This window comes from Butyrivibrio sp. AE3004 (genome assembly GCF_000703165.1).
Lineage (GTDB): Bacteria > Bacillota > Clostridia > Lachnospirales > Lachnospiraceae > Butyrivibrio.
Genome location: NZ_JNLQ01000002.1, coordinates 678176 through 735846, shown reverse-complemented (window position 1 = coordinate 735846; position 57671 = coordinate 678176). Strand labels below are relative to the sequence as shown.

The 57671-nt window shown below is 41.0% G+C and carries 44 protein-coding genes and 3 riboswitches (2 of these 47 running past the window's edge); of the genes, 8 read left to right on the top strand and 36 right to left on the bottom strand.

Translation table 11 applies throughout. The features are described from left to right. From BV60_RS0106370 to BV60_RS0106355, 4 genes are all read right to left on the bottom strand, one after another. A protein-coding gene (locus tag BV60_RS0106370; RefSeq protein WP_051656551.1) for a bifunctional folylpolyglutamate synthase/dihydrofolate synthase crosses the window boundary here: on the bottom strand, positions 1-285 show its beginning. It extends 1116 nt beyond the left edge of the window; only the first 285 of its 1401 coding nucleotides appear in the window; the start codon lies at positions 283-285; its stop codon lies beyond the left edge, outside the window. Positions 286-295: 10 nt separating this feature from the next. After that, on the bottom strand, positions 296-2968 hold the full coding sequence (locus BV60_RS0106365) for a valine--tRNA ligase (RefSeq protein ID WP_029320326.1): 2673 nt from the start codon (positions 2966-2968) through the stop codon (positions 296-298). A 500-nt stretch (positions 2969-3468) separates the two neighbouring features. Next, positions 3469-5880: an ATP-dependent DNA helicase gene (locus BV60_RS0106360; protein WP_035777106.1), complete on the bottom strand. Its 2412-nt coding sequence runs from the start codon at positions 5878-5880 to the stop codon at positions 3469-3471. A 179-nt stretch (positions 5881-6059) separates the two neighbouring features. Further along, positions 6060-6290: an HPr family phosphocarrier protein gene (locus BV60_RS0106355; protein ID WP_029320323.1), complete on the bottom strand. Its 231-nt coding sequence runs from the start codon at positions 6288-6290 to the stop codon at positions 6060-6062. A 270-nt stretch (positions 6291-6560) separates the two neighbouring features. On the opposite strand from BV60_RS0106355, the gene asnA reads away from it, so the two are divergent. Together asnA and BV60_RS0106345 are read left to right on the top strand one after the other, a co-directional pair. Then, positions 6561-7571 (top strand): aspartate--ammonia ligase, encoded by a 1011-nt coding sequence (gene asnA, locus BV60_RS0106350; RefSeq protein WP_029320321.1) that lies wholly within the window; start codon positions 6561-6563, stop codon positions 7569-7571. Positions 7572-7646: 75 nt separating this feature from the next. After that, positions 7647-7745: riboswitch (TPP riboswitch) on the top strand. Between the two features lie 155 nt (positions 7746-7900). Beyond that, positions 7901-8596: an energy-coupled thiamine transporter ThiT gene (locus tag BV60_RS0106345; protein ID WP_029320318.1), complete on the top strand. Its 696-nt coding sequence runs from the start codon at positions 7901-7903 to the stop codon at positions 8594-8596. A 10-nt stretch (positions 8597-8606) separates the two neighbouring features. Here the strand turns inward: BV60_RS0106345 and addA are convergent, their stop codons facing one another. The 6 genes from addA to BV60_RS21745 all read right to left on the bottom strand — a co-directional run bounded on the left by addA (position 8607) and on the right by BV60_RS21745 (position 22775). Then, on the bottom strand, positions 8607-12377 hold the full coding sequence (gene addA, locus BV60_RS0106340; RefSeq protein WP_029320317.1) for a helicase-exonuclease AddAB subunit AddA: 3771 nt from the start codon (positions 12375-12377) through the stop codon (positions 8607-8609). An 8-nt stretch (positions 12378-12385) separates the two neighbouring features. Continuing rightward, positions 12386-16012, bottom strand: coding sequence for a PD-(D/E)XK nuclease family protein (locus tag BV60_RS0106335; protein WP_029320315.1), 3627 nt, complete (start codon positions 16010-16012; stop codon positions 12386-12388). Positions 16013-16134: 122 nt separating this feature from the next. Beyond that, positions 16135-17313, bottom strand: a complete 1179-nt coding sequence (locus BV60_RS0106330) for a phosphoribosylaminoimidazolecarboxamide formyltransferase (protein ID WP_029320314.1) — start codon at positions 17311-17313, stop codon at positions 16135-16137. A 27-nt stretch (positions 17314-17340) separates the two neighbouring features. Next, positions 17341-18051 carry an IMP cyclohydrolase gene (locus BV60_RS0106325; protein ID WP_029320313.1) on the bottom strand — a complete coding sequence of 237 codons (711 nt, stop codon included), beginning with the start codon at positions 18049-18051 and terminating at the stop codon, positions 17341-17343. A 128-nt stretch (positions 18052-18179) separates the two neighbouring features. Then, a riboswitch (ZMP/ZTP riboswitch) is annotated at positions 18180-18301 on the bottom strand. A gap of 92 nt (positions 18302-18393) precedes the next feature. After that, positions 18394-19764, bottom strand: coding sequence for a sodium-dependent transporter (locus BV60_RS0106320; protein ID WP_029320311.1), 1371 nt, complete (start codon positions 19762-19764; stop codon positions 18394-18396). A 107-nt stretch (positions 19765-19871) separates the two neighbouring features. Then, positions 19872-22775 (bottom strand): hybrid sensor histidine kinase/response regulator, encoded by a 2904-nt coding sequence (locus BV60_RS21745; protein WP_051656550.1) that lies wholly within the window; start codon positions 22773-22775, stop codon positions 19872-19874. Positions 22776-23045: 270 nt separating this feature from the next. Between BV60_RS21745 and BV60_RS0106305 the strand changes: the two genes are divergently transcribed. Next, positions 23046-23273, top strand: a complete 228-nt coding sequence (locus BV60_RS0106305) for a hypothetical protein (protein WP_029320309.1) — start codon at positions 23046-23048, stop codon at positions 23271-23273. Between the two features lie 83 nt (positions 23274-23356). Here the strand turns inward: BV60_RS0106305 and BV60_RS0106300 are convergent, their stop codons facing one another. Then, complete coding sequence (locus BV60_RS0106300) at positions 23357-24919, bottom strand: alpha-amylase family glycosyl hydrolase (RefSeq protein ID WP_029320308.1); 1563 nt, start codon at positions 24917-24919, stop codon at positions 23357-23359. 224 nt (positions 24920-25143) lie between these two features. Between BV60_RS0106300 and BV60_RS0106295 the strand changes: the two genes are divergently transcribed. Further along, positions 25144-26016 (top strand): TraX family protein, encoded by an 873-nt coding sequence (locus BV60_RS0106295; RefSeq protein WP_197029532.1) that lies wholly within the window; start codon positions 25144-25146, stop codon positions 26014-26016. A gap of 109 nt (positions 26017-26125) precedes the next feature. Here the strand turns inward: BV60_RS0106295 and BV60_RS0106290 are convergent, their stop codons facing one another. The 3 genes from BV60_RS0106290 to BV60_RS0106280 form a co-directional block, all read right to left on the bottom strand. Beyond that, positions 26126-26689 (bottom strand): hypothetical protein, encoded by a 564-nt coding sequence (locus BV60_RS0106290; RefSeq protein ID WP_029320305.1) that lies wholly within the window; start codon positions 26687-26689, stop codon positions 26126-26128. Between the two features lie 200 nt (positions 26690-26889). After that, positions 26890-27441: a flavodoxin family protein gene (locus BV60_RS0106285; RefSeq protein WP_051656549.1), complete on the bottom strand. Its 552-nt coding sequence runs from the start codon at positions 27439-27441 to the stop codon at positions 26890-26892. A 24-nt stretch (positions 27442-27465) separates the two neighbouring features. Then, positions 27466-27915, bottom strand: coding sequence for a hypothetical protein (locus BV60_RS0106280; protein WP_330376208.1), 450 nt, complete (start codon positions 27913-27915; stop codon positions 27466-27468). Positions 27916-28128: 213 nt separating this feature from the next. On the opposite strand from BV60_RS0106280, the gene trkA reads away from it, so the two are divergent. Continuing rightward, positions 28129-29490 carry a Trk system potassium transporter TrkA gene (gene trkA / locus BV60_RS0106275; protein ID WP_029320300.1) on the top strand — a complete coding sequence of 454 codons (1362 nt, stop codon included), beginning with the start codon at positions 28129-28131 and terminating at the stop codon, positions 29488-29490. Positions 29491-29514: 24 nt separating this feature from the next. Then, positions 29515-30960 (top strand): TrkH family potassium uptake protein, encoded by a 1446-nt coding sequence (locus BV60_RS0106270; protein WP_029320299.1) that lies wholly within the window; start codon positions 29515-29517, stop codon positions 30958-30960. A gap of 189 nt (positions 30961-31149) precedes the next feature. On the opposite strand, the gene BV60_RS0106265 is transcribed toward BV60_RS0106270, so the two are convergent. From BV60_RS0106265 to BV60_RS0106170, 20 genes are all read right to left on the bottom strand, one after another. Next, complete coding sequence (locus BV60_RS0106265; protein ID WP_029320298.1) at positions 31150-31389, bottom strand: cysteine-rich small domain-containing protein; 240 nt, start codon at positions 31387-31389, stop codon at positions 31150-31152. Positions 31390-31403: 14 nt separating this feature from the next. Next, the gene (locus BV60_RS0106260) at positions 31404-32855 is read right to left on the bottom strand and encodes a cobyrinate a,c-diamide synthase (protein WP_029320297.1); all 1452 of its coding nucleotides are present in this window, start codon (positions 32853-32855) and stop codon (positions 31404-31406) included. A 15-nt stretch (positions 32856-32870) separates the two neighbouring features. Further along, positions 32871-34913: a bifunctional cobalt-precorrin-7 (C(5))-methyltransferase/cobalt-precorrin-6B (C(15))-methyltransferase gene (locus tag BV60_RS0106255; RefSeq protein WP_029320296.1), complete on the bottom strand. Its 2043-nt coding sequence runs from the start codon at positions 34911-34913 to the stop codon at positions 32871-32873. Beyond that, positions 34910-35638, bottom strand: a complete 729-nt coding sequence (gene cobJ, locus BV60_RS0106250; protein WP_029320295.1) for a precorrin-3B C(17)-methyltransferase — start codon at positions 35636-35638, stop codon at positions 34910-34912. The genes BV60_RS0106255 and cobJ overlap by 4 nt, the downstream gene beginning before the upstream one ends. Continuing rightward, entirely contained in the window at positions 35620-36627 is a 1008-nt protein-coding gene (locus BV60_RS0106245) for a cobalt-precorrin 5A hydrolase (protein ID WP_029320294.1), read from the bottom strand. Before BV60_RS0106245 ends, cobJ begins: the two co-directional genes overlap by 19 nt. Positions 36628-37207: 580 nt before the next feature. Continuing rightward, a complete protein-coding gene (gene cobM / locus BV60_RS0106240) occupies positions 37208-37966 on the bottom strand; it encodes a precorrin-4 C(11)-methyltransferase (protein WP_029320293.1) in 759 nt (252 codons plus the stop codon). Between the two features lie 78 nt (positions 37967-38044). Then, positions 38045-39142, bottom strand: a complete 1098-nt coding sequence (gene cbiD / locus BV60_RS0106235) for a cobalt-precorrin-5B (C(1))-methyltransferase CbiD (RefSeq protein WP_029320292.1) — start codon at positions 39140-39142, stop codon at positions 38045-38047. A 32-nt stretch (positions 39143-39174) separates the two neighbouring features. Then, positions 39175-39804, bottom strand: coding sequence for a precorrin-8X methylmutase (locus tag BV60_RS0106230; protein ID WP_029320291.1), 630 nt, complete (start codon positions 39802-39804; stop codon positions 39175-39177). Beyond that, a complete protein-coding gene (locus BV60_RS0106225; protein ID WP_051656548.1) occupies positions 39801-40865 on the bottom strand; it encodes a pyridoxal phosphate-dependent aminotransferase in 1065 nt (354 codons plus the stop codon). The genes BV60_RS0106230 and BV60_RS0106225 overlap by 4 nt, the downstream gene beginning before the upstream one ends. A gap of 51 nt (positions 40866-40916) precedes the next feature. Continuing rightward, positions 40917-41921: an adenosylcobinamide-phosphate synthase CbiB gene (gene cbiB / locus BV60_RS0106220; protein WP_029320289.1), complete on the bottom strand. Its 1005-nt coding sequence runs from the start codon at positions 41919-41921 to the stop codon at positions 40917-40919. Positions 41922-41981: 60 nt separating this feature from the next. Next, positions 41982-42758, bottom strand: coding sequence for an adenosylcobinamide-GDP ribazoletransferase (locus BV60_RS0106215; RefSeq protein WP_029320288.1), 777 nt, complete (start codon positions 42756-42758; stop codon positions 41982-41984). Then, on the bottom strand, positions 42755-43351 hold the full coding sequence (locus BV60_RS21740; RefSeq protein WP_051656547.1) for a bifunctional adenosylcobinamide kinase/adenosylcobinamide-phosphate guanylyltransferase: 597 nt from the start codon (positions 43349-43351) through the stop codon (positions 42755-42757). The genes BV60_RS0106215 and BV60_RS21740 overlap by 4 nt, the downstream gene beginning before the upstream one ends. After that, positions 43348-44436, bottom strand: a complete 1089-nt coding sequence (locus BV60_RS0106205) for a nicotinate-nucleotide--dimethylbenzimidazole phosphoribosyltransferase (protein WP_029320286.1) — start codon at positions 44434-44436, stop codon at positions 43348-43350. Before BV60_RS0106205 ends, BV60_RS21740 begins: the two co-directional genes overlap by 4 nt. Further along, complete coding sequence (locus BV60_RS0106200) at positions 44436-45911, bottom strand: cobyric acid synthase (RefSeq protein ID WP_029320285.1); 1476 nt, start codon at positions 45909-45911, stop codon at positions 44436-44438. Before BV60_RS0106200 ends, BV60_RS0106205 begins: the two co-directional genes overlap by 1 nt. After that, positions 45899-46669 carry an ABC transporter ATP-binding protein gene (locus tag BV60_RS0106195; protein ID WP_051656546.1) on the bottom strand — a complete coding sequence of 257 codons (771 nt, stop codon included), beginning with the start codon at positions 46667-46669 and terminating at the stop codon, positions 45899-45901. Before BV60_RS0106195 ends, BV60_RS0106200 begins: the two co-directional genes overlap by 13 nt. A 31-nt stretch (positions 46670-46700) precedes the next feature. Then, positions 46701-47708 carry a FecCD family ABC transporter permease gene (locus BV60_RS0106190; RefSeq protein ID WP_029320283.1) on the bottom strand — a complete coding sequence of 336 codons (1008 nt, stop codon included), beginning with the start codon at positions 47706-47708 and terminating at the stop codon, positions 46701-46703. A 5-nt stretch (positions 47709-47713) separates the two neighbouring features. Continuing rightward, complete coding sequence (locus BV60_RS0106185; RefSeq protein WP_029320281.1) at positions 47714-49228, bottom strand: ABC transporter substrate-binding protein; 1515 nt, start codon at positions 49226-49228, stop codon at positions 47714-47716. A gap of 76 nt (positions 49229-49304) precedes the next feature. After that, positions 49305-51035 carry a sirohydrochlorin cobaltochelatase gene (locus BV60_RS0106180; protein ID WP_051656545.1) on the bottom strand — a complete coding sequence of 577 codons (1731 nt, stop codon included), beginning with the start codon at positions 51033-51035 and terminating at the stop codon, positions 49305-49307. A 197-nt stretch (positions 51036-51232) separates the two neighbouring features. After that, positions 51233-51447, bottom strand: a riboswitch (cobalamin riboswitch). Between the two features lie 121 nt (positions 51448-51568). Then, complete coding sequence (gene pgmB / locus BV60_RS0106175) at positions 51569-52198, bottom strand: beta-phosphoglucomutase (RefSeq protein WP_029320277.1); 630 nt, start codon at positions 52196-52198, stop codon at positions 51569-51571. An 89-nt stretch (positions 52199-52287) separates the two neighbouring features. Continuing rightward, the gene (locus BV60_RS0106170) at positions 52288-53976 is read right to left on the bottom strand and encodes a glycoside hydrolase family 3 protein (RefSeq protein ID WP_029320276.1); all 1689 of its coding nucleotides are present in this window, start codon (positions 53974-53976) and stop codon (positions 52288-52290) included. A gap of 185 nt (positions 53977-54161) precedes the next feature. On the opposite strand from BV60_RS0106170, the gene BV60_RS0106165 reads away from it, so the two are divergent. After that, on the top strand, positions 54162-55304 hold the full coding sequence (locus BV60_RS0106165) for an AraC family transcriptional regulator (RefSeq protein WP_242840953.1): 1143 nt from the start codon (positions 54162-54164) through the stop codon (positions 55302-55304). Between the two features lie 18 nt (positions 55305-55322). Here BV60_RS0106165 and BV60_RS0106160 read toward each other — a convergent pair whose 3' ends face one another. Together BV60_RS0106160 and BV60_RS0106155 are read right to left on the bottom strand one after the other, a co-directional pair. Further along, on the bottom strand, positions 55323-56720 hold the full coding sequence (locus BV60_RS0106160) for an MFS transporter (protein ID WP_029320273.1): 1398 nt from the start codon (positions 56718-56720) through the stop codon (positions 55323-55325). Next, the gene (locus tag BV60_RS0106155) at positions 56707-57039 is read right to left on the bottom strand and encodes a hypothetical protein (protein WP_156035995.1); all 333 of its coding nucleotides are present in this window, start codon (positions 57037-57039) and stop codon (positions 56707-56709) included. The genes BV60_RS0106160 and BV60_RS0106155 overlap by 14 nt, the downstream gene beginning before the upstream one ends. Between BV60_RS0106155 and BV60_RS0106150 the strand changes: the two genes are divergently transcribed. After that, positions 56951-57671: the 5' portion of an Ig-like domain-containing protein gene (locus tag BV60_RS0106150; RefSeq protein WP_029320271.1), read on the top strand. The gene runs 299 nt beyond the window's last position; 721 of the gene's 1020 nt are visible here — the first part of the coding sequence; the start codon lies at positions 56951-56953; its stop codon lies beyond the right edge, outside the window. The genes BV60_RS0106155 and BV60_RS0106150 overlap by 89 nt on opposite strands.

The following is a 57671-nucleotide window of genomic DNA, read 5'->3' as shown; positions in this document are numbered from 1 at the left end:
CGGTGATGTGAACATTCCGACTGTAAAGCCGGCCTGTCTCAATATCTCTGAAAGATAATTACAAACTGACCCCTTACCGTTTGTACCTGCGACATGAATTATCTTCATTCCAATATCGGGGTTGCCAAGATACTCAAGGAACTTCTTTGTTTCCTCCACTGAGTGTTTCTCGGTAAATGCAGGTATCTGGTCTACGAATCTGTCACATTCGTAGAACCCCAGTCTCTCACCTGCATCAAGGCGACCGATCATATCGCCAATACTTTTAGTCATATCTTCATTCATAACCCATTTATCACTTTTTCAGCTGCGCAAGTCTTTCCTCAACCTGTGCAAATGTCTGCTCATATTTCTTCTGCTTTTCTTTTTCTTCCTCAATCTTTTCAGCCGGAGCCTTTGAAAGGAATTTCTCGTTAGTGAGCATGTTCTTTGATCTCTTAAGCTCGCCTTCAAGACGCTTCTTTTCCTTTTCAAGGCGCTCTATCTCAGCCGCAATATCAACAAGATCTGAGAAAGGCATGTAAATTGTTGCCTCAGCAAGCACTACTGATACTGCATCCTCCGGGATACCTGCCTTGTCATTCTGACATACAGATTCGGAAGCTCCGCCAAGTGTCTCAAAGAAAAGCTTACCGGTACGGAAAATATCAAGTACCTCTTCCTTCTCTGAAACAACATAAACCAATGCTTTGCGGGAAGGTGCAACATTCATCTGTGTTCTGATATTACGGATGCCTCTTACAGCTTCCTTTATTGTCTCAATTGCTTTCTCATCTGCGGCATAGTTCCATTCAGCCTTATATTCAGGCCATGATGAGATCATTATAGACTCCTCTTCATCCTGAATTGTGCAGAAGATTTCCTCAGTGATGTAAGGCATATAAGGATGAAGAAGTTTTAATCCATTAATAAGTACTGTCTGGAGTGTCCAGATTGCTGCTTCATGGGATTTCTTATCATCTGAATTGTACAGACGAGGCTTAACCATCTCAATGTACCAGTCACAGAATTCTTCCCAAATAAAGTCATAAACCTTCTGAACCGCAATACCAAGCTCAAACTTATCCATGTTCTCAGTGACTTCACGGATTGTATTGTTGAGTTTTGAAAGGATCCAGTGATCAACAGGTTCAAGCCCTTCAGGTGCAGGCTGATGGATTGCACTCTTTTCATCCTCACCCATATTCATCATGATGAAACGTGAAGCGTTCCATACCTTATTTGCAAAGTTGCGGCTGTTCTCAACACGCTCATAGTAAAATCTCATATCATTTCCGGGTGCATTACCTGTAACGATAGTGAGACGAAGAGCGTCAGCACCGTACTTATCGATAACTTCGAGCGGGTCAATACCGTTACCCAATGACTTACTCATCTTACGCCCCTGGGAATCCCTGATAAGTCCGTGGAAAAGCACGGTCTTGAAAGGATATGTACCCATCTGCTCATAGCTGGAGAATATCATTCTGATAACCCAGAAGAAAATGATATCATAGCCGGTTACAAGCACATCTGTAGGGAAGAAATACTTAAGCTCAGGTGTCTGCTCCGGCCATCCAAGTGTCTCGAAAGGCCATAAAGCAGATGAAAACCATGTATCAAGAGTATCTGTTTCCTGCTTAAAGTGTGTGCATCCGCACTTAGGACATACTGAAGGTTCTTCCTTGGCAACAACTGTCTCTCCGCATTCCTCACAGTAATAAGCGGGGATTCTGTGCCCCCACCACAGCTGTCTGGAAATACACCAGTCTCTGATGTTATCTGTCCAGTTAAAGTAAGTCTTCTCCATACGCTGGGGAATAAGTTTGATCTCACCCTCTTTGACAGCTTTAACAGCAGGCTTTATAAGATCATCCATCTTAACAAACCACTGCTTTTTGATCATAGGCTCAACTGTTGTACCGCATCTGTCATGTGTGCCAACGTTATGTGTATAGTCTTCAATCTTAACAAGAAGTCCACGCTCTTCCAGTTCCTTAACTATGGCGTCACGGCACTCATAACGATCCATACCCTCAAACTTGCCACCGTTTTTATTTATGGTCGCATCGTCGTTGAGAATATTGATTTCTTCAAGATTATGGCGCTTACCAACCTCAAAATCGTTAGGGTCATGCGCAGGTGTAATCTTAACCACACCTGTACCGAATTCCATATCTACATAGCTATCCTCTACTATAGGAAGCTCTCTGTTAACTATAGGAAGAAGAACCTTCTTACCCTTAAAGCTCTTATATCTGTCATCATCGGGATTTACCGCAACTGCTGTATCTCCCAGCATTGTCTCGGGACGTGTTGTAGCAAACTCAATAAAATCAGTCTTGCTTACTGTTCCGTCCTCATCAATTACAGGATATTTAATATGCCATAAATGTCCTGCCTGTTCCTCATACTCAACTTCGGCATCCGAAATAGATGTATTACATACCGGACACCAGTTGACAATTCTATTTCCTTTATATATATAGCCTTTTTCATGCATCTTCACAAAAACTTCTGTAACTGCCTTGTTGCAGCCCTCATCCATTGTGAAGCGTTCACGATCCCAATCGCATGAGCTTCCGAGCTTCTTAAGCTGTGATACGATTGTTCCGCCGTATTCCTTTTTCCACTCCCATGCCTTTTCAAGGAATTTCTCTCTTCCGAGATCATGCTTATCAATTCCCTGCTTCTTAAGTTCATCTGTTATACGAACCTCAGTAGCAATACTGGCATGGTCAGTTCCGGGCTGCCAGAGTGCATTATATCCCTGCATTCTCTTCCATCTGATAAGAATATCCTGAAGAGTCTGGTCAAAAGCATGTCCCATGTGCAGCTTACCTGTGATATTCGGCGGAGGGATTACAATTGTGAATGGTTTTTTAGTCTCATCCACCTCAGCATGAAAATACTTATTGTCTTCCCATTTCTTATAAAGTCGGTCCTCGATTCCTTTTGGATCATAAGTTTTTGCCAATTCTTTTCTCATTATTAATGTCCTCTTACCATAGAATTACATATACCGTACTATGATATTTCAATTCCGGTATTTTTGTCAATCCAGTGCTGCTGTAATCAAATACATCGACTTTTTTCGCCGGCAATAAAGAGGTCTTAAACCGTCTCATGACACAGATGTCATTATTATTTTCTGGTTTACATAGTATTATTGACTATATTAGTATCATGTTGGAATTTCGATTATGATGTGGCTAATATCGTAAACCATCAGTAAATGCTATTTTATGCACCTTTCGGAATAGGCGTTTCCAAACTATCCCCAATTTCCACAGAGTTATCCACATGTACACGCGTGTCATTTTTTAGTGTTATCCACCTCAAATTGTATAGATATCATTACTATTTTTCAAACAATTCAAACTATTAGCAACATTTAATGGTTGACATAATATTATCAATTCTAATCATTATGTTAACCATAACTCATTTTTATCTGAAAATACCCCGTATACTTATGATAGTTTCCAATCATCTACCTTCGTCAATCCGCTTCCAGAGTGCGTTTACGTCATTTTTGACTCTATCGGTCGATGTTTTTATGATCCCCTTCCATTCCCTTGGAAACAGTTCAAAATATGATCGTTGCAAAAAACGCTCATCCAAAAGTGCCACTATCCCAAAATCCTCTTCAGTCCTTATAACTCTTCCAGCAGCCTGAAGAACTTTGTTCATTCCCGGATATCTGTAGGCAAAATCAAAGCCATCCTCGCCATCAAATTCAAAATAATCTTTTATGATTTCCCTTTCATTACAAACAAGAGGAATGCCTGTACCAATAATTATTACGCCAATAAGGCTATCCTTTTTTAAGTCAATTCCCTCGCTGAATATTCCACCCATCATGCAAAACCCCAAAATACTCTTTGACGGTTCAACTTCTATTTCCATATTTATCACACTGCCAAGGTCAATATCATTCCCGGGTGTGAATCTACCTAGAAATTCATCTCTTTCCTCTTCACTCATTGACTCACTCTGAACCAGGATTTCCTGATTGTCTTCATCATAGAATTCCTGTTCAAAAATGAATCCAACCTCATCCATAAATTGCCTTGATGGAAAAAAGATCAGATAATTTCCGTTTCTAGCCTTAACAATAGCATCTATGTAAGCAGCAATTTTTCTGTATTCATCCTCACCTCGTCTTGCATATCTGCTTGTAACATCACAGGCAACAAGTCTTCCGCATCTTGAACTGTCAAAAACAGAATGCGCATATATTTCATAATCTTCTTTTTTCCCACCAAGCAGTTTTTTGTAATACTGTATAGGAAGCATTGTCGCGGAAAATAATATCGTTGACTTTGCACGTTCCATGCAATTAAACAAATTATCGGATGGGTCCACGCAAAGCAGTTTTATTCGAAAGCTCCCTTCTTCACAGTTCTCGGAGTATATAACATATTTATCGTTAATTAGTTCGTAAATATTTGCAAATCTGGATATTTCAAAATAAAAATCAAGAATATCATCACGGAAAAGTCCTTCCGAATGCTCCTCAAGATAATTTGAAATAACAGAAATAAGCAGATTAATTCTCTGCATTATAGGTGATATATCCTCTAAAATCTCGGCAGAATCATCTTCTTCCATAAGATTCTCCATTTCAGAAGACAATGCTCTTACAATTCCCGCAATTCTCGGATGAGCATCCGATATCAGCGCTTCAAAAGACAAAAGCATATCAAGAACTAACTCGGCACTGTACATATCCCTGCCTCTGTCCAGTAAATTATGTGCTTCATCTATCAAAAATATATTATTTCCACCGGGTCCGGCTGCAAAAAACCGTTTCAGATATATAAACGGATCAAAAACATAGTTATAGTCGCATATTACCGCATCCGCAAAAAGACTCATATCAAGAGAAAGCTCAAAGGGACACACATTGTATTTCATGGCATACTTAATGATCGTTTCCCTGTCGAAGCTGTCAGCATTTGTAAGAAGCTCATATATACAGTCGTTTATCCTGTCAAAATGCCCCTCCGCATAAGGACAGGCAACCGGATTACAATCACATTTATCCAGGAAGCATATTTTTTCTTTTGCTGTGAGCGTTACGGTTTTGAATTTCAGTCCCTGTTTCTGTCTTAAGAGTTCAAATGCTTCCTCTGCAACAGTTCTTGTTATTGTTTTTGCGGTCAGATAAAAAATCCTCTCTGCCTTATCTTCACCGATAGCCTTTACAGCAGGAAAGACTGTAGTAATGGTTTTACCTGTTCCGGTAGGCGCCTCGAGAAAAAGCTTCCTTCCGTGATAAATAGTCCTGTAAACACCAGCAGCAAGCTCTTTTTGCCCCTCTCTGTATGGAAAGGGGAACGCCATGCCATGTATGGAATCTTTTCTTTTATAGTCCCATGTGGCTATATATTCCGCCCATCGGTGATACGATAAAATAAGCTTATCAAACCATCCTATAATGCCTTCAGCAGTATATTCTTCCTCAAAAAGCTTCGTTTCCTCTGTATCGATATTGCAATATGTAATTCTTACACAAATATCCGAAAGCTCTCTTTGTTTCGTCAAAATGGCAGCATAGCATTTTGCCTGAGCAAGATGGACCTCATCGGGTTCTTTTATATTCTTGAGTTCCCTGTAAGTGCCCTTTATTTCATCCACAAGTAACGGCTTATCTTTTCTTTCCATAACGCCGTCTGCTCTGCCATCAATAGTCAATATGTAATTTTCACTTGAATAGGAAAAACTAAGCGATACTTCGGCCTGATACTCAGGTCCCATGCTTTTTTGGATCTTGCGATGAATTCTGCCACCTTCCTGCATGGCAGTATCCGGTGCATGATGAATTCGATTGTCAATATTTCCCGACCTTAAAAGGAACTCGACAAGGCTCCTGACTGAAATCTTTATTTCTTTCATTATGAATCCTTCTGATAATTATAATGAAGTATTTTCACATAATAAAACATACGAAAAACTCCCCATGACAGTATATCATGGGGAGCTCATTTATCAGATAATTATTTATAACGCTTCGCACTAAGTGCATTATTTACTACTACTTGTTGTAAATCAGTTACTATTATCCAGTTGCTTAATTAGCAAGCAACAGCATGCTCGCTAAGATATGATTCGAAATCCTGGTTGTATCCGCTATATCTAACTGTAAGTGGACGATCGAAGTTGAGTCCAAAGACACCAAGAATGGACTTAGCATCTACTGTAAAACGATTGTAGGATACATCTACATCGAAATCGCACTTTGTTGCAGCGTTAACAAAATCCTTTACCTGATACGGTGTTAATTTGATTATCTTCTTCATTTCCATATTCTTAAATCTCCTTACTCGAATGATTATATCTCATAAAACTGAAAAAATATTGTAGGTTTTCTTATGTTTTTCTTAAGATTTTCTTAAAACGATTAAGTTGATATGTTTTCTATCTATATTCGCATTATTAAATCATGATTACTGAGTATTTAATTAATAATTTTTTTATAGACAAATGTAATTATTTATAGATTATTCAATTTTTTTCTTGCGCTATGAAATAAAAAGCGTTTTAATCTTTATTATAGTTTAGAGAGGAGCATGGTTATGGAAAATCTAATAATTCCCAAAGATTACACTTCAGCACTAAATCTCCACGACACACAGGTAGGCATAAAAACAGTTAAGGACTTCTTTCAGAATACTCTTTCAGAGAATCTGAACCTTCTTCGTGTTACCGCACCTTTATTTGTGGCACCGGAATCAGGTTTGAATGATAACCTTAATGGCGTTGAACGCCCTGTTGCTTTTGATATTCGTGAAGAAAATGAACGCCAGGCTGAAATTGTACATTCACTGGCAAAATGGAAACGTTTTGCGCTTAAAAAATATGGTTTCAAGGTCGGCGAAGGTCTGTATACCGATATGAACGCAATCCGCAGGGATGAGATTCCCGATAATATCCATTCCGTGTTTGTTGATCAGTGGGACTGGGAAAAAGCTATTAATAAAGAAGACAGAAATTTCGATTTCCTGAAAGATACAGTTCGCACTATATATAAGGTACTCCGTAAAACAGAGAAGTACATGTCAATTCAGTATGATTATATTGAAGAAATACTTCCTCACGATATATTCTTCATTACTTCTCAGGAGCTTGAAGATATGTATCCCGGCAAAGATGCCAAGGAACGTGAATATCTTATTACAAAGGAGAAGGGTGCTGTTTTCATCATGCAGATAGGTGATCTTCTTGCATCAGGTGAGAAGCATGACGGCAGAGCACCGGACTATGATGACTGGGCTTTAAACGGTGACATCCTGGTTTATTATCCTGTACTTGATATTGCACTTGAGCTTTCATCAATGGGTATCCGTGTTGATGAGAATTCTCTTAAGACCCAGCTTGAAAAAGCAGGTTGTACCGAAAGGGCAGAGCTTCCTTTCCAGAAAGCTATCCTCAACAAGGAGCTTCCTTACACAATCGGTGGTGGTATAGGACAGTCAAGACTTTGTCTTTTCTTCCTCAGAAAAGCACATATCGGAGAAGTACAGTGCTCTCTCTGGGATGAGGAATATACAGAATTTGCCAGAAATAATGGTATTCCGCTTCTTTAAATTCAAAAAATAATGTTGACATTACCAACAAAATAGCTTTTAATTAAATCGATTTAAGAACTGAATACTACAAAATTTTTTTGCTAGGGGAGCTTTGCTGAGATGATGTTTTTCCATCGACCCTCATTACTTGAACCGGATAATACCGGCGTAAGGAAGCATTTATCTGATAATTAGTATCTATTTATTTTGATAAAGAGAACCTCCCTATAGCAAAATCAGGGAGGTTTTTTATTGTAATGCGTATTTTACATAGCATTACAAAAACAGACCTCCGTTAACATTTCGTCGGATATATGCATAAATTTATACCAGGAGGTTATTATATTATGTCATTATTTTTACAACAGGTAGAAGATACCTACGAAATCACAGTTGAAGGCTATGGCTTACTTGTAGTCTTACTTATAGCAGCGCTGATCGCAGCATGCTTTTTCACGGGAAGAGACAACAAAAACCACTTTTCCTCCAAACAACTTGTTTTCGCTGCAATGTGCGTTACACTTGCAATGATAACAAATATGATCAAGATATTTGATATGCCAATGGGTGGTTCAATAACTCTCTTTTCCATGTTCTTTATAACATTTGTAGGATACCTTTACGGACTGAGAGCAGGACTTACCTCCGCTCTGGCCTATGGTCTTCTTCAACTCATAACCGACCCGTACATAATCAGTATCCCGCAGCTTATCTGCGACTATATACTTGCTTTTGGTGCGCTTGGTCTTTCAGGATTATTCTCAAATAAAAAGCATGGTATGGTTTTAGGATATCTTACAGGAATCACAGGACGTCTTTTCTTCTCTGTTCTTTCAGGCGTGATATTCTTTGGTCAGTACGCAGCAGATTACGGAATGCATCCCTTTACCTATTCACTCGCGTACAACAGTCTGTATATAGGCGCAGAAGGAATACTCACAATGATTCTCATAAGTATTCCTTCCGTAAAAAGTGCCTTTAACAGGATTAAATATCTCGCTAATGAAGATGATGTAAGAGAAAAATTCTCCCATGCATCATAACGACAATATTTTACAGTAATATAGTTTCACCAAGGGTGAAGGAGTAGATAACTCTCTCCTTCACCTTTTTTTGTACAATTCTTTCAAGTGCCTGTTGATAGTAATCAAGCTGAACCTTGTACTTTTCAACAAGCTCCTCTGCTCTTCTGACTTTATCGGTTTTATAGTCAAGAAGTACTATTCCATCATCCTCTTCAAACCAGACATCGATTATTCCCTGAATAAGGACCTGTTCGGATTCCGGGAATTTGGGATTCACCAGATTTGCACTGATTCCCATCATAAACGGAGATTCCCTGAACAGCTTTCCTTTAAGCATTGCCTGCTTCATTCTGCCGCCAATCTCACTCTTATAGAATTTTAGGAAATCCTCCGTCTTAACGCTCTCAAATGCACCGGCCGGAACCTTTCCCTTTTCCTCCATGTGTTTGATCCATCCGGAAAGATCTGCTGTTATATCATCGATAGAGTCATCTCCCGTTCCGTATAAAAGCTCCATAATTCTGTGATAAATAGTACCTCTTGCGGCACCTACTGCCTTTTTCTCTTTATCCGATATAAATTCCGGTACGATCTCTTCTTCCGGTATAAGCTGATATGCGGGTTCGTTCTCACTTTCAAGCTGTGCTTTTTTCAGTTCCGTGACTGTTGTTTTAACATAGAGGTCCTCATAATTTGAAAAAGCATAACTATGGCTGAATCTATCCTCAAAAAGCTGCACATACTGCTGTTCTTCGGGAGAAATATCAAGAGTCAGCTTTTGAAGCCTTACCTTTGCAGATACCTCCTCCGTAATTTCCTTTGCAGTAAGCTCATCCGCCGACATCAGCCTGAAGGCAAAAGGAGGCTCATTGCCTGTTTCTTTATCGGTTGCCTTAACAGGCTCGCAATCTATGCCTGCTCCCTTGCAGATAGCCTCAAATTCAGAGTGCCTCGCAAGCGCCATTAATACCAAATCCTGATAGGAACCTGCAGAATTTCTAAGATAATAAGGCAGAAGGTATGGCTGCTCAGTATCTTCCGGCTGTCTGTTCCTAAAGCTCATATACTTTTGAAGCTGCCCGCCCAGTTCACTGTCAGCTATTTTCTCGCCGTCTCCAATCTTGGTCTGCCCTGTCATAATAAGCTTATCCTTAGCTCTGGTCATAGCAACGTAAAGAATTCGCATTTCTTCGCCCAATATATCAGACTTCATAACATCGCTCATAACACTCTTTCTAAGTGTCCTGTATTTTATGCGATGCTCAAGATCCAGCGCATTTGCGCCCATTCCCATATCCATATCAAGAACAACAGACTGCATGGTATCCCTGTAGTTAAATGACTTGGACATGCCGGATAAAAACACTATAGGGAATTCAAGTCCCTTACTCTTATGAATACTCATAATACGCACAACATCGGCGTTTTCATCAAGTATATTCGCTTCACCGTAATCCACTTCATATTTTTCAAGCTGTTCAATATATCTTACAAAGTGGAACACACCGCTAAAGCTCGTTCTTTCGTAGTCAGATGCCTTCTCGCAAAGCATATTAAGGTTAGCAAGACGCTTGGCTCCTCCGGGAAGCGCTGCGCAATATTCTCCGTAATGCGTATCATTCAGGATATGACGAATAAGCTCATTTACAGGTAAGTACTCGGCCTTTTTCCTGTATTCATGAATAAATGCCAGAAAATCACTTATTTTCTTTGCCAGTTTTTCACTAAGTATGTCTGCTTCAGCTGATGTATCTTCCGCCTTCTCGCTATCCCCATTCCTGTTATCCCAATCACCGGTGTACTTTAACAAAATGTCATAGAAGCTGTCATCATCAAACAGATTTTTTTCCGCGTCCTTCTCTCTCATTCTGTCAAAGGATTTTATAAGTGCCAGTTCCTCATCCGAAAATCCGCCTATAGCAGAATGCATCACACTGACCAAAGGCACATCCTGTCTGGGATTATTCAGGATTCTTAAAAAATTCAATACCGTAACCACCTCTGTAGCTGAAAAATACCCTGTTCTCGATTCCACATAGGCAGGTATTCCCTTACTTTCAAGTACCTTTCTGAAAACATCATCCCATCCCTTGGTAGTTCTTAGAAGAATAACTATATCCCCGTACCTTACGGGTCGCAGCTCCTTATCTTCACCTGTGACAATACCGGTCTTCATCAATTCCGCAATTCTTGAGGCTATCATCCCCGCCTCTGTTTCCTTCGCTTCCTCGGATGAAGAATCTTTAATATCAGCAAGCATCAGCTCCGTAGTAAAGGCATCTTTTTGCGCCTCCTCCGGCTTGGGGAATTCACCGCCGGTAACAAGTCTTGCATCTTCGTTATAACTGACCCCGCCAAGGTCATCACCCATTATCTGCTCAAAGACATAATTTACTCCGTCAAGGACTTCTCCTCTGCTTCGGAAGTTATTGTGCAGAGATATCTTTCTCTTGTCAGCGCCCTCTTCCCACGAGTAGGTTTTCATTTTACCCATGAAGATTTCAGGTCTTGCAAGTCTGAACTTGTAAATACTCTGCTTAACATCGCCAACCATAAACCTGTTGTAGATGCCTTCATCTTCTCCCGAAATAGCAGAAAGGAGGAGCTCTTGTACTTTATTTGAGTCCTGATACTCATCTATCATTACTTCTTCATAATAGTCTCTGTACTGCTTTGCTCCGCCGTTTAAAATAATATCAAGGGCGAGATGCTCCATATCGCCAAAGTCAATGATACCCTTATCACGCTTTTTCTCATCAAACTTTTCCTTAAAGCTTATTGCAAGCTCCGCAAGAGTCTTTACCGGCTTTGCAGCATACTCCATATGCTTACATATTGTCTTTTTATCCTCAGCAAAATATTTATCGACAATTGCTTTTAATTGGTTTTTTCCCTTTTCCCGGTAATTCTTTGCAGCCTCACGCTTATCCGCATTTATTGACTCATCCTTCTTACGTGATAAGGTTCCAAAGCTCATATTAAGAACCTCAGCCCTTATCTCATCAAAGCTTTTGCCCGCTGCATTTCTGATACTGATTAATTTATCATGCTCCTCTTCGAGCATATCCGCATAAACATAAGGGCCATCCGGCTCATTAGACAATGCCAGAGCTTTGGAAAAATACTGGATGCATTCATCAATTGCAGCTGCAATCTGTTTTTTACTAAGCTTAACAAATTCCGCCTCTTCAAAAGAGGCCTCATTAAGGAAATAATCATTCGCCCTTTCGGAGAGCCATTCTTCGGGAAAGGGCATACTCATGGCATAATTGTAGAGCTTTAAAATATAATCCTCCACATCCCTATCACTGTTACCTGTAGCAAAATACTCCATACAATTAAGGAACTCAGGATCTCCCTCTTCATATTTGTTTTCAAGAAGTTCCTCAAGCACATCCGCTTTAAGAAGCCTCATCTCACCTTCATCCCCTACTCTGTAGGAAGGATCAAGATCTATATCATTAAAGTTGTTCTTTATCACATATTGGCAGAATGAATCTATTGTTGTTATCTGGGCGCCGTGAACAAGCGTCTCCTGCCTTTGGAGATGCGAATTTGTCGGGTCCTCTGAGAGCTTTTTCTGTATGGCTGCAAGGATTTTCTCCTTCATCTGAGCCGCAGCTGCCTTGGTAAAGGTCACCACCAAAAGCTTATCAATATCTATAGGGTCATCACCCGTAATTCGCTGTATTATGCGCTCAACAAGCACTGTAGTTTTTCCGGAACCCGCTGCTGCCGACACCAGAACATTAGAATTCCTGGCATCAATAACTGATTGTTGTTCGGTTGTAAATCCCATGTTTCACCTCATCTGTTGCTGTCCCTTATCAGATCCAGTATCTCCTCATCCTTCTTTGCGGGAAGGTCCCTTGTACAATAACCGGGAACAGACTCATCAAAGCCGCATATAGACCTGAACCTGCAGTATCCGCAGGCATTTTTAGTCTTCAATACATAAGGATTGACTTCAATATCACCCTTCATTATTTTTCTGCCGCTTTCCTTTATAAGATTCGTAACATACCCGGATACTTCTTCAAAGTCATCCGCCGTCATTACATTGGAGCCTAACTTCGCAAAATCGCCGTCCTTTTTGAACTTAACGGGAATTACATCAGATATCTCCCCTGCCTCTCTGTCAAGCAGCTTCACAACTTCTCTGCTCTTTTGAACAAGACCTTTCATGCGCAGCTGTTTACGGACTTTCGCATTAATATCATCACTCGTACTATCCTGTGAAATGTCATCTCCCTCAAGAACCGGGTCACTTAAGTGATAGTATAAAATCGCGGCGGGAACAATCTCTTTTCCTCTGTTCTTTGCCTCAGCCATGCCTCTCGCCACATTCATATACATAACAAGCTGAAGTTGTAATCCGTAGTATAATGCGCAAAGATCAAATTCCTTTTTACCTGATTTAAAATCTATCACCTTAATATATACATGATCCGCATCCTCAAAGGTATCAATCCTGTCAATGCGTCCCGTAAGCCTCATTCTTTGAAGGATTCTTCCTCTCTCATCCTCTGTCAGATTGATGTTTATGGCATCGATCTCACCTGCTTCGTCAAAGGACGTTTCCATACTTTTTGGCACAAAAGATCCTTTCTTTAGCTGATACTGTAAGGTATCGATACTTCTGAGCAGTATCCTCCTGATCCTCTGCATCAGGTATTCATTGCGCTTACTGCTCTCTAGAATATTACCGTTATAATCGGCTGTATATTCCTTTAATGCTTTATCAAGTAATCTCTCACCCTGTTCTTTATCAAAATCATTCCAGGTGAGGTTCTCTTCTTCCAGTTTTCTTGAAAATGTCTCAAGGGCGCCATGAAAAACAGTACCAAGATCCGATGTATCAAAGGAAAACTCTTCTCTCTCATCAAGCCCTAGTCCGTGTTGCAAAAAATGCGCATAAGAGCACTCAGCAAACTTCTCCAGTCTGGAAACGGAATTCCTCAGATAATTGCTGTAGAGAAGTGCTGCTATACTCTCGGACAGAGCCTTGTGCTCATATCCAAAGCCTGCTGCATCTATCATCGCAGTCAGTCTGTCCCTGTCATCATCAGACCCGCACCTGCTAAGTGAATGATACAGCGCAAGAAACGCATCCTCCTTGCTGCCTGTCATATAGCCTCTCGAATAATCCTGAATATGAGATGCAACATAGTCTATTCCGTTATTCTTAGTCTGGATTATGTTACTGCAGGTACTTCTGTCAAACCTCTCTGTATGTGCATTCGGGAACAATGATTTCACTTTTCCTATCAGATATGCCGGGCGTATGCTCTTACCATCATTATCAATATGAGAATACGACAGATAAAGTCTGTCTGAGGGCTTCGTCAGATTCATGTAGAGATATAATCTCTGTATATACATCTGCTCTCTGGGGGTAGGCGCAAGTTCTATATCAATCTGAGAATCTGAGAGAAACTGCCTCTCTATATCTGAAATGATGCCACCCGTACCTGCTGATTTAGGAATAAGATCATCGTTTACTCCAAGGAAGAAAAGAACCTTAACTTCCTTAAGTCTTGTTCTCTCAATATCGCCGACAACTATCCTGTCAACACTCTGCGGTATGGTTCCTATCTCGATATCTCCAAAGCCCACGTCAAGGATATCAGCATATTCCTTAAAGGTTAGCTTCTCATCGCCCATGAGTGCGGTCACCTGTTCCAGAAGTGCCATAACCCTGCGATAAATCACATCATATTCCTTTGACCTGATCGCATCCTTCTCATTTACGAAGAGAGTCTCGTACTCACTTACCTTCTCTGCAGCGTTAATCCCTATAAGGAAGTCGTAAAGAGCCTTTGAATAGTCAAGAACGGTTCCGCCCTCCGCATTAAACAGAGGTGTAAGAGAATCTACTGTCCTTTGTCTTAATTCATTTATCTCATCGAGGTACTGTTTTTTCAGCTCCTCAAATATATCATTTTCGCTGTCCTTTAAATCGGACACTTTGGGTTTCCTCAGGATTTTTGCGGGAATCTTTGTAAAACCGTTCTCCCACCCCTTCTTGCCTCGAATGCCAAGAGCTCGTACATAATTCTCCAGTTTGTCGGTTTCCTCTGCAGAAAGCGGAGAAAGTCCACTTCTCAAATAATGAAAAACAGATTCATAGCTGTAACGTGATGAAACCGTTAATAATGCGCTTCTTATGGCCTCAATCAGAGGATTCAGTTTAATATTTCCGGTCTGATCAATATAAACGGGAATATCGTATTTTAATGCCTCAGAAGCCACCGTCACCTCATATCTTTCAAGACTTCCGCATACAATTGCAAAATCCCTGTAATGCATGCCTTCACAGCTGCGTATGATGCTTTTTATTTTGGAAAATGCAAGCTGCACTTCCTCCCCCACAGTATCAGCCTCAAGAATTCGAATACACTCTCCGGGCACACCCTTTTCCACAGAATAACCATCCTCTTTATTATCCTCATCAACCTTTTTGGACAATTCATACTTTTCATTCCCATATCTGAAAAGATGCTGTTCCAAAAAAGCCAGTTCGGGATTTAATGCATGTCTTGTATATTCTCCGTTTTTAAGAAAAATCGCATTCTTTGTACTATAGTAATCTGCCCATCTGTCAAAATCGGGAACAGCAGCGGGATCTTCATATTTCTCATTCTCATATTCAAGGCGCAATAAATCATGTACCGTCTTTTTAGTAAGTAAAAACAGATCCTGCTCTGCGTTTTTATCATAAATAAATGGATTGTCTTCCTGCCCTATGGTACAGGAAAAGATGACTTCCGATGAATACTGCAAAAGTTTGGCTATAACCTTGTACTGTACCGGAGTAAACCCGGTAAATCCGTCAAAAGCTATAACACTGTCGGAAATCAGTTTTGACAAAGGAATAGCTCTGCACAGAACGTCCAACAGTTCCTCCTGTGCAATGTAGTTTCCTTTAATATATTTTTTAAATTCAGAATAAAGAAGCTGCAGGTCAAGGAGCTTTGCCTTAAGAGCCCCCTTGTTTTCGCAGGCACTTATTATTTCATCAAGCATCTCCGGTTCAATGCTGTACTGCATAAATTCGGAAATAGTGGACTTAACCTCATCTATATAGCCCATTTTATGCATACTGCCGCCTATAACCGGAAGCTTATCCTTTAGCCCCTCCGCTACATGGCGAAGAACAAGGCTTTTTCCCATATCATCCAGGACTTTATCATGCTCTGTTCCAACCTCTTCGAAAATTCGATGAGAAAGTCTTGAAAAACTGATAACATCAATATTCATGATGCCATGTCTCGGATGCTGTTTTACTATATCCAGCTGCGTCTGCATCGTAAACTGATCCGGTACAACTATAAGAAAATTCCTCTCCGGCTCTCTGATACTTCTCTCAATTATCTCCTGCCTGATATGAAAACTTTTGCCCGATCCCGATGCACCAAATATAAAACGCAGCATAACACACTCCTTTAAAAAAGTTTGCCACGCTGCGTAACCGTTCACGATTCCTTATGAAAATATAGCAAACGCGGCTGATTATCCAGCAATAATCAGCCGCATAATAACCCTTTTACAGCCAATTAATGATGGAAAAATCTCATGCCCGTAAATGCCATAACCATGTTGTGATCATTAGCTGCCTGTATTACGTTGTCGTCTCTTACAGAACCACCGGGCTGTGCTACATATTTTACACCACTCTTGGCAGCTCTTTCAATGTTATCTCCGAAGGGGAAGAACGCATCAGAACCAAGCGCAACATCTGTGTTCTTATCAAGCCACGCTCTCTTATCTGCTTCGGTGAACACTTCAGGCTTTACCTTAAACAGGTTCTGCCACTTGCCATCCGCAAGGACATCCATGTAATCAACACCGATGTACAGATCGATAGCATTATCTCTGTCTGCACGACGAATATTTTCAAGAAAAGGAAGCTCCAATACCTGAGGTGACTGTCTGAGGAACCAGTTATCAGCCTTTGATCCGGCAAGTCTTGTGCAGTGGATTCTTGACTGCTGGCCTGCACCGATACCGATAGCCTGTCCGCCCTTAACATAGCATACAGAATTTGACTGTGTATATTTTAAAGTAATAAGTGAAATAAGAAGGTCCTTCTTTGCAGCATCGGGAAGATCCTTGTTATCTGTAACAATGTTTTCAAGCATCTTGTCATCAATAACAATATCATTGTGACCCTGTTCAAAGGTAATGCCGAATACCTGCTTTTTCTCAAGCGCTGCAGGCTTATAGGAAGGATCAATCTTGATAACAGCATAGTTGCCGTTTTTCTTTGCTTTAAGGATCTCAAGAGCCTCATCAGTATAACCCGGAGCAATGATACCGTCTGAAACCTCTCTCTTAATAAGACGTGCGGTATCCTCATCACAGGTGTCTGAAAGTGAGATAAAATCTCCAAATGATGACATTCTGTCAGCACCTCTTGCACGTGCATAAGCACTTGCCATAGGTGAAAGATCACCAAGATCCTCAACCCAGTAAATCTTCTTCTCAATATCTGTAAGCGGAAGACCTATTGCTGCACCTGCGGGTGAAACATGCTTAAATGATGTTGCTGCCGGCATACCTGTTGCTGCTTTAAGCTCCGATACAAGCTGCCAGCCATTAAATGCATCAAGAAGATTGATGTATCCGGGCTTTCCGTTAAGTACTTCGATAGGAAGATCAGAGCCATCCTCCATGAAAACTCTTGAAGGCTTCTGATTAGGGTTACATCCGTATTTAAGTGCTAATTCTTTCATTTTTCTCTCCTTATGATCATATCTGATTTATTTCACATTCTTGTTTACGATACGTGTCTCGTATTTTCCTGTCTCGATATCGATGAAACGTGTGAAAAGGGATACCTTATTGTCTGCATTTAAGTTTTCCCAGATCATGTTTGTGAAAGTGTCGATATCACCGGAAATCTCAACCTCTGTAGGTTCGCCTTCGTAGCTCGGAAGCGGGTTGCCGTCACCCATATATGTGTGGATGAAATAACCTTTGCCTGCCTTGGGCTTTTCATATGTATATGTAAAACGCAGACATGTTGAAGGATCATTGTGATCGCTCTTAAGAATAGACATGGAAATGTCATATTTTCCGTCATCAATATTCATAAGTCCTGAAATTCTGGGTGTAAAGTTAGGAGCATCAGGCTCAAATTCTCTTGTTCTAAGTGACTCCTCGAAGGACTGACCTGCTTCCATGAGTTCATAGATAGTATCTGTCTGGTCACCGTTTGTAACGATTGTATGATTGCCTCTTACACGTACAGGTGCATAGATAATAAGACTGGGATCCTCAAGCTTTGCAGGATCGAATGCTTCTGTACGGATTCCTTCGCCTTCTGTTACGAAAACGCGGTTTCTGCTATTCTCGCTTCTTCCCATGATAAAGTAAGCTGTTACAGCATACTTTCCGTCTGCACTTGTTCCGATCACTATTCCGCGTCCCGGATACGCATTTGAACTAAGCTCTTTCTTTAAATCTACCATGATTTCTCCTTTCGTCTTTACAGCTTAAGGTTTCACTAATTGCCGCCATGGGCTTTACTTTGTGAGTCCGCATCGCTTGTATTTATCCAAATAAGATAAAAAAACCGCCTGAGCATACCATTCTCAAAAACGGCTGCCCAGGCGGTCGACAATTCAATTCATTACTCCGAATAAAATAATCATCATAGCAGAGTAGTTCAGCCATACTCCCTCGTGGTTACCCACTTATCCGCCAGTCGTACAGCAAAATTACTTTAACCTAAATGCGACATAATTTCAATATGTCTTTTTTACCAAATATATTTATTTGTTGTTGCCACATATCTTTAACTGTGACAAAAATCATTTAAAATAGCTGATCAGGCCATAAACAGACAAGAACAGCAAAACTGCGGGAAGCACTGTTTTAAAGTATAATCGCAGCTTTCTACTTAGTTTTAGTCCCATCCCGCCATTAACTTCCTCAAGGTAATTGTCAAATCCCCATCCGTACTTTGTCACACAAAAGAGACAGCAGATTAAAGATCCTATAGGCAAAAGAAGGTTGCTTACAATAAAATCCTCAAGATCCATTATGGTATTGCCAGCTTTTAACGGCTGAATAAAGCTGAGTACGTTAAAACCAAGCGCACAGGGTACAGAGCCAAGTGTTATCACTATTCCCGCTATCATAGCCGCATGCTTTCTCTTAACAGCAAAAAGATCGATCAAAAAGCTGACATCATTTTCAAACACACCGATCATTGTCGAAAGTGCCGCAAAATACATAAAAAGGAAGAACAGGCTTCCTATAATTCTGCCACCCCTCATGGACGCAAACACGTTTGGAAGAGTAAGGAAAATAAGGCTCGGTCCGCTGTCCGGTGAAACACCGTAGGCAAAGCAGGCAGGTATTGTTATAAGTCCCGCTACTATCGCAACAAATGTATCAAGCCCTGCAACTATAAGTGCTTCTCCGACCAGACTCCTGTCTTTTTTTATATAGCTTCCGAATATCTCCATTCCGCCTATTCCGAGGCTTAGTGTAAAAAAGCTCTGATTCAGTGCACCGTAAAGCACATTCCCGAGACCTGCTTTTTTTACATTTTCCACATTTGGCATGAGATAAAATTTTACGCCTTCATGTGCACCCGGAAGAGTAAGTGACCTTATTCCCAAAAACATCATGATAACTATCAGCATGACCATCATGATCTTCGTAATTTTTTCAACACCGTCCTGAAGTCCCATGGATGCGACAACCACGGTTATCAGCATGGTAATAACCATAAAAATGATAAGCGTCGACGGACTTGTCATCATTTCCCTATAAAGAGTATCTATTGCCTCCGGCGACTGTCCTTCAAAGTATCCCAGAAGTGAAAAAACAAAATACCTCAAAATCCATCCGGAAACAACCGAATAAAACATAAGCAGAAGGTAATTGCCTATAATTGCAAAAATACCGGTTATATGCCATTTGGTCCCTTTTGGCTCAAGCTTTTTATATGCAAGATAAATACTTAGTCTACTCGATCTTCCTATAGCATATTCCATCGTAAGTATCGGAACTCCCAGAACCAGCAGGAAAATAATATAAGCGATTACAAAAAGTCCGCCTCCGTATTCTCCAACCATATACGGAAATCTCCACACATTTCCAATTCCGATAGCACAGCCTGCAGATAGCAGAATAAATCCCATTCTGCTGCCCAATGATTCACGTTCACCCATAACTAATTCCCCTTAATATACATAAAAAGTTCCGGCAGCATGGCCGGAACTTTGATTATACCATATTCTATCTGCATTCAACAGTTTAACTTTTCAAAACATCCTTACTATCTGTCATCATCTCTGATAAGACTCTTAAGTGTCTCATATACGATATCAGGTTCAACAGGCTTACTTAAATGCGCATTAAGCCCTGCCTGAAGGCTCCTCTGAACATCTTCATCAAAGGCATTTGCTGTCAGCGCAATAATCGGAATTTTCTTCGCATCTTTCCTATCCAGAGCTCTGATAGCCTTGGTAGCCTCAAGTCCGTCCATTTCCGGCATTCGCATATCCATGAGAATTGCATCATAGTACCACTCAGGATGCGATTCAAAAAGCTCAACGGCTATTTTTCCGTTTTCCGCATGATCCGCTTCAATACTCCTCATACTAAGCACCTTCATCATAATCTTGGCATTTACCTTGATATCTTCTGCCAGAAGTACCCGCCTTCCTTCAAGTACTGCCTTGCTTGTTTTTGCCGAGTTTCTGATGTTCTTCTGTATAAGTGCTTCCTTAAACTGTTCCAAAACAAAGGACGTATTAAGAGGTTTTGACACAAAACTGTCAACTCCTGCATTTATTGCCTCATCAAGCACATCATCCCACTGCTGCGAAGTCAGAATGATTATAGCTGAGTCATCACCGATTATTTCACGCATCCTGCGCGTTGTTTCTATGCCATCCATCTCGGGCATTTTCAGATCAACAAGTATAAGGCTGTACGGTTCTCTCCTTGCATGATGGAGTTTGACCATCTCCACAGCTTCGGCTCCGGATGCGGCACTTTCCGCAACTATACCAATCTTTTCAAGTTCAACCTTTGCATGCTCACAGGCTATTGGGTCATCGTCAATGATAAGAACTGTCGTCTCGTGAGGATTGATATCATCTATTTCATCATCATTATCCTTCCTTTCGGAATCCATCAGAGTAACGGAGACCATAAATTTGGTCCCTTTGCCCTTTTCACTGGACACCTCGATTCTTCCGTTCATCATCTCAACGATACTCTTGGTTATAGCCATTCCGAGACCGGTGCTGCCATACTTATTAGTACTTGAAGAATCCTCCTGACTGAAGGCATCAAAAATCTTGGGAATAAATTCTTTATCCATGCCCACACCATCATCCTGCATAGTAAAAGTAAGCGTGGACTTCCCGTCAAAGCGTGCGGTTCGCTCAACCTTTAGCATAACATTTCCGCCCTGCCCGGTGAACTTTACGGAATTTCCCAAAATGTTGATAAGTACCTGCTTTAGCTTCATGTCATCGCCGATATAATAATTATCAATATCACCCTTTATCTCACAATTATAGTAGAGCCCCTTATCACTGCACTGACTGCCAATAATTGTATTTACTTGCTCAATAAGCTTTGTAAATGAAAACTCCTCATTTTTAATTACCATCCTTCCGGACTCAATTCTGGACATATCAAGTATGTCATTGATTATCTTTAAAAGATGTCCGGCAGAGCTTCCGATCTGCTCAAGATATTCTCTTGTTCTGTCCGAAATCCCCGTATCACTTAGGGCAATCCTGTCCAGTCCTATAATTGCATTCATGGGTGTTCTGATCTCATGACTCATGTTTGAAAGGAAAACAGTTTTGGCCTTACTTGCTTCCTCCGCAACAGTCAGCGCATCGCTGAGCGCCTGACTCTGTTCAAGTGATTGTCTCATCTCATTGTCAACATCAGTAAAGCCCACACCAATCGAATGTACTATATGGTCATCTCTGTCCTCTGCCCTTCTTACCCCCGCAATCCTAAGCATCTCATAGGATTCCTTGTCATCTCTGGAAACCAGATATCTGTAAGCAATAAGTGCTTCTGTTTCAAGTCTCTTCCTTATTGAATCAGGATTAATAAACTCAAGAAATCCCTCTCTGTATTTTCCCTCAACATATTCATGGGCATAACTGGAAAATGTTTCGCTGAATATGAATTTTTCTCCCTCAGCAAGTCCATCTTCAAGCTTTGAATGTGCCCTGTAGCAGACACCGGTATCCCTGTCAAGATTAACGTAATATACGCTTCTGTAATCAGCTGCAAGCGCAGTGATCATACTGTTGGCACGCCTTTGTGAATGATCCAGATACTCCCGCAAAATCTCATGGACAGAATGAACCTTTTCTCCTATTTCCTGAATATCGTCTATTGCATCCTCCGTAGCCAGGAAAGATTTTTTCTGTACCGAAACATCTGCTTTCTTTTTTCTTTTAATCAGGCTGCTATCGGTGTTGGCGTTGGATTCAAGCTCCCTTGTTATATCATCTATATCCTTTGTAAGCTCTATAACTTCTTCATTTATCTCACGGAAATGATTCCTGACTCCGCTCATTACTACTGAAACCACTATTATTCCAAGACCTATTGTAAAAAACAGATTTATGAGAATTGTCCTTATAAACTTCTTTATCTGAGCCTCATACCATTCCGTTGAAAAGTCCACCGCAACAATAGTTGCAACCTCCCCTTTCGAATTAAATACCGGGCTGTAGGCACTGTAAAAAGATCCCCATTCATCTTCATATGGCTGCTCGTCAACGGCAGGTGTACCGAGACTTGCTTTATATAGTGCATCCGTATAAACGACATCAGCGCCAAAGGGTGCCGGATCAAGAACCGTGGGATCTATGGAAAAAGTAAAATGCTTATTTCCCTCATCATTAATGCAATAGATATACTTGAGTTCTATGGCATCCTGAAAAGCTTTAAGATTATTCATCTGGGATTCATATTCTTCAGTCCCCTCATCCTCTGGAGAAATATTCTCCATAATATCCCCATCAAGCATAGCTGCAGCAGTATTTGCTATATCCAGCATCCTGGCATTTATTATTGTTTTAATTGAACTTCGGGATTGATTCATCAAAATTAAGCCCATCAGCACGTTGCCGATAAGCAAGATAGCAGAAACTACTATGACAAGCTGCATTGTGAGCGTGAGTTTTCTCTTTTTCATGTCGCTTCTCCAAATATTTGCAACACAATTACAATAATTCACCACAATACCTTTATGATAATACGAATTAATCGTATCATAATAACAATGATAATTCTATTAAGCAGGTATTAAAAATGGCTTAAAAATGGGATTTACACATTCTTTTTTACTATGCTTTGGTGTTAGAATAATTATGAGAAGAAATGCTCACAAAGAACTTGTGAAACAGATGGTTTATTGTTTTTTGCAAAATAAAAATATAAGCATAAAGAAAAAAAGGATTTTTGCATGATAACCGTTCCTGTAATGGCTTCCATAGCCCTGATGTCAATAATATTTGATGCCATAATTATAATATCGGAACTGATCTTTTTACTCGTCCTTGTCAGGTTCCTGTTTTTTAGCGGCGATTTCAAGCAGTTCAGTCTATTTGGAAAGATAATAGAAATTATCTTCGTAATACTTGTACTGCTTATTCTTGTTGCGCTTTTCCTGTCCATTGCAAGATTTGATTAAATGTTTATCCGCAATAAATCGGCGCCCGGCTGCATTTGCTGCAACGGGCGCTTTTTAATATCAGAAAGCAATATATTCTTTTTTTATTCCCAAACACCAAAGGACTGAGGTCCAAGGACAATTTCATCCTCTAAGCAATCAGCAGTTCCTATTTTATAAATAAGATTTCCCAAAATCTCCGGGGCATTTTTAAATGCATCCTTTTTTACAACTGCTTTATCACTTCCGGGATTTACCGCAAGAAGAAGATTTCCTCGTCTGTATACAAGAATCCTTTCACCTTCTGCCACATATACAACTTCAAAACCGGCATCTGCCTGAAGGTCCTTCCTCTCATGGCGAAGACTGATAAGCCCTCTTACCGTGTGAATAATAGAGTCCGGATCCTTCTCTGCCTCACTTACGCTTGGAGCATCCTCGGAGGAATCCTCGGGAATGTAAAGCATATCAGGTGCAGCATCGGAAAATCCGAAATTCTTTTCATTTTTATCCCACTGCATGGGCGAACGTGAACCTGTTCTTTGGAACCCGCCCTCCTTTGTTCTTACATCGGAAAGATATTTCATGCCGATCTCATCACCGTAGTAAAGAAAAGGCACACCGGGCATCGTAAAGAAAAATGCATATGCAAGCTTTATTTCCGGAATGTCCAGAGCTTTGGTAACTCTCGGCGTATCATGATTGCAGGTTATAAAGCTTATATAGCCGTATTCCTTCGAACCCTCATATCTTGGCAGATAATCCGCAAGAAATCGCTGCGGACCGTCTCCTCCATCCTTTTTGAAGTAGCTGTGATCTCCTCCCTCGGTTTCACAGTCCCTGACAAGCACATTGTAGCCGTTTCCGTGATGGTCAAGATAGAAATCCGCATGAAATCCGTATTTTAAAGCACACTGCGGATTGCACCACTCAGAAACAAGTGCGGCATCCGGATAATCCTTATCCATCATCTCCCTTATATTTGTCCACACTGCACCTGTGGCACTCTTTACGTCATCATCCTCTTTTACAAGAGAATCTGCCATATCTACCCTGAAACCGTCACACCCCTTATCGAGCCAGAAACGCATTATGTCCTTAAGCGCTTCCCTTGTAGCTATACATGAGGGATGATCCGGTGTAAGCTGCCATTTCTCTGTCTTATTAAGTACTCCGTAATTAAGAGCCGGCTGGCATTTGAAAAAGTTCAGCATATAGCAGCCCTCACGCTCTGCTTCTCCACCGATATAGGGATGTCCCGCTATTCCGCAAAAAGCACTGTCTGTCCAGATATATCTGTCTGAAAACTCATTCTTTTCGGGTTCACAGCTCTTTTTAAACCACTCATGTTCCTCGGAAGTATGTCCCGGAACAAGATCAAGAAGTATCTTTATTCCCTTTTTATGAGCCTCATCAAAAAGTCTAACAAGGTCCTCATTGGTCCCATATCTCTCAGCAACCTTCTTATAGTCACGGACATCATATCCCGCATCCTTAAAAGGAGAATCAAAAACAGGATTCAGCCATATTGCATTGCAGCCAAGTTCCTTTACGTAATCAAGCTTTTCAATTATTCCCTCAATATCTCCGATTCCGTCACCGTTTGTGTCATTGAAGGATTGTGGATAAATCTCATAAAATACTGCATCAGATAACCATGCCGGCATGTTTTTACCTCCAGTTGTTTCAAAATTAAATAAAGCGTTTAACCAGTTTGCATTATCACACATATCCCCAATAATTAAAAGGAAAATATTTATTTTTGTACCGTTTTCATTGTTATCATTTTAGGGTGAATCAGGTTTAATGTTTAACCATATATGGATGACATCCGCTCAATTAAAGGGTTATAATGATTTCCATAAAAATACAGAAAGTAACAATATCTTTTATGGAAAATAAGAATAAAAAAATACCTGATTTCATATTAAACCTTCAGGTCCTTAATGGAGACAATCTGAAATTCTTTGCTCTTTTCACGATGCTTATAGATCACATCGGAGCAGGAATTCTGCGATATTTCTTTAGCTATGGTTATTATCCGCCCGGAATGGATTTTGATAAAGCTTCAGCTTTTTACGAGTGGTTTCGCCACGTAGGAAGGTGGGCCTTCCCCATATACTGTTTTTTCATAGTTGAAGGCCTAATCCACACCAGAAGCGTTCCGAAATATGCCATAAAGCTCGGTATCTTCGGTATCTTTTCTGAGCCCTGCTTTGATCTTGCTTTCAGGCTTAAGACAGATGTTTTTTCCTCTGACATCCCACAGGTTCTTATTCAGAACTCAGAGTCAGTAATGGAAAAATGTAATGTGTACTTCACTCTCCTGATCGGGCTCCTTGTAATATGGACCATGAAATACGTTGAGGATAACCTGTTTGTCGACAATCCGCTCTCACCTATCGGAAAATCACCGGATAATCCCCTGTACCTTATCCTTTACTTTGCTCCGGTTATTGCAGGGGGACTTTTGGCACAGCTTCTTCAGACTGACTACAGATTCTGGGGCGTTATACTTATCACCATATTTTATGTTTTCCGAAATAACCGGATATTTGCATGCATTGCGGGATACATGTTTCTTATGAACATGTCTTCAGAAGCCTGGAGTCTTCCTGCCTTTACCCTGATAGCCTTTTTCTATAACGGCGAGCGCGGAAAGCTTCCAAGACAGGTGCGCTTCTGGTTTTATGCGTTCTACCCCATACACCTGCTTCTTTTATATCTGTTAAGATGCCAGATCTACTCCGTTATTTCAGCATAAAGAATAAACAGGATTGACCAACATTTTTGTCGGTTAATCCTGTTTATTTTTTTAAGGATCATTGTCCTTCTTTTTACCTTTTCTCTCCAAAATAAGCGGTCCGTTTTGATTATTTAATCTGAAGATTAAATGTTAATTTCTTTCCTTTTGTACTATAGTAGCTGTTCATAATATTTATATACACAACCTGGCCTTCTGTTAACTGATAATATACTGCTCGCTTAGCTACATTGTATCTACCCTTTTTACCCGGTATTTTATAGGCGAAAGGATATGAATTGTGATATCCTCCTTTTGAATTGCCATCAAGTTGAGATATTTGATCTTCTGTCCCGGTAGGATAGCTAAAATCCACTGAAGCTAAACACGATGACTTTCCTTTTGCTCTCAGATTACTAAATGTAAATGTATATTTCTTGGTTTTAGGTACAACAAATTTTATAAAACCGCTATAATTACCTCCGCTTCTTGCTAATTCAACCTTATAATTTCCTGCCTTATTTATAGTTACTGCTTTCGATTCAATATAAGATTCCTGCGGAACATTAAACAGGGCATAAGGAAGCTTTAGTTTTTTTGTCTTAGCCTGTGCAGTTACCGGATTCACCAGTATAATAGCCATTGCAAATAATAGTGCCAATGATAATATTCTTTGCCATAATCTTCTCTTCATTTTTTACCCTCCAAGAAAACAATGAAAAATTATTTCACCTGTCAGAGGTATTTTAGCATATATTATTTCAAGCTCTGCCGCCAAAAGACTAATATTTTTTTAAAATTTTTATAAACAAAACCGCCCCCTCCTCTTATTTTACGGCTATAAAAAGGCCACAATGCGATTTATTCAAGCATAATCGCATTATGACCATATCATCATATTATATCTCTAAGTCTCGTATAACTATCGTTATTGGGTATCTTTCGAATCGCCGTATCGGCAAATACATTTGCTTTAAGAAGGTCCTGTCTGTCCGGATGCTTTTGTCCCTCATCAAAGATAGCTATCATCCTGTCGATAGTATCATCATCGATACGGCCTCGCTTTTCCTCGTATCTCTCCTTGATCATTGGAGGCATACTGCCCTGACAAAAGTAGCCCCCAAGGTAAGTGTTGTCATTCGCAAGCCACACCAGACCGATGTTTTCCATCTGTCTGTAGTACTCTGTATCATTTCCCATTCCGCAGGTTCCAAAAAACGCCACATTTTTCCCATGAAGTGACATTATAAGATCGATCACCTCAAGGGAACAGGTCCCGCGGTTTGCCCAATAGCCTATAAAATACGTTTCGGCATCATGTCTGCCGTTCCAGCTCCTTACATTGATTTCCTCTTTTGAATCAGACGGAAGGGCATAGAAAATCTCATCAGCTATTTTCTTGGTATTTCCCGTTTCACTTGCATAAACAACTAAATACTTCAGCATGCAGTCCTCTTGGCAAAATCAAGGTCAGGACTTTTTCATAAATCTGTTACCGCACTTCGGACACCTTATCTCTATCCTGCCCTTTCCACGAGGAATCCTTATCTTCTGACTGCAATTAGGACATTTATATATATGATAAGATTTATTTTGCGTCCAGCTATTCCCAAAATTTCTGAAAAAATCTAAAAACTTGTCGGTATGCTTAACAAAGAACTCATTCTCACGATATCTGGACGGTATATTCTTGGAAAAAAGTCGGAAATAGCTGTATGCCAGCAAAGCCACAGCGATATAGTACAGAAATCCAAGAGGGGTAAAAAACGACAGAAAAAGCAGAATCACTGCAATCGCAAGACAACACCTCGTCAGTCTGTCAGTTCCGTATGCACCGTATCGTCCCTGAAACAATCGATAGAGAAAATCCTTCATTAAATATAGCTCCTTCATCTGACCCATAAGCATTTTAATAGACAAATCCCCTCAATCTAAGGAAAGTATAGTTATCATTGCATCAAAATACAATGAATCGCATATAAATCTTTCTTAAAAAAGCCTTAATCCTTTATTACCTAATTTATTCACAAAACGTACCGTTTCTAAAGATTGTGGTATAATGATATGACTTCTTGCGTGCAAAAAATCAGAAATGTGCCCGAGGAGTCATGACTTATTAACCAGGAGGCTTTTATGCAAATTATCATAGTAGGCTGCGGAAACGTCGGTGCAGCACTTACAGAGCAATTAAGTGGCGAAGGACACGATGTCACTGTTATTGAGGAAAAAAGAGACGTAATACAAAGTCTTGTTAATAATTTTGATGTAATGGGAATTGTAGGAAATGGTGCAAGTTACCTTGTAATGAAAGATGCAGGAATCGAATATGCCGACCTCATGATTGCTGTTACGGGTAACGATGAATTAAATCTTCTCTGCTGCCTTATAGCAAGAAAAGCAGGTCACTGCAGCACAATTGCACGTGTAAAAAATCCTATCTACAAAAGAGAAATCAGTTTCATCAAAGAAGAACTTGGTCTCTCACTTGTTGTAAACCCCGAAGAGCTTTCAGCTGCAGAAGCCGCAAGGCTTTTAAAATTCCCTGCGGCAACAAAAATCGAGACCTTTGCAAGGGGTCGTGCCGAGATAGTTCACATGACCGTGACAGAAAAATCCAGAATCTGCGATAAATCTCTTAAGACAATCCAGCAGGAGATTCGAAGCAAGGTTCTTATTGCAGTAGTATCCAGAGCAGATGAGGTTTTCATTCCAAACGGTGATTTCGTTCTAAGAGAAAATGACGAACTGACAATTGTGGGTGCTTCCAGAAGTATAGCTGAATTTTTCAGGAAGATAGGTCTTCCCACAGCAAGAGTTCATTCCTGCATGATAATCGGAGGCGGTGCTACTTCTTATTATCTTGCCCAGCAGCTCATTTCCTTTGGAATCGATGTAAAAATATTTGATAAAGATCTCGATCGCTGTAAAAAGCTTTCAGACCTTGTTCCTCAGGCACTTATCATCAACGCCGACGGAACAGACAAGGATGCTCTGATGGAGGAAGGACTTGTGGGAACCGAATCCTTCGTTGCCATGACGAACCTTGATGAGGAGAACATCATGCTCTCCATGTATGTAAAGAGCGTTAACCCCAAGGCCAAGCTCATTACCAAGGTCCACAGAGTAAACTACAATGAAATAATCGGTTCACTTCAGATAGGAAGTGTAATCTATCCCAAAAACATAACCGCTCAGCGTATCGTACAGTATGTCCGCGGAATGACCAATTCCCTCGGAAGCAACAGCATTGAAGCACTGTACAAGATGAATGACGGAAGAGTTGAGGCTCTTGAGTTCTTCGTAACAGAGAATGCTCCTGTTATAGGCAAGCCTCTCTCCGAGATGCATCTGAAAAAGGGAATCCTGGTAGCTCTTATCAACCGTAAGGGTGAGATCATCTCTCCTTCAGGTCAGAGCATGATTGAGGCCGGTGATACTGTCGTAATAATTACCAGCCAACTGGGCCTTCTTGATATTTCGGATATACTTGCTTAAAAAAATTCTTTTGGGAGATTCAAAATGAACTATAAAATGATACGATTTCTGTTATCACGTGTACTTCAGATAACAGGTCTTCTTATGTTGCTGCCGCTTATAGTAGCACTTATATATAAAGAATTTTACTGTGCACAGATGTTTATTATCGTGATTGCGGGCTGCCTTCTCATAGGTTCTCTCGGCGCACATTTTAAGCCCGAAAACGTTGCCATATACGCCAGAGAAGGCTTCGTGACCACCGCGCTTACCTGGATACTCATAAGTATGGTAGGTGCCCTCCCCTTTGTTATGACAGGCGTCACAACAAGTTATGTGGATGCTCTGTTTGAGACAATTTCGGGACTTACAACAACAGGTTCAACAATCCTTTCAAGTGTGGAAATGTACTACAGCGTACAGTTTTGGCGTACCTTTACCCACTGGATAGGCGGAATGGGAGTGTTGGTGTTCATCCTTGCGATCATGCCCATGTCCGGAGGCTACAGTATGCACCTTATGCGTGCGGAGTCCCCCGGTCCCTCCGTCGGAAAATTTGTTCCGAGGGTTCGTGATACAGCTAAGATTCTCTATCTTATATATATCGGAATTACCGTAATTGAGTCCATTCTTTTGCTTATTACAGGCATGAATCTGTATGAGGCTCTTACAACAACCTTCGCAACCGTGGGAACCGGTGGATTTGGTATTACAAATGCCGGAATAAATGATTTTTCCATTCCGTCACAGATTGTCATAACCATTTTCATGATCCTCTGCGGCATTAACTTCAGTGTGTACTACTACCTGATAACCATGCGTCCCAAGGAAGCAATTAAGAATGATGAAGTAAAGCTCTACCTTGTACTCATGTTTGGGTCCGCAACCCTGATTGCCCTGATGATTCACAACCAGGGTATAACAAAAACTGCTTTTGAGTCCTTCCATCACTCACTTTTTACAGTTGCCTCAATAATGACCACAACAGGTTTTGCCACACTTGACTTCAATACTTGGCCGCAGCTGTGTAAAACCCTGCTTGCATTGTTAATGCTGCTTGGAGCCTGTGCCGGTTCTACAGGTGGTGGATTTAAGCTTTCAAGATTGCTGATACTTATTAAAGCAATGAAAAACGAACTTATCTACATCGTTCACCCTAAGTCAGTAAAAAAGGTTTACATGGATGAGCATCCGATAGATTCAACTGTAGTAAAATCAGTATCTGCCTACCTTGGTATGTACGTTGTCATTTTCATCTTCTCAATACTTCTGATTTCCATAGATGAATTTGACTATGAGACCAATTTCACGGCAGTTGCCGCAACTCTGAACAATATAGGTCCCGGTCTTGGAATGGTTGGTCCCACAGGCAACTTCGGAGCCTACTCCGATCTGTCGAAGATTGTTCTTATGTTTGATATGCTGGCAGGAAGACTTGAACTTCTTCCCATGCTGATACTCTTCTCCCCCAGAACCTGGAGTAAGAGATAATCTAGTACAATAAAAGTGTTTACTGACCTATTCATAGACAGCCCAGCCCCAAAGTGTCCATTGGGAAATGTGTAGTTCTCGGACGAGGATGATGATTTTCAGAACGAAGAAAATCACACCGTAGACGAAAACAAACATTTCCAAACGGACACCTTGGGGCTGGGCGTAAGTAAAATAGCGAAATGTTTATTATCTATACTCCTTCAGTATCGCTATTACAAGATCGTAATTGTCAGGCTCATGGGGAAAGGTACAGTTCAGACAGCTTTTTATTTTTCTGTCGCCCTTATCCACTATTTTATAATCCCCGGGGCAATCATGATTGTATAAAGGGCAGTAGCAAAACAGACAGTTAATATCCGTATCACACTTATGGCAGGGATAATATTCACATTCTTTATTAGCAAAAAATCTACTTGAGTTCTCCATCTTTTCCCATCCTCTTATACCTTGGCTACTTCTTTCATTCTGTCTATGAAATTCTCTATAAATTCGATATTTGAATTGTAGTAAAAGTGCGGAAATCCCCAAAATCCATTATTTTTCACGGTCATACAATCCCACCTCACATCCTTATAGGGCTTTTTTGCGACGTATGAGTCGCCGTTTGCCGTACTGTCGTAATAATGAAACTCATGTCCTTTCATTCCGACAAGAGATGCCCGCAGTGACTTATTATTGCCGTCATTGTCATTTTCAGTCTCTGCAGCTGATGAATTTATATCTTCAATTTTCATGTATCCGAATCTGACGAGATGCCCTGTGTAAAAACATTCACCATCCACAGCACCTACCATCTTGTAGCTTTTTCCCTCCGTATCACGTATTTCCCTATGAAGGTACATAAAGCCGCCGCATTCGGCAAGACTTGGAATTCCCTTATCCAAAGCCCACTTTATCGATGCGAGCATTGGTTTATTTTCGGATAACTCCTTAAGATAGTTTTCAGGATACCCTCCTCCAAGCAAAATCCCGTCACATCCTTCAGGAAGTTTCTCATCTCTAAGCGGTGAAAAATAACGGAGTTTTACCCCCATTTTTTCAAACAGCTCAAGATTCTCGCGGTAGTAAAAGCAGAAAGCATCATCATAAGCAACTGCCAGGGTAAGCTTGTCATCAGCTTCTTCCTTTTTAAAGTCCCCGGAGGCAGGTTCTTTAAGATCCGTCCCCTCTTCTCCCGGAGCTGCCCCCGCACTCTCCATAATGGAAATGACCTCTTCCAGGTTTACGCTCTTTTCCAGCATATCAGCAGCAAGAGTGATCATCCTTTTTATGTCATCTATTTCCCCGGGGAGCTTTAACCCCAGATGTCTGCTCTCTATTTTCACGGAAGCGTTCTTTGGAAAAAATCCGAGAACTCTCACATCCTGTCTCATTTTATAAAGCTCAGCTTCCATGACGGGTTTTAGGTTTTTATAAAATCCCTCGCTTATCTTATTAAGGATAATCCCCTTTATAAGCTTTTTATCATCATCAAGAAGCATCCCCTTTATAAGTGAAATTATGGTTCTTCCGACTCCGGAGGCATCCACAACAAGTATTATGGGCGCACTAAGCGCTGCTGCAACCTCGTAGGCAGAGCCTTCGACCCCATCGGTGGAGAGACCGTCATATAGTCCCATGACGCCCTCAATGACAGCATACCTGTCACCTTTTTCTGCAACAATTCTCTCTACCCCCGAAGTTCCCGAAAAGAAGGTATCAAGGTTTCTGCTTTCAATTCCCAGTATCTTATTATGAAACATGGGATCTATATAATCGGGCCCGCATTTAAAGGAAACGGGATTAAGCCCTCTTTTAGAAAGGGCCTCTAAAAGAGCACATGTGATGAGAGTCTTTCCGCTTCCGCTCCCCGGCGCAGCTATCATAATTCTTTTTGCCGAAATACTATTCATAACACTTTTCCAATATCAAACTGTAAAAGAAAAAATCCAGATGGGATTTTGTCCGGCAAGCATGTGATGCGATCCCACCTTTCTTACATCACTTACAGAAAGCATTATCGCTTCTTCATCAGCCTCGTATTTTCGGATTATTTCTCTTATCTCATCTATAGTTTCAAGACTTACAGCATTAACAACAAATCGTATCCCATCCCCCTTTGAGTGGAGAATGTCTACGATTTCGGAAAGCTTTCCGCCACTTCCGCCTATAAAGACACAGTCAGGCCTTGGCATATCACATAGTGCCTTTTCTGCTTCGTCCTCTATAACCGTCACATTAAAAAGTCCGGCTTTACTTATATTCTCTCGTATCAGCTCTGCGGCCTCACTCTTTTTTTCAATTGTAAAGACCTTAAGTGTATCTGAAAGAGAAGCTGCCTCTATAGCTACAGAACCTGTTCCTCCTCCTATATCATAAAAAACATCTCCCTCGCACAGACCAAGCCGTATGATACTCTCATGCCTTATGCATTCCTTGGTCATAGGGACATCTCCCCTTATAAAATCAGCATCTCTCTTTATCCGCAAAACCTGTCTTTTTTTGGGGGTGTCATTATATATAAAAGCACAGACTATCCCGTTTCCTTTGAAAGACAGAGCCTCATTAAAAGAAAGCTCCGTAATCCTCTCATTTTCATAGGAAAGATTTTCTCCTACTACAAACCTTCCGTCTATTCCCATATCAAGAAGTCTTTTTGCAATTTCAGAAATATCCCCTGCCCCTGACAAAAGCACAAAAGTCTTTTTCTCATGCTTTACCCTGTCTGTAAGACGCTGCATATTCTCGTTTTGCTTTTTCCCGTGAATACTATAAAAACAGGCATCGTCATAGCTCTCTCCAAGTCTTGCTGCAAGATATGAAAAAGAAGAAATCCCCGGAATTACCCGCACGTCTATGTCACTTCTCCAATTTTTAAGTGCCAAAGTCATCTTCTTTGCCCCGCTGTAAAAGCCCAAATCACCGGAAAAAACAATAGCCGCTCTATTTATTTTTTCTTTCTGCAGGACGGGAATTATTTCATCAGAGAGGTACATTTCATACTTATTCTTACAGGAAAGATTACCCACAAGCCTTTTAGCACCAAACACAGCATCAGAGCTTTCAAGGGCATTCAAAGCTTCAAGTGTCATTGAATCCTTGGTCCCCATTCCCATACCGATGAGATATATTATTTGCTTAGTATCTTTCTCATCACCGCTTATTGAGACTTCTTTAATCTGTAATGAATCCTGAATATCAAAAGATTTCTTCCCAGTCACAAGACAGTAGGCTTCCTCTACGCTTATCCCGTTATCCCCGGAAGGCCTTTCGATAACATGAAGCATTACTCCTGTCTCTTTTGCTGCAGCCTTTTTTTCGTAAAAACCACCTGCTGCCCCGCTTTCCTTTGTTATAAGATGTTTAATGCCATACTGCTTTATAAGTGCAGCATTTAATTCCCTGCCAAAGGGTCCGTGCATGGCTATTATGTGATCCGGCTCAATTCCTTCTTTTTCACAGATTTTAAGACTTTCTGCAGAGGGAAGGACTCTTACATATGTTCTTTTCCTAACCTCCTCTGAAACACCGCTACAATATTTTTGCAATTCCTTACTTCCGGTGGTCAGCAGGACATTACCCTCCGTTTTATCAAGTACTCCCGCACATTCCTCTATTGTCTTATATTTACAAAAGTCCTCTGAAAAATCAGTGTCCTTTTCCCTGCAAACCCTGATATACTCTGCACTTAGCTTTGAAGCTGCCTTTTTAATATTTGAGGTAACTTCTGTCGCATAGGGATGTGTAGCATCAATGATCACAAGTCCGTTATCTTCTTTATCTGATAAAAAATCAGACATTTCCCCTGCATCCATCCGCCCAACGTGTATCAGGGCATAGGGATTTTCTTCCATCATCTCTTTTCCGTAATCGCTCGCAACACAGACCGTGTGGAAAATTTCATCCTTTGCCAGAAAATCCGACAGCACTCTTCCTTCTGTCGTTCCGGAAAAAATAACTATACTCTTCATAGCTTATATCCTCTGGGTGTTACCAGCTTTCCTTCAATTATACGTGTTCTTGAATTGCCGATGAAAACAGTGACAAACATATCTACCTGTTCCCTATAAAGCTCCTCTAACGTGCATACCTTTTTACTATAGCCTTCTCTGCCTATGTTTCTGACATATCCGCAGGGTGTATCGGGTGATAGCTTTTCCATAAGTATTTCACAGGCTTTTTGCAGATAGTCTGCTCTCTTTTTACTTGCCGGATTATAAATCGCAATGCAAAAATCCCCTAAAGCGGCACACCTTAACCTGTTTTCAATTATTTCCCAGGGAGTCAGAAGATCGCTTAAGCTGATCACGCAAAAATCATGACTTAAGGGTGCGCCAAGAAAAGCTCCCCCGCTTAGTGCAGCAGTTACTCCGGGCACAACCTCTATATCGGTAAAGCCCGCTTTTTCCGCAACCTCAAATAAAGGCGAAGCCATTCCGTATACCCCCGCATCACCGCTGCAGATAAGAGAAACCACTTTACCCTCATTTGCAAATTCCACGCACTTCTCGCATCTTTCTATTTCTCCGCGCATTCCGTTTTCATAGAAAGCCTTATCCGGATAATCCCCTTTTACAAGCTCCGTGTATGCTTTATATCCCACAATTATGTCACTGCATTCAAGGGCATCACGCGCCATAATTGTCATCATTTTCCCATCTCCGGGGCCAATTCCGACTACAAATATCTTTCCCATAAAACTCTCCTTGCTACGGCAATCGTCATTCCGTCTTCTGCCTTCTTTTTTACAACAAGCTCCGCTCCCGGTCCTGCTCCGATAATTGCAGCCCTTTCGCACACGTTATCGACTCCGACGGTTTTTTCAACAAATGCAGAAGCTTCAAACTCGCCTGCTGCCCTTCTCAAAATATCTTTATCAAAGGACAGAACCGGTATCCTGTATTTATCCCGAAGAGAAAGGATTGCAGGCTCATCCTCCTTTAAATCGATCGTACAAAGGGCATATACATCACTCACCTTTATATCGCTTTCTTTCAGTGTTTTAAGGAAAAACTCCTCCACCTCCAAAATATCCTTATTACGTCTCATGCCAAGACCGACAGTATATTTTTTTGGTTTTAGCAAAATTGAATACTCATTGTCCGTCTCATCCGAAACTATCACATCAACCTTTTCCTTTGGAGGAAAATCCTTTATGGATAGGGTGACCTTCTTATCTTCAATCGCCTTTGCGGAAACCTTTTTTATCCCGTCCCTGTTATTTATGTTAAGCCTGTGTTCCTTAGCAAAGGTATCCACTGAAAAAGTATCGTTTATATCCGTAGATGTGGTAATTACAGGTACAGCTCCTATAAGCTCTGAAAGAACTGCAGCCAGCTTATTTGCGCCTCCTGCATGTCCCGAGAGAATCGGAATCACAAAGCTCCCACTGTCATCTATCACAATGACGGGACAGTCGCTAAGCTTGTCCTTTGGAAGGCCCGCTATTGCTCTTACGGCAATTCCCACAGCTCCCACAAATATAAGTGCATTCCCGGACTTAAATACTGACTCTGTCCACTCAGAAAGGCTTCCTGTTATCTTTATAAAGCCTTCCCTTATCGTATCCGTTTCCATGGATATGTATGCTTCTATCCCGGAAATCCCCCTTTCAAGGCTCAGCTTATTTATTTTTTCAATGATTGCCTCCCCATTATGGGTAAAGCATATGGCTATTTTCTTCATGTTCTTTAATATGTTTTTTAAATTATTGTAACTTAAACTTCGCACAGTGGAAACTGGGCTGAGCTTGCGGCCATCTGCCACTCACACCCTCAGACCATATACTCATTTTCACCGTCAACCTACGAAAAGCATTCATCAGGCTCTTTGTTTTTTCTTTATTTCATGCGTGGTGCAAAACTCAAGGCTGTTTGCAAAAGCCACTAACGTTCTTTAGACTTTTTGGCAAGTGATCCTGAGCTTTGAATTTTCTTATGCTCGCATAACAGATTTCAAGTGCATGCGTGATAATTAGCGAAGAATGAGCGATTTTTATCACGCATGCACAATCAAAGAAATCTGTGTGAGCATTAGAAAATTCAAGCGAGAGAATATCGCAGCGAAAAGTCTAAAGAATGTAAGTGGCTTTAAGCAAACATCTTTCAAACATGTTGCCCACGCATGATAAAAAACAAAGAGCCTTATGAATTTCGCCAGATGACGGTTCATCTGAGTATATGGTCTGAGGGTGATGGTGGCAGATAGCTGCAAGCTCAGCCCTTCTTTTCGTGCGAAGTTTAAGTTATTGGCATAAGATCTATGTTTACTTGGTCGCCTTCCTAAACTCCGTGGAAAATGAAGGGTCGTACAGCTTTGATCTGTCGTATCTTCCATGCTTTATCGCATCTCCTATGAGCACAATTGCAGTCTTTGTTATATTCTCTTTTTTTGCCTGTTCTGCCATATCGCCTATTGTACAGATAAGCTTTTTTTCTTCCGGCCAGGTCGCCTTATAAACAATCGCTGCGGGAGTTTCCTTGGAATATCCTCCAAGGATCAGCTTGTCTGCAAGTTCTTCCAGCATTCCTGCGCTTAAGTAAATTGCCATTGAAGCCTGATGCTGTGCAAGAAGCTCCATCTTCTCTTTTTCGGGAACACCGGTCTTTCCTTCAAGTCTTGTTATGATCAGGGTCTGCGAAACTCCAGGAAGTGTATATTCAAGATCAAGGCTTGAAGCGGCACCAAAGCATGCACTTACTCCGGGGCAGGATTCATAGCTTATGTTCTCTTTGTCCAGAATGTCCATCTGCTCCCTTACAGCGCCGTATATACTGGGTTCTCCTGTGTGAAGCCTTACTACTTCAAGTCCGTCTTTATCTGCCTGCAATGTAACCTTCATAACTTCCTCAAGCGTCATTACAGCGCTGTTATATACCACGGCATCTTTTTTTACGTATGACAAAAGTTCAGGATTTACCAGACTTCCCGCATATATGATCACATCTGCCTTTTTTATAAGTTCCATTCCTCTTACAGTTATAAGATCAACAGCCCCCGGACCCGCACCAACGAAATTAACCATAGTCGCATTCCTCATCGTAAAACTATTATTTTATCTGACTAGTACCCTTTCTATTACAGGTACAATTTCAGTATCACATTACAAATCCAATAACTCCTCAGCATTTTCTGTTTTTCCAAGAAGTCCGTACTTATTTGAGTACACAATACACCTTATATCAATCTGCCCAGCGGCTCTTTTTTTCAGATAAAAATCTATCTTCTCCATAATGTAGGAAAAGCACTGTTTTTCTATGCCTTCCCGTATATATACTGAAATTGCTTCCTCCGTGGACACACACCCCAGAATATCCAAAAGAGCTTCCTTCGAAGCATCACATCTTATGGCAGCTGCAGCCATAAGCTCCATCCTGCAGTCAGCCTCCCTTGAGTGGGTATTCATGATACCTCCCGATACCTTTATAAGCTTTCCGATGTGTCCGCAAAGAAGCAGTCGTTTAAAGCCAAGGTCCTTTGCCATATCGATGGTATCTCCTATAAAATTAGAGCATTTCACGGCTTCGTCCAGATTGTAGGAAAAGTTTTCCTTCATAAATTCCAAACCGTAGTTTCCGGGCGAAACCACGATGGTTTCCTTCCCCAGCGCTCTCGCCTGATTCAGTTCAACTTTTATGGTATCAAGAAGTGCTTTGGTACTCATGGGCTCAACGATTCCGGTCGTCCCTATAATTGAAATGCCGCCCTCTATACCAAGCCTCGGATTAAAGGTTTTCTCCGAAAGCGCCTCTCCATCAGGCACAGAGATTTCAACCCTAAGGCTCTTTTCACAGTCAAAAACCTCCATGACTTCCCTGACTTCTTTTTCAATCATCTGCCTCGGAACAGAATTGATTGCTGCATTCCCCACAGGTTGATCGAGTCCCGGACGTGTTACTCTGCCAACACCTTTTCCGCCTTCAATGATGACTTTTTTATCGCACCCCTGCGTATTATCGAAGCTTACCTTCGCGTAAATAAGCGTGCCGTTTGTTATATCTGGATCATCGCCTGACTGCTTTCTCACAGCACAGCTTGCGTATTCCTCGCCTACATCCGCAGCCTCAATCTTCGGGCAATACTTAATCCCGGCAGGAGTATCGATTTCTATGCTGTTCTTCTTTTTTCCGGAAAGTAGCATGATAGCTGCAGCTTTACCTGCTGCCGCAGCACAGCTCCCTGTTGTGAATCCCTTCTCCATAATTGTCCTCGTATATTACTGATAATAATCACTCATCCAAGATCGTAAAGTATCGCATTGCAGATTGCGGCGGCGATGTTGCTTCCGCCCTTCCTGCCTTCGTTTATTATATAGGGCACATCGCTATCTAAAAAAAGCTCCTTAGCCCAAACCACATTCACAAAACCGACAGGCACTCCTATAACAAAGTTCGGAATAAATATATTTTTTTCCATCATCTCATGCAGCTTTATGAGTGCTGTCGGAGCATTTCCGATCGCAAAAATTACATCTCTGTCCAGCTTTGCAGCCTTCTCCATAGAAACCGCAGCTCTTGTAATTCCCCGCTTTTTTGCTTCAAGAGCCACATCCTCATCCGCCATAAAGCAAAAAGCCTCACCACCGAATAAAGAAAGCTTTTTCTTGTTTATTCCCGAAAGAGCCATATTTGTATCGGTAACAATACATGCCCCGTTTCTTACGAGCTCTTTTACTGTTTCCACAGCGTCTTTTGAAAACCGAAGAGTCTTTGCATAATCAAAATCAGCAGAGGTATGAATGCATCTCTTCGTGATAAATGCCGTTTCCTCATCAATAATGATCCCGGCTTCCTCAAGCTCTTTTGTTATTATTTCAAAGCTTCTTTTTTCAATTTCCCATGGCTCAACTTTTTCAAAATTCATCCGGATTCCTCTTCAAAAGTTTTTTCATTTTTCATAGCTGTAATCAGTTTTTCGTTATCTTCATGACTTTTTACCGCTATCCTGTAATAGCCCTTACAAAGTCCCGTATAATCACTACAGTCCCTTATCATTATTCCCTTTTCGAGAAGTGCCTCATACAACATCTCCGGGCCTTTAAAAAATATAAATGCAGTATCGCTTTCAAAAACCTTAAAACCAAGTTTCCTTAATTCATCCTCCAAAAAACGCCTCTCAGTACTGATAAGGTCCATCGTTTTATCTATAAAATCGGATTCTTTTGCCAATAATATGCCACTGATAATACCCGCTTCGCCCGGAGAAGAAAGGTTCCACTCAGGAAGCTGTTGTATCAGCTTTTTTATATTTTCAGGACAAGATACGACATATCCCATTCTGATCCCGGGCATAGACAGAAGCTTTGTCATTGATCTTACAATAAAAAGACGCTCATATTTTTTTATCAGCTTCGAATGACAGTAAAGGCCTTCCTTCCCTGCCTTATCGGACATTGCAAAAAAACTCTCGTCAAGACATACATATGCGCCTGTTTTGCATACTTTATCAAGAATTCTTAAAAGTACATCCTCATCGATATTTGCGCCTGTGGGATTTACAGGATCACAGATAAACACCATATCTATATCTTCTTTTATGCTTTCCGCATCCTGAAAGGTAAGCTTAAAACCGTTATCTTCACTAAGAAGCTTTTTCTCAATTTCGCACCCCGCTGCCTTTAGCGCATACTCATAGCCCGAAAATCCCGGTTCATATAACAGAGCCTTTTTAGGGGTAACCTCTCTTACCATAGCCATGATGAGCTCAGATGCTCCGGCACCTGCATACGCACAGCTTTTATCAAATCCCCATGCCTTCGCGATTTTTGACCTGACCTCTTCCTGTCTGATATCAGGATAGTTTCCGGCATTGTGAAGTGCCCCGCTCACCGCATCCATAACCTCTTTTTGTATTCCAAGAGGATTTAAATTTACCGAAAAATCAATATTTACTTTGTTTCTGTATATATCTCCGCCATGTGACATATAGCTTGACTATCCTTTTTATATTTTTCTGAAAGCTCTAAATATTCTGCTCTACAGACTCAACAAGCTAAGCATACCAATCACCACTATTGCGGTAATGCCTTCTGTTATAAACATAAGCTTTCCCGCTCTTTTAATATCCTCAGCTTCGGCCTTTCTTATCTCATCACCTATAGTCGGTTTTTCCACCGGAACACCTTTATATAAATGTGTACCGCCAAGCTTTAGCCCCAATGCTCCGGCACACACGCTTTCTGTCTGCGCAGAATTAGGTGATTTGTGATTATATCTGTCTCTTCGCCATATTTTAAAGGCCCTCATCCCACTGTATTCGCGTGAAAAAATGCCAAGCACAAAGGCTCCCGTCACCATAAAAAGAGCACTTAGTCTTGAAGGTATAAAATTAAAAACATCATCTGCCTTTGCAGCAAAAAAACCGAAGTTCTCATATCGTTCATTTTTATATCCGAGCATTGAGTCCATTGTATTTACTGCCTTGTAAGTCATACCCAAAACAGGCCCGCCTATTGCGGTATAAATAAGAGGCGCAATAACTCCGTCAGATGTATTTTCAGCCACAGTCTCAACAGCAGCCTTGGTGATTTCTTCATAAGAAAGCTCATCCGTATCACGCCCGACTATCATTGAAAGAGAAAACCTTGCGCCATTTATATCTCCCTTTTGTAATTCTCTGTAAACTGCCATGCTCTCTCTGCTAAGACTCCTTGCGGCCAGAATATAGCAGGTCAGCACCACTTCTGCAAAAATCCCAAGGTTCTTATTTAATTTATATGCAGTCATTACAACAAGAAGCGTGACGGTAAAAACTGTTATCACAACAATGAACCATAAAAGAGTCCCGTTTCTTTTTTCCTTTTCTCCGTTTCTTTCCCCGGCCACAAGATCTCTTCCAAGAAATCTTTTTTCCAAAGCATAAATCAGATTTCCTATAGCTCTTATAGGATGCGGCACAGAGTGCGGATCTCCGACTATCTGATCAAGTATGATTCCCAAAACCAGACTTACAATATGAGCTTTTAAAATGTCTGCTATCATCTGCATTATCTTTTAAGACTGTCTCCTGCTTCAAAATATTGTCCCTTTTATCGGTCACTATCAAAACACATACAGCGTAATCGCCAGAACAAGTGTGCTTACAATTTCCCCAACGGTAAGGAAAAAGCCTGCCGTATCTCCCGTCACACCGCCAAATTCCTTGTAGGCTTTATATCTGTAGTAAATGGAAAAGCCCGCAAAGGACAGTATCACCAAAAGACCGTACAGCACATTCATATAAACCATTACTGCACAGGAAAAAAGCACCCAGAGTGTAAGAGCAAAAACCGTCCCCCTCTGCTTATTTTTTGTTTCCTCATATAGCATTCCGCTTTTCCTTGCCTTCGTAAAAAGTATCGAAGTAAGTCCACTGAGAGCTCTGGAAAGAACGAAGGACATTCCGAGTATGGCAAGAAGCCTCTCATCACATTTTTCACTTAGTAAAATTCCGGTTATTCCTGCCGCATATAGCAGTTCCCACTTTAAAAGTGAAATTACCGCAAAAGCACCTATGTGAGCATCCTTTAAAATTTCAAGTTTTTTGTCCTTTGATGCATAGGAATGAAGGGCATCCTCCGTATCCATAAAACCGTCAACATGAAAACCGCCGGTGATGATAAGCGGAACTGCAAGTGTAAGGATAATCCTTACTGCCACAGGTAGTGTATTTACGTGTGGTACACTATTTAATATATATACAAGTCCTCCTATAACAGCTCCGACAGCAGGAAAAAAGGTCAGGCTGTGAGCCATATCATCTTCCTTCCATTCAAATACGGGCATCGGTATTTTACTGTACATAGAAAAAGTTACTGCAAGCCATCTGAATATATTCAAGTTTTTCCCTCTTTCCGAAGATCATATATTTTATCCGAAAAATCCATTAAGTTCTTATTTACCATGCAGAGAACCTTCACATAAAGCCTTGTCTCATCATCATATCCCTCTGCGTCCTTTTCATACTCATTGGTAACGATTATGAGATTATTCACGCTGTCTCCAAGCCTTTTTATGTCCTCTGCAATTATTTCCGAAAAATCATTCAGAAGATTGCAGCTTTGCTTTTCAGAAGAGTCATCTGAAATCATGTCTTTTAAGATATCAGCTTTCAGATCACAAAAGCCTCTCTCCTTCGCATTTTCGTACATCTCATTTCCCACAAGATTGGATACGCATTCAAGAAGTACTGTCGTCTTACCGGGCTCGTCTATACTGCTTATCACATCGGTAATATTATATTCCCGTTCAATGGTGTCAAACCCCTTTCCTTCTCGCTGCCTTCTGTGCCTTTGAACCCTTTCTTTTCCCTCATCATCATAGATTTTCATGGTGGCAAGATATATTCTGTGCGGGTCGCCCGTATTTATGGCAAGGTCCTCCGCAAGCAGGGATTTTCCACTATTCTTAGTGCCCATAACCAAATAAATCATGTATCATACCTCTCATACTGGTCTATCACGGTATCTTCAAAGGAGGTTCCTTCTCCGTACAGTGACATCACCATATCAAGCATGGGAAAAAGAAGCACCGCACCGGTTCCCTCTCCAAGAGCAAGGTCAGCGTTTATAACAGGCTTTAACCCCATTTCACACATGATAATAGTCATGCCCTTCTCCCTTCCCATATGTGAAGGAAGCATATAATCTCTGCATCCGGGCAGAAGCTTTTCTGCTATAAACGCAGCTACCGCGCTTATGAGGCCGTCAATCACAACGGGTATACCATACAAAGCTCCGCCTATAAAAACACCTGTTAGCGCAGCAATATCCAACCCACCAAGGAAGCTGAGCACTCTTAAGATTTCCTCTTTTGAAATTTCCCCGGCAGCTGTCATCTCCATATTACATAGAGAAATTCCCTTCTCTATGACTTCTGTTTTTTTCTTCAAACCACTCTCTGTAAGACCCGCACCTTTACCCGTATAATCCGAAGGACTAAGGCCCTCTAATACACAAAGAAGCGCAGTACTTGTGGTGGTATTTCCTATTCCCATCTCTCCTGTGGAAATTATGCCGTATCCTTCCTCATGACATCTTTTCACCGCATTTATTCCGGTTTCTATTGCTAAGAGGCACTCCCGAATTTCCATTGCAGGTCCTTTTACAAAATTCCCTGTGCCTTTTCTTATCTTTGCATTTATGACGCCTTCAGGTGTATCCTCTGAGTTTATTCCCACATCATATACAAAAAAGTCCAGAGGATATCCCTTTGTCATACTTCCGACAGAACTCTTTCTTTCGCCCATGAGTTTTGCTACATCATAGGTTACTCTCTGACTTGTCTGTGATACGCCCTCCTCGAACACCCCGTTGTCCGCACACATTATGATATGAGCTTTCTTCGACAGGTCAGGACATACTCTTTTCTGTATTCCCGCTATTTTGCTCACCATATCTTCAAAATCACCCAGACCGTCAATGGGCTTTGCTATTGCATCCCATTTTTCCCTGGATTTTTTAAAAACCTCCTCAGAGGGCTTATTTATTTCAAGCGATAATAATTCATCTATTGTCATTATTTCAGTCCCATAATTTCGTAAATATATTCCATATCAAGGCTTTCTCTTAATCCCTTTGCGAGAATGTCATACTGACTGTCCTTAAAATCCGAATAATCCATAACAGAATCGGCTAAGGTCCTTTTCCCGTTTTTTTCGGAGACCTTTTTAATTACTGCCTGTGCGATTTCTTTTTTATCAAAAAAGCCATGTATGTAAGTTCCGTAAACATTGCCCTTACAATAGCCTGTTTCTTTGTCAGTAAACCCGGTTATATTCTCATACGGCTTTGTTTTTCCCATATGAATCTCATAGCCGGAAACCATGCAGCCTTCCATCCCACAGAGAATCCCTGTAGCACCTACAACTTCTCCCTCATATTCTGTCCTCACCTTTTCCTTCAGAAGAGTTGTATCAGCAGGCAGAAGATTAAGCCCTTCTGCCCTTCCGCCCTCTTCCACATTATAAGGATCGTCTATAAATCTTCCTAGCATCTGATATCCGCCGCAAATTCCAAACACACAGGTTTCGTTTTCCGCAAGCCTTATCACGGCATCGGCAAGTCCGCTTTCCTTTATGCTCCTTAGGTCGAATATAGTGTTCTTGGATCCCGGAATGATTATTATGTCAGGATTTCCAAGTTCGTTTTTTCTCGTGACATATCTTACAGATACATCTTCAATCTGCTCAAAGGTATTAAAATCCGTAAAATTAGAAATATGCGGAAGTCTTATAACTGCTATATCAAAGCTTCCTGCACCTCTTTTTTCAAATCTCTCCGACAGGGAGTCCTCATCGTCCAGCGTCACCTGCATATGCGGGACAACTCCCACAACTCTCGTCTTTCCCCTCTCTTCAAGGATCTGAATTCCGTCCTCAAAAAGGCGGCTGTCTCCTCTGAACTTGTTTACTATAAGTCCCTTAACCCTGTCTCTTTCTTCCTTTGTAAAAAGATCAAGCGTTCCAAGGAGCTGTGCGAAAACTCCGCCCCTGTCGATATCTCCGACAAGAAGGACCGGTGCGTCAAGAAGCTTTGCCAGTCCCATATTTACTATATCGTCCTTTTTCAGGTTCATCTCCACAGGAGAACCTGCCCCTTCAACAACTATGATGTCCGACATTTGGGACAGCTTTTCGTAAGCCAGAAGGATATCTTTTACATAATCCTTCTTATGTCTGAAGTATTCCATGGCTTTCATGTTTCCGACAACTCTGCCGTTTACTATAACCTGAGAGCCGACATCGCTTGTAGGCTTTAGCAGTATCGGATTCATTATTGCCAAAGGCTTTGTTCTTGCGCACTCAGCCTGCATGACCTGAGCTCTTCCCATCTCCAGGCCTTCCTCTGTTATGTAGGAATTGAGCGCCATGTTCTGGGATTTAAATGGAGCCACTCTGTAACCGTCATCGGAAAAAATCCTGCAAAGACCTGCTGCTATAACACTTTTTCCGGCATTGGACATAGTCCCCTGAATCATTATCACTTTAGCCATGGTGTTTCTCCCAATATCTCTATATCTGTATTTTCAATATGATAAAGTCTTCTTATGAAAGCTTCCTCAAAGACCTCTGCGGGAGTTCCTATTCTCATGACTTCTCCCTCTCCGATCGCAACCACGGTGTCCGAAATATTTCTTGCTATTCCAAGTTCATGAAGTGACATTAAAACAGCCACATTCTTTTTTCTTACAAAATCTCTTATTTTCACAAGGATGTCTATCTTATGTCTGATATCAAGAAACGATGTAGGCTCATCAAGAATCAGTATCTCAGGTTCCTGACAGATTGCCCTTGCAAGGAGGACTCTTTGCTTTTGTCCATCGCTTATATTGGTAAAAAAGGAATCGCCAAGCAGTGAAACATCAGTCCACTCCATAGCTTCATCCACCTTTTGTTTGTCTACATCCGACAAAATTCCAAGCTTTCCCGTATATGGATATCTTCCCGTCTCCACTACTTCCCTGCAGGTCATAAGCTCAGGTTTTATTTTGTAGGTCATAACAAGTGACATACGCCTTGCAATTTCAGATGCCTTAAGCATGGCTCTGTCATCTCCGTTTAAATATACCACGCCTCCACGGTCCTTAAGCTCACCCGTAAGAGTCTTTAAAAGCGTAGTCTTGCCGCATCCGTTTGGGCCTATAAGCGTAACTATTTCTCCCGGTTTCACAGAAAAACAGATATCCTCTATCAGATTTGTTTTGTAGCCGATATTTAATTTTTCGGTTCGTATTCCGTCTGTTTTATTCATTTAATCCTTATCCGTCCGCAAGCTTTTGCCTTTAGTTTCGTCCGCTTCTCTTTATCATCATGAATATTACCACAGGTACTAGGAATACTGCGGTAACAGAGCTGATGCTTACTTCCGTTGGGGCAAAAACCGTTCTTGCGATCACATCACAAAAAAGTGTAACCAGCGCTCCTCCGAGAAAGCTTGCCGGTATCATCACATGCGCACTGTCTGTCTTAAGACACAGCCTTACAAGATGAGGAACCGCTATTCCGACAAAGGAGATAGGTCCCGCAAAAGCAGTTACACAGGCAGCCAGAAGGCTTGATATAAAAATAAGTATGATCCTTAGTGCCTTTATATTTACTCCGACACTTCTGGCATAAGCCTCCCCAAGCCTGTATGCATTCATGGGTTTTAAAATAAACACTGTCATTATAAGTCCTGCGGCAACTATAACCGATATGACTCTAATTCCGTCCCAATTAATTCCCGACAGACTCCCCATTGACCAGTTGTGAAGATTGACGATATTTGAATCATCCGCAAAGGTCACCACAAAGTCCGTTATCGCAGAGCAGATATAACCTATCATTATTCCGCAGACAACCAGTATACTCATACTTTTTACTTTTGCGGAAATAACAAGCACAAAGGACATTGCGCAGGTCGCGCCTATAAATGCCGAAAATACCATCATGTTAAGACCCATTTCTTTTCCGGCAGATAAAAAGAAAATCATTGTTATTGCTACAAGCAGCTTTGCTCCCGAAGAAATGCCCAGCACAAAGGGACCTACTATAGGATTCCCGAAAAAGGTCTGAAGAAGATATCCCGAAAGTGCAAGTGCTCCCCCAAGCAGAAATGCGGAAACCGTCCTCGGAAGCCTGATGTTATATATAATGTTCATCTGCATGGTATCGCTGTCATCACCCGCAAGTATCCTTAATACATCCTTCGCAGGCATATAGGCACTCCCAAGAATTATGTTTATCCAGACAAACACTGCTATAAGTATTACTATTAACACAAAAAATATAAACGCCCGTCTTTTACTCATAACTATTATTCCAGTTTGTTTAAATAGGTATAGTCTCTGTCCTTTTCCATAAACACATCATTTAAATCCTTCATAAATTCAGCCATTCCCGTTATCTGCTGAAAAAGATTTCTCTCCGTGCAATATACCCTTTTCTCTTTCACTGCCTTAAAGTCCTTAAACAGATTGTTTTTCCCAATCAGTTCTTCGATGGAAGAAATCTCCCCGCCAATAGTGCTGTTGTATATAATGATGTCTGCATCCGCAGCCTGTGCGTAGAAGTCCTCCATCTGCATATTCATTGAAGACAGTGCATTATCTCCTTCACCCGCTCCTGTCAGTGCATAATTTCCGCCTGCAAGCTCGATCATTTTTGTGATGTAATCGCCGGATTTTCTGACATTTATCATTCCGTTTGCAGTCACATGAAAAAATGCAACCGTCTTACCGGTATCTGCTTTTTTCTCCATAATAGGTTTGATGATTCCAAGCTGCTCGTCAAAATACTCTTTTGCTTCCTTTTCCCTGTCAAATAAAACTCCGTAAAGCTTTATCCATTCAAGGCGGCCTATCGGGTCCCTTTCGTAACTTGAGGTCTCAACGAGTACCGGAATTCCAAGCTCTGTAAGCTTCTCCTTTACAGCAGGCTCGTGATATATCATTGTGTTCTCTATGGCAAGATTACAACCCGTTTGTAAAATAAGCTCATAATCAGGAGCTCTGTACTTTCCCGCATATATAAGCTCGCCTTTTTCCATCGACTCTTTTGCGGCATCTATATACCAGTCGCTTTCCTTCGTCCCCGATAACTTCACCATGGGAAGCGCATCGCAGGTATTTATAAGATCCATTGCAGAAGTCGATACGAGATAAGTTCTATCAAGGGGCTTTTGTAAGATCACAACGCTCTTTGGAAGCTTATCCGGCACTTCCTTATTTTTGGGAACCAGCAGATAGTCTCCTGAGTTTTCAATTGAAATGTAAGCGTAATCTCCATACTTTTCAATCTCAAAACCCGCCGCGTATTCCAATGCTTCCGTTTCCGATTTTACAAGGCCTGACGAAGAAAGTGCTTTTCTTACTTCCTCCCTGTTTGTTTCTATGGCTTCAATGCTCTCAGTCCTAACCTCGCCTTTTTCGCCCCAGGTTATCAGATACTCAATCTCATGGGGAGTACTCATCGCCACCGTATCTCCGATAACCTTAAGAGGCTCTGAAATATTATCTATTTCAACAGTAAAGGTGGATTCACCACCGTTATTTTCATTTTCATATCTGATGCCGTTTACTATCATGTAGTCGTAATTCTTACTGCTCCACACGAATCTGGCTGTCAGCCTTCCATCGACATCTGTAATTTCAACCGGGGATTTTATATAGGCTTTCCCCGAGCCGCCTTCGAATTTTATATCAATCGTATATGTCTTTTTTTTAATTTCCTCATTTTTTTGATAAGAGGAAGTAACCCCCTGCGAAGTGCAGGAGGTTACACCTAAAGATATAAGTAAGAATAAGAAAATTATTGATAATCTTTTTATCATTCAGTAATCTGATCCTTCTATCAAACCACGTTTACATAAACATTTTTCTCTATCACCATCTGAATGTAAACGCTTATTACTTTGCGGGAGTTTCAACAACAACCTTATGGTCATACCATTTACCCTTTGTTCCGATAAGTGCAAGATCAAACTCCTTATCAAGATAAGGAACAGGTACATCAAAACCGTTTACAGTCTCAGTTGTTCCGTCATCGTATTTAACCTCATCCTTTGTGGGCATAAGAAGCTCTGCTCCATCCTTTGCGGCATCCTCTGCCACACCAGTGAAAAGATTAACGATATTCTCAGAAGGAAGAGTAATATGAATAGTCATCTTGCCATCTTTTACAGTCAGTGTTCCCATACCATCACAGGTTTCGTTTACCTTAAACATAGAGCTGTCGGTTGTAAACTTTGCCTGATACTCGCCGTCTTCAACAGCAGCTGCGCTCTCTGCTGCAGCCTTTGTGTCACCCTCAGCATCAAGAGCAGCCTTTGTATGTGCAACGTAAAGTTCTTTTACTGCATCAATTCTTCCAAGACCTTCAATCTGACAATCAACAGATTCAAAAGCACCTGAAGCCTCAAACATGCTCTTCCAGGAATCATCGTCATCTCCTGCCATATCATTGTTTGCGTGATCACCCGCAACTACCATGAGCGGACGAAGTACAACCTTGGTATATCCTGCTTCCTTAACAGCTTCGATCACCTTATCACATGCTGTGTCCTCGGGCTCACCTTCAACTGTTCCGATGAAAACATTCTCATAGCCAAGCTCTTTCATCTGTGTTGCCATCTGTGAATAACTTACCTTAGCAGTGTGAGCAGTTCCATGTCCCATGAACACAAATGCTGTTCCATCTGCTGCGGCATCCTCAAGCTTATCAAAGCCTGCTGACTTTACAGCTTCCTCTGTGATAGCACAAGCCACTGCCTTCTTATCCTCATTGATCACAGTAGCATCATTTCCTACTTCTCCAAGGAGCGGTTCTGCTACGCTTACACTGTCGAATTTATCTGTATATTTCTCTAATGTTTCAGTAAGCTCATCATACTCAGCGCCATGCATAAGGTGTGTAGGCTGAACCACCAGCTTCTTTACACCGTTTGCAACCGCTCTGTCAAGTGCCTGCTCAACATTGTCAATCTTTTCTCCGTCTCTTGCCTGAACATGATTGATAATAATCTGGGCTGTAAAAGCTCTGCGTACGGACCAGTCAGGATTTGCCTTGGCGATAGCCTGCTCAATTCCACTTATGTCCTCTACTCTGCTGTCATTAAAGGAGGTTCCGAAGCTAACTACAAGGATCTCGTTTTCTCCGATGTCATCAGCATTTAACGAATCATCCTTAGAAGCATCTCCTGTGTCTCTTCCAAAGTAATCAGGATCTGCTTCCTCACCTTCTACCATCTCTTTCTGCTCATCACTTAAGGCATCCCATGCTGCCTTTGCTTTCTCACAGAGCTCATCTGTTTCGTCGGTTCTTTCCTGAACATATATGGAATCAATAAGATCCGCTACTTCCTTTGCTCTCTCTTCATCGCTCATATCCGCATTCTCATCTCCCGAAGTCTCTGCATTCTCTGAGTCTTCAGCCTCCTCAGTAGCCTCTGCATCTGCTTCGCTCTCCTCGCCTGTTGCCTCTTCCTCCTTGGAAGTCTCAACATCCTCTGCCTTTTCTTCACTGCCGGCATCCACAGCTTCGGTACCTGCGGTATTGTCTGCCGCTGTGCTGCCACAACCTGCAAGAAGTGACATTGATGTTGCAGCAATCAAAATTGCGGTTAATAGTTTCTTTCTCATAATAATCCTCCTGTAGATAAATTATTGCTTGTTGAAAAGCAAGCACGCACTGAGCCTAAAAAACTCGCTAAGTGCTCTGCATAAAATAATAAGACCCGTACCGGAAATTACCGGAACGGGTCTTTTGCACACGAAAAACACAGGGTTTTAAACCCTGTTTGTTCAGTACGATCAATTACTCGTGATCCGGAAAAAATTCCTGTACCTGTTATATGGCAGGTTTCCTGGCTCATGCATCATCATACTGTCATCTGCCTTCCCGGGATATCCCAGTGGTCATCAAGATGCGATAACAGTACTCCGCATTTACAGTGACGAGTTCGCACAGGTTTTGCACCTGTTTCCCTTTTAACCTCTGCAGCCTGACAAAAAAATTTGCGTTATACACCGGACCTCAAACAATTTCGAATTCTCTTTTTAAGATCATGTAAAACCACAAGCTGCAGCGGCACCATAAAACTATCTGTCTTAAATTGCACAAATTGTAACATATGAATTATATATGCTCAAGGAAATTCCTCATATCTTTATACTTAATTAATATTCAGCAATTCCGCAAAACTATCTATTGGGTAATCCGTCTTTTCATAAGCTGATGCTTCGCCTATGCCCGCAACTGTCATCCCTGCTGCCTTTCCGGCATCAACACCCGCACGTGCATCCTCTACAACAATACAGTTATGGGGATCCTCCAAAATAAACTCAGCGGCTTTTTCGAAAACCTCCGGATCAGGCTTTGATCTTGTTATGTTCGTGCCGTCTGAAACCGCATCAAAATAATCCTCCAGCTCAACTTTTTCCAAAATATATTTCGTATTCCTGCTGGATGATCCGATTGCGAGCTTATGCCCTCTACTTCTTAGTTCTTTAAGTGTTTTTCTTACTTCCGGTGACACATCCCCGGGAGTCATTGTTCCAAGAAGTTTCCTGTAATACTCATTTTTTTCTTCAGCAAGGATTTCCTTTTCCTCTAAGGAAAAATCATAAGTACTGTTTTCCAAAATAATGTTAAGAGATTCCATTCTGCTTACACCTCTTAATCTGTTATTTTTCTTCTCATCAAAAGGAATTCCCAGCTTATCTGCAATCATCTTCCATGCTTTGTAATGATATTTATCTGTAAAAACAAGGACTCCGTCCAGGTCAAAAATAAGTGCTTTCATACTGTAATAAGTTTCTCCTCATCCATAAATTCATAAGTTTTGATTTTCAAACACATTTTCATTTGTGCGTTTAGGAAGTCATAGCTTCATCAAAATCTCAAATCCATCTTCCCGCAAAAAGGATCTATGGGAGATTTTCCTTTAAAATCGCTTCTTCCAAGGATTTTATCCACTACTGCATCCATGACAAATTCCGAATTACAATATCCGTTTATAAAGGTCTTTATCATCGGTGTATCAAGCAGATGGTAGGGATTACCGAGGCTTACGAACATAACCGGCAGTTCATGGACCATCCAGGGCATATTGTTTCCGAGTCCGAACATTGTATGCCAGTTCATTCTGGCTGTTGTCTTATTTGATGCCGTTTCAATATTTCCCACATATAGGATAAGGTCATAGGATGACTTTAATTTTTCTACGGAATCCGTCATTACTTCAAAGCCTTCCTTTTTATATAAGGTTACTTCGAAGCCTTCCTCAGAAAGCTTTTTCATCATATAATCCGTAACTCTCTCATCGGACTCAAAACCACCCATCAGCTCAAGAAGGATACGTCTGTGCTTTTCGGGATTTATCGGAAGCAGTTTCTGTGTATCCTTTACCAGAGTTACACCCTCATCAGCGCACTGCTTTGCCCATTCCACATGCTTATCACATGACAAGATTTCAAGCGCTTCTTTACCGGGAACAAGTATGCCCTTCTCCTTCTTTTCAGGAAGTTTTAGTGCAGCCTTTGTAGCCAGAATCCGCTTTACTGCCTCCTCAAGGCGTTCTTTTGACAGGATGCCCTTCTCGTATCCTCTGCGCATGAATTCGTAGTCTTCATCTATATTTCTATTAAACAAAAACATGTCGCAACCGTTTTCAATGGAAAGAGGTACGGCATGTTCTCTGTCCATTGCACTGCAAAAACCAACCATGGGTGTTGCATCGGAAACTATAAGTCCGTTAAATCCAAGCTTTTCACGAAGAAGTCGCTTTAACAGATTTTCTGAAAGTGTAGCGGGGATTATCTTTTGCGGTGCCTGCTTGTCAAAATATTCCTCATAGGCAGGCATTGCTATATGTCCTGCCATTACGCTAAGCGTCCCTTCCTCAATCATTGCTTCATATATTTTTCCGAAGGTCTCATCCCATTCTTCTACAGATAATGAATTGACGCTTGTCACAAGGTGCTGATCCCTCTCATCAATTCCATCACCCGGAAAATGCTTGACGGCAGTTGCCACGCCTTCTTCCGCAGCTGCCTTAAGGTATCCGCGTCCCATATCTATGACAGTCTGAACATCCTTTGAAAATGCTCTTACATTGATAATGGGATTATGATAATTTCTGTCCAGATCAACCACCGGTGCAAACGACCAGTTATCACCGACTGCAGCACCTTCAGCACAGCTTACCTTTCCAAGCTGATAGCCTCTCTCTGTATTTCCCGTTGCTCCAACAAGCATTTCCCTGCCATAGTAAGTTCCTTCAACAGCAGAGCCGTTTCCGCCATATTCAAGATTAGCCGCTGTAAGGAGAGGTATTTTACTTTCTTTTTGTAAAAAACTCTGGGCTTTTCTTATCTCTTCTCCGGGACCTTCTCTGTAAAGAATTCCGCCGACCTTATATTTTTCAAGAAAAGCCTTTAAAGTCTTCTCATCCTTATCAAAAACAACGGGGCAAAAAAGCTGCCCTATTTTCTCTTCAAGCGTCATTTTTTCATATGTACTTTCAACCCATCCAATCTTTTCATCACTGAGATTAAATGGTTTTTCCTTATAGTCAAACATTACAATACTCCCTTAAAACCTCAAAATTTCTGTTAACCATTGCTTTCATGTTTAGAATTTTATATTCTATATAAAAACACTTGAACAGCATTTGTTTTTAACCATCCGACATTTTTTAATCGAATGTCCAAGTCTAAAAATCTCAGATATCACTAAATGCGGATATGAGGCTGTAAGGCAATATATTGAAAGGTAATAGTGTTATGACAAAATATACGACCTACGGAAAATTCCAGAATGAAATGAACTCCTATTACAGTCGAACAGGGATGAAGCTTCAGTTCACGGAAATGATACAGCGAATGGAGGAAAAAGGAATGATGGACTCAGCTCCATCCTTTTGCAGGATTCCTCTTGATGCTCTTTCCATGAATGATGAAGATTTTGATAAACTGGTTGATTCTATCCCTATCCGGATCGGAGGTCAGTATTCCAGCTCAAATGAAATAGGTGAGGAAAAAATGATCCCCACTCTTTTTGATGTTTTCACAATCCGTCACCCCCGCCTAACACGTCATGTATCTCACGTTCACAATTACTTTGAGATAAATTTTATCGTAAAGGGTAGTGCTGTTTTTTATTTTGAAGAATCAGCCCACCCCATGCACGAGGGAGAGGTCTGTATTATTGCCCCGGGATCAAGCCATGATGTCATCATAGAAGACGAATCCTCCATCGTTTATACCGTTTGCATCAGGAAAAGTACCTTTGAGAGCACCTTTTCTTCCTTTATGCATCATGAAGATCTGTTATCCGGTTTTTTCCGCAATATTTTAAAAAATGAAGACCGCACAAATTACCTTATGCTTTTTACCGAAAACAATATGGAGTGCAGGATTTTTTTAAGAAAACTCCTCATAGAAACAGAGAACCATGACAGCTATAGCAATAACTGCTGCATCAATCTGATAAATCTGTTCTTTGCAAACCTGCTCCGAAATTACAGTAAGACCATATCCTTTTATAACTATGACATTAACTCGGATTTCTCGCTTGTACTGCAGTATATTCAGCACAACTACAAGAACCTTAATCTGTCCGCTCTCGCTGAGTTTTTCCATTACTCGGAGCCGCACCTTAGCACTCTGATAAAGCAGAATACAGGAAAAAACTTTACCGATCTGATAAAAGCCTTAAGAATGAGGGATGCAAAGGATTTACTTGTTAACACCTCTCAGAAAATAAATGAGATTGCAGAGGAAATCGGCTATAACAGTGCCGACCATTTTTCCAGAGTATTCAGAACAGAATATGGGATGTCTCCTGCGGAATTCAGAAAGCAGAACAAAAATGAAGGACCCTTCATTCCGTTCTCAACCGAAGACTAAAATGAAGGATCCCTGTTATTACGCTACTTTATTATCGCCTTCTGCATGCATTTTTGCTTTCATCTCTTCGATTTCTGCCTTGTACTTTCTGATAGGTCCAAAGACTACACAAAGAACAACGATAAGTCCTGTAACTGAAGGTGCTCCGAATTTTATAAAGTTAAGTGCAAACATTGCTGATGCAGGCTGCTGTCCGATTGCTCCTGCAACATAACCTGATGCTGCAAGGATTGCAAGAATTCCCGAATTTGTAACTGTGTTTCCGCACTTCTGTGCAAATCCCTTGATTGAAGAAACCAGTCCGTTAGCTGTTTTTCCTTCCTTGTACATGATGAAGTCGATTGTGTCATTTACAAGAATATTAACAAGTGCATTCTGCATTGCGCCGGCCACTGATGCAATAAAGGTAAGTACGCACAGGAAAACAAAGTTTGTTTTTCCAAAGAAGAAAAGAATAATATACATAATAATTGTTGAAATCTGTGAGAAGCAAAGTGCTCTCTGACCTGTCTTAAATATCTTAAGTACAATCGGCATAGCAACAACCATTGAAACAAGTGCACCAACCGAAATAACACCCATATATACACCGATAAGATCAGGTCTTTCATAGTAGTACATCATATAGTAAACGGAAGACGCAAACATCAGACCGTACCCCATTGATGCCATTACCCAGGCAATGATGTTCGGATATACTTCCTTATATTTCAGAACCATTCCGATTCCCTTAAACGGATTCTTCTCAGGCTCAGAAAGATATATCTCCTGTCCCTTGGAAGCCTTAAATAATCCCCAGAATGAAATGAATGAAAGTACACCACAGATCAGCATGTACGGAACATAGCCGTTTGAAAAACCAAGACTGTTAAAAAATCCTGTTATATTCGGTGTGAATGTGTTCCCGATTGTAAATGCAGCTGCACAGCATCCCGCACCCATAGTAATAATCTTGTTTCTCTCCTGATCCTTTTTAACGGCTGCAGGAAGTATTGCCATCTGTGGCATTGTGTACATAGTAACTGTCATTCCGTAACCTATGTACATGATCAGAATATATACAGCCTTTGCTGTGGTATTTGTAAATCCCCAGTCTACCCATACCATAGTTGCAAAGAATGTCAGAAGCACAGGTGCAAATAAAAAGTAGGGACGATATCTGCCCATTTTCGTATGTGTACTGTCCGCAAGAACACCCATGATTGGATCGTTAATTGCATCCCATAAAGTTGAGATCAGCATTATCACTGAACATATCGCTGCAGGAATTTTCAGTGTATCTGTCATATAAACAGAAAGATAACTTGCCAAAACTGCTGCGACCATCATCGCTCCGCCATTTACGGAAGTGGCATGAAACCAGCTAAACGCACTTCCAACTTCAGATTTATTTTTCGTATTGCTATTGTTCCCCATTGTCCTTCTCCTTTTTATTTTTTTGGTAACAATGTTTTTTGCTTTGCATGATTATAATAGCAATATAGCCTGGCGCCCTCCATGTAGTTACTTTTTCCAAATCCGACATTTTTTCAGATAAGGGTATAATGCAAATTGGTTTTTTTGTATAATTATTTATAGAAATAATAAATTGTTTAAAGAGGGGAAAAACAGTGAATAAGAACATCAAATAGATTATTGTTTCATTATTGGTAATTCTGGCATTTATCATCTTTATACCGGTAAGTGCAGGTGCAAAATCCGCATCTTTATCAAAATCAAAGCTTACTCTTGTCAAAGGCACTTCCTATATTCTTAAAGTCAAAAACGGAAAAGCCAAATCCTACACTTCTTCAAAATCCAAGGTGGCAAAGGTAAATAAAAAAGGAAATATAACAGCCCGTAAAAAAGGCTCTGCCACCATAAAAGTCAAAGTAGGAAAAAAAGTGCTTAAGTGCAAAGTAAAAGTGGTTGAATGTGAACTTAGCTCAAAGAGTCTGGAGCTCAAAGATAACAGCACAGAAACTCTCAGATACGTCGGAACGGGTACAGCCGATAAATGTGTTATAGCTGATGAAACCATTGCCTCTGTGGCAGCTACCGGTGTTAACACTTTCTCCATTAAAGGCCTTAAAGCAGGGAAAACCATTGCAGAAGTTTATGTTGGGGACTCTGTACTAAAATGTGATATCACAGTAACCCACGTGGATCCCGTATATGCCTGGGTGAAAAAAGGTGTTGTAAAAGACATCCCGGACCCCAGAGTAGAAGGTCTATACAACAGATGCTATGACGCTGATATTCAAAGCATAACCGTACAAGAGATTTTTAATGCTCATGACAATAGCGGTAATAAAGTTACTTCAACATTCACAACCAGGTGCACAGCTCCGCTTGATACTCTAAAGCCCGATGATACCATAAGCCTTA

Excerpts from the sequence above, each read along its gene's own strand:
- asnA (WP_029320321.1), top strand. The coding sequence starts at position 6,561 with ATGGAAAATCTAATAATTCCCAAAGATTACACTTCAGCACTAAATCTC.
- BV60_RS0106365 (WP_029320326.1), bottom strand. The coding sequence starts at position 2,968 with ATGAGAAAAGAATTGGCAAAAACTTATGATCCAAAAGGAATCGAGGAC.
- BV60_RS0106295 (WP_197029532.1), top strand. The coding sequence starts at position 25,144 with ATGGAAAATAAGAATAAAAAAATACCTGATTTCATATTAAACCTTCAG.
- BV60_RS0106305 (WP_029320309.1), top strand. The coding sequence starts at position 23,046 with ATGATAACCGTTCCTGTAATGGCTTCCATAGCCCTGATGTCAATAATA.
- BV60_RS0106330 (WP_029320314.1), bottom strand. The coding sequence starts at position 17,313 with ATGAAAGAATTAGCACTTAAATACGGATGTAACCCTAATCAGAAGCCT.
- pgmB (WP_029320277.1), bottom strand. The coding sequence starts at position 52,198 with ATGAAAGCACTTATTTTTGACCTGGACGGAGTCCTTGTTTTTACAGAT.
- BV60_RS0106260 (WP_029320297.1), bottom strand. The coding sequence starts at position 32,855 with ATGAATAGTATTTCGGCAAAAAGAATTATGATAGCTGCGCCGGGGAGC.
- BV60_RS0106230 (WP_029320291.1), bottom strand. The coding sequence starts at position 39,804 with ATGAATTTTGAAAAAGTTGAGCCATGGGAAATTGAAAAAAGAAGCTTT.
- BV60_RS0106265 (WP_029320298.1), bottom strand. The coding sequence starts at position 31,389 with ATGGAGAACTCAAGTAGATTTTTTGCTAATAAAGAATGTGAATATTAT.
- BV60_RS0106320 (WP_029320311.1), bottom strand. The coding sequence starts at position 19,764 with ATGGGTGAACGTGAATCATTGGGCAGCAGAATGGGATTTATTCTGCTA.
- BV60_RS0106285 (WP_051656549.1), bottom strand. The coding sequence starts at position 27,441 with ATGCTGAAGTATTTAGTTGTTTATGCAAGTGAAACGGGAAATACCAAG.
- BV60_RS21740 (WP_051656547.1), bottom strand. The coding sequence starts at position 43,351 with ATGATTTATTTGGTTATGGGCACTAAGAATAGTGGAAAATCCCTGCTT.
- trkA (WP_029320300.1), top strand. The coding sequence starts at position 28,129 with ATGCAAATTATCATAGTAGGCTGCGGAAACGTCGGTGCAGCACTTACA.
- BV60_RS0106345 (WP_029320318.1), top strand. The coding sequence starts at position 7,901 with ATGTCATTATTTTTACAACAGGTAGAAGATACCTACGAAATCACAGTT.
- BV60_RS0106245 (WP_029320294.1), bottom strand. The coding sequence starts at position 36,627 with ATGAAGAAAATAGCCATATGCTTTACCCATAATGGGGAGGCAATCATT.
- cobM (WP_029320293.1), bottom strand. The coding sequence starts at position 37,966 with ATGGTTAATTTCGTTGGTGCGGGTCCGGGGGCTGTTGATCTTATAACT.
- BV60_RS0106195 (WP_051656546.1), bottom strand. The coding sequence starts at position 46,669 with ATGAATAAAACAGACGGAATACGAACCGAAAAATTAAATATCGGCTAC.
- BV60_RS0106335 (WP_029320315.1), bottom strand. The coding sequence starts at position 16,012 with ATGCTGCGTTTTATATTTGGTGCATCGGGATCGGGCAAAAGTTTTCAT.
- BV60_RS0106160 (WP_029320273.1), bottom strand. The coding sequence starts at position 56,720 with ATGGGGAACAATAGCAATACGAAAAATAAATCTGAAGTTGGAAGTGCG.
- cobJ (WP_029320295.1), bottom strand. The coding sequence starts at position 35,638 with ATGGGAAAGATATTTGTAGTCGGAATTGGCCCCGGAGATGGGAAAATG.
- BV60_RS0106355 (WP_029320323.1), bottom strand. The coding sequence starts at position 6,290 with ATGGAAATGAAGAAGATAATCAAATTAACACCGTATCAGGTAAAGGAT.
- cbiB (WP_029320289.1), bottom strand. The coding sequence starts at position 41,921 with ATGATAGCAGACATTTTAAAAGCTCATATTGTAAGTCTGGTTTTGGGA.
- BV60_RS0106185 (WP_029320281.1), bottom strand. The coding sequence starts at position 49,228 with ATGATAAAAAGATTATCAATAATTTTCTTATTCTTACTTATATCTTTA.
- BV60_RS0106180 (WP_051656545.1), bottom strand. The coding sequence starts at position 51,035 with ATGAGAAAGAAACTATTAACCGCAATTTTGATTGCTGCAACATCAATG.
- BV60_RS0106190 (WP_029320283.1), bottom strand. The coding sequence starts at position 47,708 with ATGAGTAAAAGACGGGCGTTTATATTTTTTGTGTTAATAGTAATACTT.
- BV60_RS0106360 (WP_035777106.1), bottom strand. The coding sequence starts at position 5,880 with ATGAAAGAAATAAAGATTTCAGTCAGGAGCCTTGTCGAGTTCCTTTTA.
- BV60_RS0106170 (WP_029320276.1), bottom strand. The coding sequence starts at position 53,976 with ATGTTTGACTATAAGGAAAAACCATTTAATCTCAGTGATGAAAAGATT.
- BV60_RS0106325 (WP_029320313.1), bottom strand. The coding sequence starts at position 18,051 with ATGGTAGATTTAAAGAAAGAGCTTAGTTCAAATGCGTATCCGGGACGC.
- BV60_RS0106225 (WP_051656548.1), bottom strand. The coding sequence starts at position 40,865 with ATGTCACATGGCGGAGATATATACAGAAACAAAGTAAATATTGATTTT.
- BV60_RS0106205 (WP_029320286.1), bottom strand. The coding sequence starts at position 44,436 with ATGACAATAGATGAATTATTATCGCTTGAAATAAATAAGCCCTCTGAG.
- BV60_RS0106300 (WP_029320308.1), bottom strand. The coding sequence starts at position 24,919 with ATGCCGGCATGGTTATCTGATGCAGTATTTTATGAGATTTATCCACAA.
- BV60_RS21745 (WP_051656550.1), bottom strand. The coding sequence starts at position 22,775 with ATGAAAAAGAGAAAACTCACGCTCACAATGCAGCTTGTCATAGTAGTT.
- cbiD (WP_029320292.1), bottom strand. The coding sequence starts at position 39,142 with ATGGAGAAGGGATTCACAACAGGGAGCTGTGCTGCGGCAGCAGGTAAA.
- BV60_RS0106270 (WP_029320299.1), top strand. The coding sequence starts at position 29,515 with ATGAACTATAAAATGATACGATTTCTGTTATCACGTGTACTTCAGATA.
- BV60_RS0106255 (WP_029320296.1), bottom strand. The coding sequence starts at position 34,913 with ATGAAGAGTATAGTTATTTTTTCCGGAACGACAGAAGGAAGAGTGCTG.
- BV60_RS0106290 (WP_029320305.1), bottom strand. The coding sequence starts at position 26,689 with ATGAAGAGAAGATTATGGCAAAGAATATTATCATTGGCACTATTATTT.
- BV60_RS0106200 (WP_029320285.1), bottom strand. The coding sequence starts at position 45,911 with ATGGCTAAAGTGATAATGATTCAGGGGACTATGTCCAATGCCGGAAAA.
- addA (WP_029320317.1), bottom strand. The coding sequence starts at position 12,377 with ATGGGATTTACAACCGAACAACAATCAGTTATTGATGCCAGGAATTCT.